This window comes from Rhodopila globiformis, assembly GCF_002937115.1.
GTDB classification, from domain to species: Bacteria; Pseudomonadota; Alphaproteobacteria; order Acetobacterales; family Acetobacteraceae; genus Rhodopila; species Rhodopila globiformis.
Genome location: NZ_NHRY01000216.1, coordinates 1 through 57,111 on the forward strand (window position 1 = coordinate 1; position 57,111 = coordinate 57,111).

The 57,111-nt window shown below is 68.0% G+C and carries 52 protein-coding genes (1 of these 52 only partly in view); 20 read left to right on the top strand and 32 right to left on the bottom strand.

From position 1 onward, the window contains the following. The first annotated feature begins 377 nt into the window (after window positions 1-377). Window positions 378-1,754, top strand: a complete 1,377-nt coding sequence (locus CCS01_RS19965) for an FAD-binding oxidoreductase (RefSeq protein WP_104520527.1) — start codon at window positions 378-380, stop codon at window positions 1,752-1,754. 171 nt (window positions 1,755-1,925) lie between these two features. Here CCS01_RS19965 and CCS01_RS33020 read toward each other — a convergent pair whose 3' ends face one another. From CCS01_RS33020 to CCS01_RS19990, 6 genes are all read right to left on the bottom strand, one after another. Beyond that, window positions 1,926-2,141 (bottom strand): hypothetical protein, encoded by a 216-nt coding sequence (locus tag CCS01_RS33020; protein ID WP_146101860.1) that lies wholly within the window; start codon window positions 2,139-2,141, stop codon window positions 1,926-1,928. Window positions 2,142-2,431: 290 nt separating this feature from the next. Then, on the bottom strand, window positions 2,432-2,821 hold the full coding sequence (locus CCS01_RS19970) for a hypothetical protein (protein ID WP_104520528.1): 390 nt from the start codon (window positions 2,819-2,821) through the stop codon (window positions 2,432-2,434). A 202-nt stretch (window positions 2,822-3,023) separates the two neighbouring features. Continuing rightward, window positions 3,024-3,548, bottom strand: a complete 525-nt coding sequence (locus tag CCS01_RS19975; RefSeq protein WP_104520529.1) for a VUT family protein — start codon at window positions 3,546-3,548, stop codon at window positions 3,024-3,026. 99 nt (window positions 3,549-3,647) lie between these two features. Beyond that, on the bottom strand, window positions 3,648-4,559 hold the full coding sequence (locus tag CCS01_RS19980) for an SDR family NAD(P)-dependent oxidoreductase (RefSeq protein WP_104520530.1): 912 nt from the start codon (window positions 4,557-4,559) through the stop codon (window positions 3,648-3,650). 4 nt (window positions 4,560-4,563) lie between these two features. After that, window positions 4,564-5,454: an alpha/beta hydrolase gene (locus tag CCS01_RS19985; protein ID WP_104520531.1), complete on the bottom strand. Its 891-nt coding sequence runs from the start codon at window positions 5,452-5,454 to the stop codon at window positions 4,564-4,566. A gap of 3 nt (window positions 5,455-5,457) precedes the next feature. Further along, window positions 5,458-5,772, bottom strand: a complete 315-nt coding sequence (locus CCS01_RS19990) for an EthD domain-containing protein (protein ID WP_104520532.1) — start codon at window positions 5,770-5,772, stop codon at window positions 5,458-5,460. A 147-nt stretch (window positions 5,773-5,919) separates the two neighbouring features. On the opposite strand from CCS01_RS19990, the gene CCS01_RS19995 reads away from it, so the two are divergent. Beyond that, a complete protein-coding gene (locus CCS01_RS19995) occupies window positions 5,920-6,702 on the top strand; it encodes an enoyl-CoA hydratase (protein WP_158258506.1) in 783 nt (260 codons plus the stop codon). Window positions 6,703-6,705: 3 nt separating this feature from the next. Then, the gene (locus CCS01_RS20000) at window positions 6,706-7,755 is read left to right on the top strand and encodes a TIGR03617 family F420-dependent LLM class oxidoreductase (RefSeq protein ID WP_104520534.1); all 1,050 of its coding nucleotides are present in this window, start codon (window positions 6,706-6,708) and stop codon (window positions 7,753-7,755) included. Window positions 7,756-7,894: 139 nt separating this feature from the next. Here the strand turns inward: CCS01_RS20000 and CCS01_RS20005 are convergent, their stop codons facing one another. Beyond that, a complete protein-coding gene (locus CCS01_RS20005; protein WP_104520535.1) occupies window positions 7,895-8,707 on the bottom strand; it encodes an amidohydrolase family protein in 813 nt (270 codons plus the stop codon). 94 nt (window positions 8,708-8,801) lie between these two features. On the opposite strand from CCS01_RS20005, the gene surE reads away from it, so the two are divergent. The 3 genes from surE to CCS01_RS20020 all read left to right on the top strand — a co-directional run bounded on the left by surE (window position 8,802) and on the right by CCS01_RS20020 (window position 10,777). Further along, a complete protein-coding gene (surE, locus tag CCS01_RS20010) occupies window positions 8,802-9,575 on the top strand; it encodes a 5'/3'-nucleotidase SurE (protein WP_239992276.1) in 774 nt (257 codons plus the stop codon). A 69-nt stretch (window positions 9,576-9,644) separates the two neighbouring features. Beyond that, window positions 9,645-9,842, top strand: coding sequence for a hypothetical protein (locus CCS01_RS20015; protein ID WP_104520537.1), 198 nt, complete (start codon window positions 9,645-9,647; stop codon window positions 9,840-9,842). A 353-nt stretch (window positions 9,843-10,195) separates the two neighbouring features. Then, window positions 10,196-10,777 carry a tetratricopeptide repeat protein gene (locus CCS01_RS20020; RefSeq protein WP_146101861.1) on the top strand — a complete coding sequence of 194 codons (582 nt, stop codon included), beginning with the start codon at window positions 10,196-10,198 and terminating at the stop codon, window positions 10,775-10,777. Window positions 10,778-10,806: 29 nt separating this feature from the next. On the opposite strand, the gene CCS01_RS33860 is transcribed toward CCS01_RS20020, so the two are convergent. Both CCS01_RS33860 and CCS01_RS20025 read right to left on the bottom strand, forming a co-directional pair. Beyond that, the gene (locus CCS01_RS33860; protein ID WP_158258507.1) at window positions 10,807-10,965 is read right to left on the bottom strand and encodes a hypothetical protein; all 159 of its coding nucleotides are present in this window, start codon (window positions 10,963-10,965) and stop codon (window positions 10,807-10,809) included. Window positions 10,966-11,048: 83 nt separating this feature from the next. Further along, the gene (locus CCS01_RS20025) at window positions 11,049-11,312 is read right to left on the bottom strand and encodes a hypothetical protein (protein ID WP_146101862.1); all 264 of its coding nucleotides are present in this window, start codon (window positions 11,310-11,312) and stop codon (window positions 11,049-11,051) included. A gap of 171 nt (window positions 11,313-11,483) precedes the next feature. Here CCS01_RS20025 and CCS01_RS20030 point away from each other — a divergent pair, with 171 nt between their 5' ends. Beyond that, complete coding sequence (locus CCS01_RS20030; protein WP_104520540.1) at window positions 11,484-13,196, top strand: thiamine pyrophosphate-dependent enzyme; 1,713 nt, start codon at window positions 11,484-11,486, stop codon at window positions 13,194-13,196. Window positions 13,197-13,304: 108 nt separating this feature from the next. Here the strand turns inward: CCS01_RS20030 and CCS01_RS20035 are convergent, their stop codons facing one another. Beyond that, window positions 13,305-13,832 (bottom strand): MucR family transcriptional regulator, encoded by a 528-nt coding sequence (locus tag CCS01_RS20035; RefSeq protein ID WP_104520541.1) that lies wholly within the window; start codon window positions 13,830-13,832, stop codon window positions 13,305-13,307. Window positions 13,833-13,956: 124 nt separating this feature from the next. On the opposite strand from CCS01_RS20035, the gene CCS01_RS20040 reads away from it, so the two are divergent. From CCS01_RS20040 to CCS01_RS20075, 9 genes are all read left to right on the top strand, one after another. Then, window positions 13,957-14,139 carry a hypothetical protein gene (locus tag CCS01_RS20040; RefSeq protein WP_104520542.1) on the top strand — a complete coding sequence of 61 codons (183 nt, stop codon included), beginning with the start codon at window positions 13,957-13,959 and terminating at the stop codon, window positions 14,137-14,139. Between the two features lie 279 nt (window positions 14,140-14,418). Further along, window positions 14,419-17,541 (top strand): maltotransferase domain-containing protein, encoded by a 3,123-nt coding sequence (locus CCS01_RS20045; RefSeq protein ID WP_239992278.1) that lies wholly within the window; start codon window positions 14,419-14,421, stop codon window positions 17,539-17,541. After that, window positions 17,542-20,841, top strand: a complete 3,300-nt coding sequence (gene treS, locus CCS01_RS20050) for a maltose alpha-D-glucosyltransferase (protein WP_104520544.1) — start codon at window positions 17,542-17,544, stop codon at window positions 20,839-20,841. Then, window positions 20,838-23,036 (top strand): 1,4-alpha-glucan branching protein GlgB, encoded by a 2,199-nt coding sequence (gene glgB, locus CCS01_RS20055; protein WP_104520545.1) that lies wholly within the window; start codon window positions 20,838-20,840, stop codon window positions 23,034-23,036. Before treS ends, glgB begins: the two co-directional genes overlap by 4 nt. A gap of 213 nt (window positions 23,037-23,249) precedes the next feature. Beyond that, a complete protein-coding gene (treZ, locus tag CCS01_RS20060) occupies window positions 23,250-24,983 on the top strand; it encodes a malto-oligosyltrehalose trehalohydrolase (protein ID WP_104520546.1) in 1,734 nt (577 codons plus the stop codon). Next, window positions 24,980-27,049, top strand: coding sequence for a 4-alpha-glucanotransferase (gene malQ / locus CCS01_RS20065; RefSeq protein ID WP_104520547.1), 2,070 nt, complete (start codon window positions 24,980-24,982; stop codon window positions 27,047-27,049). Before treZ ends, malQ begins: the two co-directional genes overlap by 4 nt. Further along, window positions 27,046-27,699 carry an alpha-amylase family glycosyl hydrolase gene (locus tag CCS01_RS34750; protein WP_204848365.1) on the top strand — a complete coding sequence of 218 codons (654 nt, stop codon included), beginning with the start codon at window positions 27,046-27,048 and terminating at the stop codon, window positions 27,697-27,699. The genes malQ and CCS01_RS34750 overlap by 4 nt, the downstream gene beginning before the upstream one ends. Before the next feature lie 6 nt (window positions 27,700-27,705). Continuing rightward, window positions 27,706-29,649: a malto-oligosyltrehalose synthase gene (treY, locus tag CCS01_RS20070; RefSeq protein WP_204848366.1), complete on the top strand. Its 1,944-nt coding sequence runs from the start codon at window positions 27,706-27,708 to the stop codon at window positions 29,647-29,649. A gap of 93 nt (window positions 29,650-29,742) precedes the next feature. Continuing rightward, window positions 29,743-30,081, top strand: coding sequence for a hypothetical protein (locus CCS01_RS20075; protein WP_104520548.1), 339 nt, complete (start codon window positions 29,743-29,745; stop codon window positions 30,079-30,081). Between the two features lie 91 nt (window positions 30,082-30,172). On the opposite strand, the gene CCS01_RS20080 is transcribed toward CCS01_RS20075, so the two are convergent. From CCS01_RS20080 to CCS01_RS20125, 10 genes are all read right to left on the bottom strand, one after another. After that, entirely contained in the window at window positions 30,173-31,387 is a 1,215-nt protein-coding gene (locus CCS01_RS20080) for an MFS transporter (protein WP_104520549.1), read from the bottom strand. A 562-nt stretch (window positions 31,388-31,949) separates the two neighbouring features. Then, window positions 31,950-32,342: a 50S ribosomal protein L19 gene (rplS, locus tag CCS01_RS20085; protein ID WP_104520550.1), complete on the bottom strand. Its 393-nt coding sequence runs from the start codon at window positions 32,340-32,342 to the stop codon at window positions 31,950-31,952. A 20-nt stretch (window positions 32,343-32,362) separates the two neighbouring features. Further along, complete coding sequence (gene trmD, locus CCS01_RS20090; protein ID WP_104520551.1) at window positions 32,363-33,073, bottom strand: tRNA (guanosine(37)-N1)-methyltransferase TrmD; 711 nt, start codon at window positions 33,071-33,073, stop codon at window positions 32,363-32,365. Next, window positions 33,070-33,612 (bottom strand): ribosome maturation factor RimM, encoded by a 543-nt coding sequence (rimM, locus tag CCS01_RS20095; protein ID WP_104520552.1) that lies wholly within the window; start codon window positions 33,610-33,612, stop codon window positions 33,070-33,072. Before rimM ends, trmD begins: the two co-directional genes overlap by 4 nt. A 9-nt stretch (window positions 33,613-33,621) precedes the next feature. Then, on the bottom strand, window positions 33,622-33,957 hold the full coding sequence (gene rpsP / locus CCS01_RS20100; RefSeq protein ID WP_104520553.1) for a 30S ribosomal protein S16: 336 nt from the start codon (window positions 33,955-33,957) through the stop codon (window positions 33,622-33,624). A 25-nt stretch (window positions 33,958-33,982) separates the two neighbouring features. Next, window positions 33,983-35,365, bottom strand: a complete 1,383-nt coding sequence (ffh, locus tag CCS01_RS20105) for a signal recognition particle protein (RefSeq protein ID WP_104520554.1) — start codon at window positions 35,363-35,365, stop codon at window positions 33,983-33,985. Between the two features lie 652 nt (window positions 35,366-36,017). Next, a complete protein-coding gene (locus CCS01_RS20110; RefSeq protein ID WP_104520555.1) occupies window positions 36,018-37,382 on the bottom strand; it encodes a TrpB-like pyridoxal phosphate-dependent enzyme in 1,365 nt (454 codons plus the stop codon). A gap of 1,108 nt (window positions 37,383-38,490) precedes the next feature. Further along, window positions 38,491-39,093, bottom strand: coding sequence for a PqiC family protein (locus CCS01_RS20115; protein WP_104520556.1), 603 nt, complete (start codon window positions 39,091-39,093; stop codon window positions 38,491-38,493). Further along, complete coding sequence (locus CCS01_RS20120) at window positions 39,093-40,784, bottom strand: PqiB family protein (protein WP_104520557.1); 1,692 nt, start codon at window positions 40,782-40,784, stop codon at window positions 39,093-39,095. Before CCS01_RS20120 ends, CCS01_RS20115 begins: the two co-directional genes overlap by 1 nt. Next, entirely contained in the window at window positions 40,781-41,932 is a 1,152-nt protein-coding gene (locus CCS01_RS20125; protein WP_239992322.1) for a paraquat-inducible protein A, read from the bottom strand. The genes CCS01_RS20120 and CCS01_RS20125 overlap by 4 nt, the downstream gene beginning before the upstream one ends. A 184-nt stretch (window positions 41,933-42,116) precedes the next feature. Between CCS01_RS20125 and CCS01_RS20130 the strand changes: the two genes are divergently transcribed. The 3 genes from CCS01_RS20130 to CCS01_RS20140 all read left to right on the top strand — a co-directional run bounded on the left by CCS01_RS20130 (window position 42,117) and on the right by CCS01_RS20140 (window position 44,452). Further along, window positions 42,117-43,361 carry a paraquat-inducible protein A gene (locus CCS01_RS20130; protein WP_104520559.1) on the top strand — a complete coding sequence of 415 codons (1,245 nt, stop codon included), beginning with the start codon at window positions 42,117-42,119 and terminating at the stop codon, window positions 43,359-43,361. Window positions 43,362-43,880: 519 nt separating this feature from the next. Then, window positions 43,881-44,069 (top strand): type II toxin-antitoxin system HicA family toxin, encoded by a 189-nt coding sequence (locus tag CCS01_RS20135; protein ID WP_104520560.1) that lies wholly within the window; start codon window positions 43,881-43,883, stop codon window positions 44,067-44,069. Continuing rightward, window positions 44,066-44,452: a type II toxin-antitoxin system HicB family antitoxin gene (locus CCS01_RS20140; protein ID WP_104520561.1), complete on the top strand. Its 387-nt coding sequence runs from the start codon at window positions 44,066-44,068 to the stop codon at window positions 44,450-44,452. Before CCS01_RS20135 ends, CCS01_RS20140 begins: the two co-directional genes overlap by 4 nt. Before the next feature lie 502 nt (window positions 44,453-44,954). Here the strand turns inward: CCS01_RS20140 and CCS01_RS20145 are convergent. The 5 genes from CCS01_RS20145 to CCS01_RS20165 form a co-directional block, all read right to left on the bottom strand. Next, on the bottom strand, window positions 44,955-45,410 hold the full coding sequence (locus tag CCS01_RS20145) for a DMT family transporter (protein ID WP_104520562.1): 456 nt from the start codon (window positions 45,408-45,410) through the stop codon (window positions 44,955-44,957). Window positions 45,411-45,424: 14 nt separating this feature from the next. Beyond that, the gene (locus CCS01_RS20150; RefSeq protein WP_104520563.1) at window positions 45,425-46,714 is read right to left on the bottom strand and encodes an arsenic transporter; all 1,290 of its coding nucleotides are present in this window, start codon (window positions 46,712-46,714) and stop codon (window positions 45,425-45,427) included. Beyond that, window positions 46,714-47,964, bottom strand: a complete 1,251-nt coding sequence (locus tag CCS01_RS20155; protein WP_104520564.1) for an MFS transporter — start codon at window positions 47,962-47,964, stop codon at window positions 46,714-46,716. Before CCS01_RS20155 ends, CCS01_RS20150 begins: the two co-directional genes overlap by 1 nt. A gap of 762 nt (window positions 47,965-48,726) precedes the next feature. Next, window positions 48,727-49,311, bottom strand: coding sequence for an NnrU family protein (locus CCS01_RS20160; RefSeq protein WP_239992323.1), 585 nt, complete (start codon window positions 49,309-49,311; stop codon window positions 48,727-48,729). A 153-nt stretch (window positions 49,312-49,464) separates the two neighbouring features. Beyond that, complete coding sequence (locus CCS01_RS20165) at window positions 49,465-49,677, bottom strand: hypothetical protein (RefSeq protein ID WP_104520565.1); 213 nt, start codon at window positions 49,675-49,677, stop codon at window positions 49,465-49,467. Between the two features lie 92 nt (window positions 49,678-49,769). On the opposite strand from CCS01_RS20165, the gene metB reads away from it, so the two are divergent. Then, complete coding sequence (metB, locus tag CCS01_RS20170; RefSeq protein WP_204848367.1) at window positions 49,770-51,086, top strand: cystathionine gamma-synthase; 1,317 nt, start codon at window positions 49,770-49,772, stop codon at window positions 51,084-51,086. A 615-nt stretch (window positions 51,087-51,701) separates the two neighbouring features. Here the strand turns inward: metB and CCS01_RS20175 are convergent. From CCS01_RS20175 to cysK, 7 genes are all read right to left on the bottom strand, one after another. Beyond that, window positions 51,702-52,172 carry an MmcB family DNA repair protein gene (locus CCS01_RS20175; protein WP_104520566.1) on the bottom strand — a complete coding sequence of 157 codons (471 nt, stop codon included), beginning with the start codon at window positions 52,170-52,172 and terminating at the stop codon, window positions 51,702-51,704. Between the two features lie 13 nt (window positions 52,173-52,185). Next, window positions 52,186-52,476, bottom strand: a complete 291-nt coding sequence (locus CCS01_RS20180; RefSeq protein ID WP_104520567.1) for a 4a-hydroxytetrahydrobiopterin dehydratase — start codon at window positions 52,474-52,476, stop codon at window positions 52,186-52,188. A gap of 10 nt (window positions 52,477-52,486) precedes the next feature. After that, on the bottom strand, window positions 52,487-53,626 hold the full coding sequence (locus CCS01_RS20185) for an NAD(P)H-dependent flavin oxidoreductase (protein WP_204848368.1): 1,140 nt from the start codon (window positions 53,624-53,626) through the stop codon (window positions 52,487-52,489). Window positions 53,627-53,836: 210 nt separating this feature from the next. Then, window positions 53,837-54,409 (bottom strand): DNA-3-methyladenine glycosylase I, encoded by a 573-nt coding sequence (locus tag CCS01_RS20190; RefSeq protein WP_239992324.1) that lies wholly within the window; start codon window positions 54,407-54,409, stop codon window positions 53,837-53,839. After that, window positions 54,406-55,560 (bottom strand): acyl-CoA dehydrogenase, encoded by a 1,155-nt coding sequence (locus CCS01_RS20195; protein WP_146101863.1) that lies wholly within the window; start codon window positions 55,558-55,560, stop codon window positions 54,406-54,408. The genes CCS01_RS20190 and CCS01_RS20195 overlap by 4 nt, the downstream gene beginning before the upstream one ends. A gap of 353 nt (window positions 55,561-55,913) precedes the next feature. Continuing rightward, complete coding sequence (locus CCS01_RS20200) at window positions 55,914-56,474, bottom strand: chloramphenicol phosphotransferase CPT family protein (protein ID WP_104520569.1); 561 nt, start codon at window positions 56,472-56,474, stop codon at window positions 55,914-55,916. Between the two features lie 140 nt (window positions 56,475-56,614). Then, window positions 56,615-57,111 carry the 3' portion of a cysteine synthase A gene (gene cysK / locus CCS01_RS20205; protein WP_104520591.1) on the bottom strand. 433 nt of this gene lie beyond the right edge of the window, so the window shows 497 of its 930 coding nt (coding positions 434-930); its start codon lies beyond the right edge, outside the window — the gene reads right to left on this strand; the stop codon is at window positions 56,615-56,617.

Below are 57,111 nucleotides of genomic sequence, written 5' to 3' on the forward strand. Positions count from 1 at the left end.
TTAGGTTGGTCTCGTAATATAAACCATACGACAAGTCAAGCGCCAACTCCTGACAGGCTCGCCGGGACCGCGGGCGATGAGCAGGCTGACCTGATCCAGCCTTCGCCGCCGGTCATGCTGCCGTGCTGACGCAGACCGGCCTGATGGTCCGGCCGGTTGGTCGCCTTGTGACCCTGCGGCGGGATACGGTGACGGCGGTTCTGGTTCGGCTTGAGTGGCACGTGGGGCATCCGGATCAGGGAGCGCACCCTGGCCCAGGGTCGTTGACCTTGCCGCGGTGTCGCGGGCGGCATCCTTCGTTGCGGTGGGGGCAGAATGACTTGCCACGCCGCCCGGCCGGGTCCAATGCTTGCCTGAACACGTGCCAGGGAACGTCCATGCCCGTCGAAGCCGTCATCGCCGCCGCCCGGGAGTTTCTCGGCGATCGCATCACCACCAATGCCGCCTTGCGCGACCACCACTCGCACGGCCAGGACACCCAGCCGCCGGTGCTGCCCGACGCGGTCGCCTTCATCGAGAACTCGGAAGAAGCCGCCCGCGTGCTGGCGCTGTGCTACGCCGAGCGCGTGCCGGTGGTGCCATACGGCGCCGGCACCTCACTGGAGGGCCACGTGACGCCAGTGCGCGGCGGCATCAGCCTGGACCTGTCGCGCATGACCCGCATCATCGACGTCAGCCAGCCGGACATGGATTGCCGCGTCGAGGCGGGGGTGACGCGGGAGCAACTGAACACGCACCTGCGTGACGTCGGCCTGTTCTTCCCGGTCGATCCCGGCACCGCGGCCTGCACCATCGGCGGCATGGCGGCGACCCGCGCCTCCGGCACCAATGCCGTGCGCTATGGCACGATGCGCGAGGCCGTGCTGGGCCTGACCGTGGCCATGCCCGACGGGACGCTGATCCGCACCGGCGGGCGGGTGCGCAAGTCCGCCTCGGGCTACGACCTGACGCGGTTGTTCCTGGGCTCGGAAGGCACGCTGGGGGTGATCACCGAGATCCAGCTGCGCCTGCACGGCATACCGGAGGCGGTGTCCTCGGCCACCTGCCAGTTCAACACCCTGCGCGACGCGGTGGAGACGGTGATCGCCATCCTGCAGCTCGGCATCCCCGTGGCGCGGATGGAACTGCTGGACGACGTGCAGATGGCGGCGTGCATCGCCTACTCGAAGCTGGAGGGCCTGGCGCCGCTGCCGACGCTGTTCTTCGAGTTCCACGGCACCCCGACCGGCGTGGCCGAGCAGGCGGCGCAGGCCGAGGAGATCGCTGCCGGCTACGACGGCCGGGGCTTCGCCTGGGCCACCGATCCGGCGGTGCGGGCGAAGCTGTGGCAGGCGCGGCACGACGCCTACTGGGCGGCGATGGCGGCGAAGCCCGGCCACAAGGGGCTCGCCACCGACGCGATCGTGCCGATCTCCCGCCTGGACGAGGCGATCCTGGGGGCCAAGGAGGACATCGCCGCCTCCGGCCTGACCGCGCCGATTGTCGGCCATGTCGGCGACGGCAACTTCCACACCGTGATCATGGTGCCGCCCGAGCCGGACGGCCTGGCGCGGGCGTGGGAACTGGACAAGAAGATCGTCGCCCGCGCCCTGGCCCTGGGCGGGTCATGCAGCGGCGAGCACGGCGTCGGCATCGGCAAGCGGGAGTTCCTGGAGCAGGAGCACGGCGCCGCGGCGCTGGCGGTGATGCGCGCGGTGAAGCAGGCGCTGGACCCGCGCGGCGTGATGAACCCGGGGAAGGTGTTCCTGAACTAGCGGTCAGCCTCGGTCGGATGGTACCTGGTCGGCCATTTGTTGCAGGCGGACGTTCAGCCGTTGACCTCCTGCTGCGCCGGTTGAAGCGGCTGAGAGATCACGCGGTCACGTCTGGCTGCCCGTTGGCTGGGGGGAGCGGATCAGAAGAACCCGTTGTGTCCCAGCCCGGGGTCAGAACGCCGCAGGGTATGCAGCGTCAGAAATCGAATGTTGGTCAAGCAAGCGATCCACCCGGGCAAGCAGCGCACGGCTTTCAAGGATCAGGTCTGTCGATGCCGCCACATGCAGAGCGTTCTCGGCAATAACGGCAGCGGCCTGGTGGCGATGCGCCAGAACAGTCTCTCGGACTAGCCCAACCAGGATAGTGGGCTTCTTGCCAAGTGACATGGGCCTCTCCCGCAAGAGATGGGCGGGAGCTCAAGTCTCTCTCAGCCAACGGCGCCCAGGGGCAGGCCCTCTGCCGATGATGACCGTACATAGCGTGCGATGCAGGCAATGCAAGCCCAGGCGGAACATTCGCTGGTCGTTCGCCCATCAGGCGGCCTGACGATTTTCGCAGCCTGCCTCTGGGTCGAACGGCATCACATAGCCCATCGAGGGCCGGCACCGGGGCGATTATGGAATGCCCGGCGCCAGGGTGGCATCAGCGGCCAGGCCGATCCCTGTGATGCTGCCGTCTATGCCGCGATCAGCCCCCGCGCCGCCCTGCGCCGAACCGCCTTCCGCGGCGCCGCAAGACGAGGCGCATCGGCCTCGGCGCCGTCCTGGGCACCGGGCGGTGCTGCCGCGGCCGTCAGCCGGCCCAGCGTCGGGCGCCAGTCCGGCAGCATCGTCGTGTCCGGCGTGGCAAACGGGCTGTCGATCGCCGCCGCCTTGGCATCGCCGTAGGGTGTATCGCTGTACACCAGCGTGCTGCCGGACCAGATCTCGATCCCGCTGAACGGCCCGGAGCGGGACCGCAGCGCCAGCAGGCGTCGCCCATCGGCCACTGCCTGTTCCAGCGTCGCGGCATCAAGATTGTCGCCACGTACAATGCGGCCGTTTCGAATGAGGTAGCAGCGATACATGACGGTCACCAGAGGCCGTAAGCTGTGTTGTCCGGAACAATAACAGCACGACCGATCACAAAACACAACAGAATTTGATAATACTATGGTATTATTTCTCTCGTACAAGCGTATGCTACAATCTGCTCGTCCTGCCATGGCGATCGCCGCTCCGGCAGCCCCAGGCGGCGATCCAATGGCAGGAAAGGCCGCGTCCGCCGGCTCAGATCCGTGCTGATACGAAACGGCGTGAGCCAAGGATCAGCGGAATCGCCGCCAGCACAGCCCATGCTTTGCCGAGGATCTGGCCGGCAAGGAAATCCAGCGAACCGAACGCCAGCCACAGGAACGCCGCGCTGTCCACCACCGCCCCGGCGATCCCGGACGCCACCACCGCCAGCACCAGGCCCCGGCGTTGCAGCGGCGAATACACCGCGCAATCGGCCGATTCAGAAATCAGGAATGCCGCGGCCGAGGCCAGCGCGATGCGCGGATCGGCCACCCACCAGGACAGCGCCGTGCCGATCGCTACGGCGCCGAGCGCCCAGGTGAAGCCGCTGGTCCGCTGCACGATGTCGCGCAGCACCAGGGCCGCGCCAATGACCACGACGCCGCTGGGCGCCATCAGGCCGAACCCGACCGGAACCAGGCACGGCCCCTGCGGCACGCAGACCGTGCCGGCATGGCCGATCATCCAGTTGGCCAGCGGCACGCAGGCAAGATAGGCGACGAAGGCCAGCAGGGGCATGGGATCTCGATTCCGGGTTCAGCGGCGGGATGGTGTTACCCCACAACCCGAAGCGGTGGCCAGGGGTCACCGGGGCCATACCGGAACCCGGCGGCGGATCTACTTGATGCGGCCCATCTCCCGCAGCTTCTCCACCACGTTGCCCATCAGCCCGGTATAGGGCTTCGCCGTGGACAGGTCGCGGATCCGGCCCAGCGAGTCCCGCACCATTTCGATCGATACCGGTTCCGCCGGATCGAACTGCACGCCTTCGGTGACGAAATACTGCACCCGCGCGAAGCCGCCCGCCGTCGCTGCCAGGATTTCGCCGTTCTGGTCGCATTCCTCGCTGCACAGCCAGGCCACCGCCGGCGAGACCAGTTCCGGCTTCATCCACGGCCCGATGTCCGGCGGCAGCAGCGACTCCGTCATCCGCGTCAGCGCCGAGGGCGAGATGGCGTTGCAGCGGATGTTGTATTTCGCCCCCTCGTGCCGCAGCACGTTGATCAGCCCGTTCACCGCCATCTTCGCCGCGCCGTAGTTGGCCTGGCCGAAATTGCCGACCGTTCCGGACCCGGACGTCGTAACGACAATGCGGCCGTAGCTCTGCTTCCGCATGATCGGCCAGGCTGCCTTGACGCAATAGACGGTGCCGAAATGATGCACCCGGTTGACGAACTCGTAGTCCTCCATCGTCATGTTGTTGAACGCCTTGTCGCGCAGGACGCCGGCGTTGCACACCAGGATGTCCAGCCGCCCCCAGGCCTTCACGGCGGTGTCGATGATGCTCTGCGCCAATGCCTCCTCGGCCACCGAGGCATAGCTCGCCACCGCCTCGCCGCCGGCCTTGCGGATCTCGGCCACCACGGCGTCGGCCACCGCGTTGGCGCCGCCGGTGCCGTCGACCGCGCCGCCCGGATCGTTCACCACCACCTTCGCCCCGCGTGAGGCCAGCAGCAGCGCATGCTGCCGCCCCAGGCCGGCGCCGGCGCCGGTGACGATTGCCACCCTGTCATCGAAACGAACGTCCATCGTCTTAGTGTCCCCTGGTCAGGTTGCGAACGAAAGAACCGCCGTCGGCGATGGCGCACCGCCCGGCTGTGAGCATCGGGAAGAACAGGGGCCAGACGTGGATCATCTCCGGCCAGACCTGCAGGTTGACCATCACGTCGGAGATCGCCGCCTTGCGGGCCAGCGCGATCGAGTCATCCAGCAGCGTCTCGACCGCGCCCACCTGGATCAGCAGCGGCGGCAGGCCGCGCAGGTCGCCGTACAGCGGCGCCGCGTGCGGGTGGCGCGGGTTGGCGCCGCCGAGATACCATTGCGCCATCATCTCGATCGTCGCCTTCTGCACCGTCGGGTCGGTCTCGGCGCGGTCGATGAACGAGGCGCCCTTCGCCTCCATGTCCACCCACGGCGAGATGCACCAGCCGCCCGCGGGCAGCGCCAACCCGGCCTCGCGGATCGCCAGCATCGCCCCCACCACCAGTCCGCCGCCGGCGCTGTCGCCGGCCAGCACGATGCGCTTCGCCGCGATGCCGCTGTCCAGCAGGTAGCGGTACGATATCACCGCATCCTGGACCGGGGCGGGGAAGGGATGCTCCGGCGCCAGGCGATAGTCGATCGCCAGGGTGCGCGTGCCGGAGGCGCGGCCGACTTCCCCAGCCAGGTGGCGGTGGCTGTCGAGCGAGCCGATGACATAGCCGCCACCATGGAAATACAGGATGGCGCCGGCGGAATCCGCGTCCGGCGTCGCCGTCCATTCCGCCGGCACGCCGCCGGCATCGACTTTCTGCACCGAAACGTCCGGAGCCAGGCCGAACGCCCGCCCCCGCTGGTCGATGTCGATGCGCATCTGCGCGATCTCGGTCGCCCGCGGGCGCGCCGCGATGATCTCCCGCAGCCGGGCAATCTCAGGGTCGCTCATGCATCATCCTTTCAGTTCGTCGGCAATGGACAGGACGTCGCGGGTGCGCTTGACGCGCTCGCCCCAGCGGAGGTCGAACTCGGCGATCAGGCCCTTGATCACGTCGCTGCTGCCGATGGCCTGCGCCGCTTCCAGCGTTTCGAACCGGTAGAAGGCCATGTGCACCGACGGATCGACCGCGCTCCAGCCGCGCATCGCCGCGGTCGCCTTGAACGCCGTCAGCGCGTCCGGCAGATGTTCCGTGCGATACCAGTGGTCGAACGGCTCGCGATCCGCCGGATCAGCGACCACCGCGCGGACGATGAAATACGCGCTCATGCGCACCTCCTGCCCGGATGGCAGGCGATCAGGATCATGGTGGCTCCTCCCGGTGAGCTTGCTTGTTGTGGTGGCAGCCTAGCCGAAGGTTGCGGGCAGGGCCACTCCCCGCCAAGCTTGCGGCATCTGCCACCGCGGAGGACGTCCATGCCCGACCTGATCGAAACAATCGAGGACGGCGTCGCCACCCTGACGCTGAACCGGCCCGAGAGCCTGAACGCCCTGTCCGGCGAGATCCGCCTGGGCCTGCTGGAGTCGATTCATCGCCTGGGGCACGACGACTCCGTCGGCTGCATCGTGCTGACCGGGTCCGGCCGCGGCTTCTGCGCCGGCGGCGACGTCAAGACCATGGCCGGGCGCTCGGCCAAGGTGTTCGAGGAACGGGCCGAGGGAATCCGGCAGTCGAACCGGATTCCAATGCTGATGCACGCGACGCCGAAGGTGATCATCGGCATGATCAACGGCGTCGCCGTCGGCGCCGGCCTGAGCATGGCGGCGGCCTGCGACATCCGCATCGCCGGCCGTTCCGCCCGTTTCGGCACCGGCTTCATCAGGATCGGCCTGTCCGGCGACTGGGGCGGCACCTGGACGATCACCCGCCTGATCGGCACGGCAAAGGCGCGCGAACTGTTCTTCACCGGCGACATCATCGGCGCGGAAGAAGCGGCGCATATCGGCCTGGTCAACCGCGTGGTCGAGGATTCGGAATTGTTGGACACGACGATGGCTCTGGCCCGGCGGATCGCGGCGTTGCCGAAGGTGGCCCTGGGCTACACAAAGCGGAATCTCGCCGCCGCCGAAACGGGTGATTTCGCTGCGTCGCTGGAACTGGAGGCGGTGCACCAGGCACGCTGCTCGCAGACCGAGGACCATCGGGAGGCGGTCGCGGCGTTCAAGGAAAAACGCAAGCCGGTGTTCAAGGGGCGCTGAGCGATGCGCGTCCTGACCACGCTGCCGCAGGCCGATCTGCGCAAGACGGCGGAGGCGGCGCGGGCGGCCGAAGCAGCGGGCTATGACGGGCTGCTGACGATGGAGAACAAGCACGACCCGTTCCTGGCACACGCCATCGCCGCGGTGAACACCGACCGGATCGAGCTTGCAACGTCGGTGGCGATTGCCTTTCCGCGCAGCCCGATGGTGGTGGCGAATGCAGGCTGGGACTTGCAGGTCGCCTCGCGCGGGCGGTTCGTCCTGGGCATCGGGCCGCAGATACGTCCGCACAACGAACGCCGGTTCAGCGTGCCCTGGAGCGCGCCGGCGCCGCGGCTGCGGGAATACGTCCACGCGCTGCGGGCGATCTGGACCACGTGGGAGACGGGCGAGAAACTCGACTTCCGCGGCAAGCACTACACCTTCACGCTGATGCCGCCGTACTTCATGCCGCCGTCGTTCGGCCAGAGGATGGTGCCGATCACGCTGGCGGCGGTGGGAGAGCATTCGTTGCGGCTGGCGGGCGAGGTGGCGGACGGCGTGCGGCTGCACGGCTTCTGCACGCGCCGCTACCTGGAAGAGCAGATCGTCCCGAAGCTGCGCGAGGGCATGGCGCGCTCCGGAAGGATGCGCGAGCATTTCGAAATCACCGGCGGCGGCTTCGTCGCCACCGGCGCCGATGAGGCGGCCACGGCGAAGATGTTCGAGGTGGTGCGGGGCAGGGTGGCGTTCTACGGCTCGACGCCCGGCTATTGGGGCGTGCTGGAACTGCACGGTCTGGGCGACCTGGGACGGGAACTGAACGCGATGTCGAAGGCGGGGAAGTGGAACGAGATGGCCGGGATCGTTTCAGACGATGTCGTACATCTTTTCGCCGCGGTCGGCACGCACCGCGAAATCGCTGCGCGGATTGAGGAACGTTTCGGCAGGCTGAGTGACGCGCTGAACCTGCGGGCGGACGCCTCGGGCGCGGGAGATGAGGTTCCGCCGGATGTGCTGCAGGATATCAAGCGTATCCCGGCGGCGTTTCAGGGGTACAGGACAGCGTGGTGAGGGGTGGAGAGGAACCTGGCGTCTGGTCGTTGTGCATCCGTCATGGCCGGGCGTGTCCCGGCCATCTACTCCCCGCCGTTGAAGCGCAGATGGCCGGGGCCCGCCCGGCCGTAACGATAGAGGGACGGCGGCGCCGCTGCTAATGCCGCTTCCACCCCAGCCATTCCTTCACGCCCTTTCCCATCACCCACTCCAGTTCCTTCCCCCGCAGCCACGGCAACTCCTCGGTGAACATCGTCACGCACTGCTTGTAGCTGCACGGCATCCGTGTGATATCCGTTCCCCAGAAGAACCGTTTCGGCCCGAACGCATCGTAGATCCGGTGCAGCCCATCGTGGATGTCCCGGAACGGATACGCCTCCTTCGCGTAGCCCGGCGCCCCGGTCGCCTTGATCGCGACATTCGGCAGCTTCGCCAGCGGCAGCAGGTCGTCCAGCGTCGCGAACGCCGCCGCGCCGTGCGCGGATCGCACCAGCCCCAGGTGATCGACGATCAGCTTCAGGTGCGGGTGCCGCTCGGCGATCTGCCGGAACTGCTTCAGGAATCGCCAGGCCATCGTTGCCACCGGCAGCCCGGCCTTCTCCGCCGCCGGCCACAGCCAGTCCATCGTTCCATCCTTGTGCCAGTGTTCCTGGCCCTCCCGCGTCAGCGACCAGCGCAGGCCCAGCATGCCGGGCTGCTGCTTCCAGGTCTCGATTCGTTCCCGCTGCGACGGATCGTCCAGCGGAAACCAGCCCAGGATGCAGAACTTGCCCGGATGCTGCACCACCGCGTCGATCGCCAGTTCGTTCGAATGCGGGTCCCAGCTTGGCGGGTGCAGCACCGCGCCGTCCACCCCGGCCTGGCCCATTTCCAGCAGCAATTCCTCGGCGGTGAAGCGGGACGTCTGCCGATGTTGGCCGCTGGGCTTGCCGCTGCCCCAGATGTGCACCTGCGCATCGATGATCCGCATGGTCGTTCCTCCTGTTTCTTTTCCACGATGCTGGCCTCTTGCCGCGCGGGACGCAACCGGGCCAAACAGGGGCGACCATCAAGGAGTGTGGACGGTGCTGGATCGGGTCTTGCTGACGAACGACGACGGGATCGACGCCCCCGGCATGAAGGTGCTGGAGGAACTCGCCGCGCAGATCGCGCGCGAAGTCTGGGTCGTGGCGCCCGAGCACGACCAGAGCGGCCAGTCCCACGCCATCAGCCTGCACCACGCGCTGCGCATCAGCGAACGGGGCGAGCGTCGTTACGGCGTCACCGGCACGCCGGGCGACTGTGCCGCGCTGGGCCTGTGCCTTGTCCTGAAGGACAAGCCGCCGCAGCTGGTGCTGTCAGGCGTCAACCGTGGCCTGAACCTGGGGATGGAGACGGTGTTCTCCGGCACCGTCGGCGGCGCCATGACCGCGATGATGCTGGGCGTGCCCGCGCTGGCGCTGAGCCAGGCTTTCCGGGACAAGGACGCCGTGCCGTGGGACACAGCGCGCACCCTGGGTGCCGAAACGATTCGCCGCCTGCTGGCCATCGGCTGGAGCAAAGCCGCCGTGCTCAACGTCAATTTTCCCCCGATTCCCGCGGACCAGGTCGGCCCGGTGACCCTGGCGCGGCAGGGCGAGGGCCTGGTCGCCGGCATGCACGTGGAAAGCCGCATCGATCCGCGCGGCATGGAGTATCACTGGCTGAATTTCCGGCGCGGCGACATCCGCCAGGGACCCGAGAGCGACTACAGCGCCCTGCGCGCCGGCAAGATCGTTGTCACACCGTTGCGCTATGACCGCACCGACGATGATGCCTATACGGATCTCGCCGCGCATCTGCCTCGGTTCGGAGCGTAGGCCCAGGGCCGGCCGCGATTCACACGCGACCCGGTGGGGCGGAAGCCGTATGATCGCGTGACTGGCGTGATGCGGTGCGTATCCTTTCCAACCACGAGGTTCCGCCGATGCGATTTTTCACCCGCCGGCGACATCCGCCAGGGACCCGAGAGCGACTACAGCGCCCTGCGCGCCGGCAAGATCGTTGTCACGCCGTTGCGCTATGACCGCACCGACGATGATGCCTATACGGATCTCGCCGCGCATCTGCCTCGGTTCGGAGCGTAGGCCCAGGGCCGGCCGCGATTCACACGCGACCCGGTGGGGCGGAAGCCGTATGATCGCGTGACTGGCGTGATGCGGTGCGTATCCTTTCCAACCACGAGGTTCCGCCGATGCGATTTTTCACCCGCCGGCGACATCACCCCGCCCCGGATGCCGCAGGCGCCCCCGGGCCAGGCGGCATTGATTATCTGCGCGCCCAGGCAGGGCTCGGTCCGCCTGAAGCCGCCGAGGTGGCGGCTGCGCCGGTCGTTCAACCGCCCGATCCAGCCCGGCCGGATGTCCAGCCATCCGACGCACCCCCGCCGGACGAACCGTTGACCTACGAAACGTTCGTCGATCAGGCCGAGCAGGCGGCGATGGCCGGGAACTGGGCCGCCGCCGAACTGATCTGGCGTGCGATCCGGACGCATATTCCCGAGTACTGGCCTTCCTATACCGGCGGCGCCGACGCTCTGCGCCAACTGGGCCGCCTGGATGAGGCGCGCCAGTTGCTGGACCAGGGCGCGGCGCTGTTCCCCCGGGAACGCAGCTTTCCGATGGAATTGGGCCGCCTGGCCATGATCCAGGGCGATTGGTGCGAAGCCGAAACTTACTGGCGCACGGCCCTGACGTTCGATATCCGGCCCTGGTGGGTCTACACCGAACTGGCCGGCGCGCTGGAACAGCAGGGCAGGCTGGAAGACGCCGACGCGGTCCTGCACGAGGCACGTATCCGCGCTGACGAGCGAAATGAAATTACGTTGTTCACCTATCCCGCCTTGCTCGCCTCAAGGCGCGGTGACTGGACGGCCGCAGCTTTGCGCTGGGCCGAGGCGCGCGAACGGTTTCCATCCGCCACGGAAATTCGTGAGCGGCACCAGGAGGCTTTGGCCCGCCTGGCCGAACACGATCCGGCTGCGTATCAGGTCGTGTTGCGCGACGCCGGAACGACATACTGACGGTGTCCGGCGCCACGCAGGACCTGCGTCTACAGCAGGAAGACCGCCATCCCGATCAGCAGGATAACCACGAAGGCGACGAGGCCGGCAATGGCGGCGGTAAAGCCGGACCACATCTTTTGCCGATCCTCGAGCAGGGATTCGAAGCTGTCCGGTCCGGTGTCTTGAACAGTGGTTGTGCTGGCCATGGCATCCTTGCAGAAAACCGATAATGCCCATTCTCTATGGTACAGTCGCACAAGCCGGCAAGGGCCCGGGCCGGCGCGCCTGATCACAAGGTTCTGGAATCGGACGCTATCAATAGTTTGAAGGTGACGTTTCCCAGGTGGCGCAGCATGTCCGGCAACGGCGGCCACGACGGTAACGGCCCGTCCGCCAGGAAGTTGTCCCAGGCGCGCCAGTCGCCGTCGCTCAGGGCCAGCGCCCGGCGGCGTTCGTCCGGCGTCAGGTGTATCCGGTCGCTCAGGTCGTGGAACAGATCCAGTTGCGCCCGCGCAATATGATCATTGGCCTGGCGATCTACAGCCTGTAGCATCGCACCCTCCATCGGTCTTGGACGGCGGCAGGTTTGCTGCGGTGCAAGGCGGGATTCGGTGCCGCCGGTGTCGGTTTCATGGCAGTTCGTTACAATGCGTCTCGGGGCCGGGCGTGACGCGGCGCCCTGGCTCGCCTATCCTCCGGCGCGGCTTGGAGGAGGAGACATCGCATGGATACGGCCGGGCAAAAGGCACCGCGTCACGGCGGGCGCGTGCTGGCGGACGCGCTGGTCGCCCAGGGCATCGACCACGTGTTCGAGGTGCCGGGCGAAAGTTTCCTCGACACGCTCGACGGCCTTTACGACCAGCGCGGGGCGCTGAAGCTCGTGACCTGCCGGTTCGAGGCGGGGGCGGTGACCATGGCCGACGCCTACGGCAAGTTGACCGGCCGTCCGGCGGCGGCGATGGTCACGCGCGGCCCCGGCGCGTGCCACGGGTCCATCGGCGTTCATGTTGCGTACCAGGACAGCACGCCGATGCTGCTGTTCATCGGCCAGATCGCGCACCAGGACGCCGGCCGCGACGCCTTCCAGGAAGTCGATTACCGCCAGATGTTCGCGCCGCTGGCGAAATGGGTCACCCAGGTCGACCACGCCGGGCGTATTCCCGAAATCGTCGCCCATGCCGTCGACGTCGCCGTCAGTGGCCGTCCCGGCCCGGTGGTGATCGCGCTGTCCGAGGAAATGCAGAAGGACATCGTCAGCGTCCCCGACCTGCCGCGCGCCGTGGTCAGCCGCGCCTTTCCCGATCCCGACGCGATGCTGCGCATGCGCACCCTGCTGGCCGAGGCGAAGCGGCCCGTCGCCATCGTCGGCGGATCATGCTGGACCGTCGAAGGCCGCGCCGCGCTGCGCCGCTTCCTGCTCGCCAATAACATCCCCGTAACAGTCGGCTTTCGCCGCCAGTCGCACTACGACGGCACGCTGGACAACTTCGCCGGCGACCTGGGGGTCGGCTCCGATCCCGGCCTGATCAGCAGGTTCAAGGAAGCGGACCTCGTGCTGGCCATCGGCAGCCGCCTGGGCGACGCGGTGACGCAGGGCTACACGCTGCTGGATATGGCCGGCAGCGTGCCGATCATCCAGGTGCTGCCGGATGGGGCGGAGATCGGGCGGGTGTTCCGCACCCGGCTAGGGATCGTTGCAGACCTGAACGCGTTCGCCATCGCCGCCGCGGGGCTGGAGCCGGTGCAGCCGGCCTGGAGCCAGTGGACGCGCGATTTGCGATCGTTGCGCGAGGCGCAGCGGGCGGTGCCGAACTATCAGGGGAAGCTGAACCTTGGCACGGTGATGCGGGAGTTGGAGTCGCTGCTGGCGCCGGATGCCATCGTGACCACCGACGCCGGCAATTTCTCCGGCTGGGCCACGCGATTCCTGAATTTCGGCGAGCACCAGCGCTACATCGGGCCGACCAACGGGGCGATGGGATACAGCGTGCCGGCGGCCGTTGGCGCCAAGATCGCTTTCCCCAGCCGCATGGTCGTCAGCATGGTCGGCGATGGCGGCTTCATGATGACAGGGCAGGAGGTCGCGACGGCCCTTCATCACGGCGTCGCGCCGATCGTGCTGGTGTTCAACAACGGCATGTATGGAACGATCCGGATGCATCAGGAAAAGGCGTATCCGTGGCGGATTTCCGGCACCGACCTGACCAACCCGGATTTCCGCCGGTTGATCGAGGCTTTTGGCGGTCATGGCGAAACCGTTGTCGAAACGGCTGAGTTCACGCCCGCTTTCAGGCGCGCGGTCGCCAGCGGCAAGCCGGCGCTGATCGAACTGCGGGCAAACCCCGATCAGATCACCACGCGCGCCACCATCGCCGACCTGCGGGCGGGGCGGACCCCGCCGCCTGCGGGGAACGGGCCGGCGGCGGGCACCCGGTAGGCGAGGCGCTTTCCTGCAGTCACCGCTGTTGGCGTGTGGTGCGGGTTCCGTTCGCGCGAGTTGAAACATTTCGCCACAATTACTTCTGACGCGGCCAACACATCTGCGTTATCGGCCCGGTGACCGGCGGCCTTTCCGGGTCTTGCCGGGCTTCGCAGGGCGATCTTCCGGTTTCAGCCCCAGCCCGCTTTGCAGCGCCAGGTCGGACCGTAGCTTGGCGTAGTCCTTTGCCACCATCGGGTAATCATCCGGCAACCCCCATTTCGCCCGGTAATCTTCGGGGCTCATTCTGTGTACGGTTTGTAAGTGCCGTTTGAGCATTTTCATACTCAACCCGTCTTCCATGCAGATGAGATGGTCGCCAAAGACGGTTTGTCCGTACGTTGGATGCACGTAAGGGTTGTTCTTCTTCGTCTGTTTCAAATTGCTGCTGTCGGATCCATTCGCTTTGCTCTCCTTCAGGATGTATTCTTTATCCGAATGCGTCTCAGCCGTTTCGTCACCAAGCGTCGCCAAAGTGCGGTAAACGTTGCGAATCATATTCGGAATCACGTCGGGGCCGACATGATTGTTCGCGACATGTGCGCCAACAATCCGGACCGAAAGCGACAGCAGGTAGGAATGCGTGTCTGTCATTGCGCGGCACCCTGAAACAACGATGATGTTTTGACGTTTTTTTCACGTTGTATTAGCATTTCAATCCAGGTCAATGTCAGTTGGCGTTCTTTCTGCGCACCTTGACTGAACGGAGGGAGGGGCGATGCGTGATCCGACTTTTCAGGATGCCTATGCCCGAGTACGCGGTCGTTTCAGCGACCACGATTGGCTGAACCTGCCGCCGCGCAAAATTACCGATCTGATCTATCGCGAAATGCGGGTAATCGATCTGCACCGTGCCGCCGATATGGATGCCAATACCCAGAACGCCATCGCCGCGGATTAACCGCGGCAGGACTGTGCACTATCGTCTCGGTTGCAGGTGCTAACGCGGGTGTGATCGTTCTACGGTCGAACCGCGGCGGAACTCATTCTATATTCCGGGCGTTCACAAGCGGTGATGAATCTGCCTCAGCCCGGGATTTCCAGGACCGGCTACGACTGGTCCGCCCCAACCGAAGATCGGGCCCGAGCGGCCCCGTCTGCGGTCAATGTTTACCATCTGCATCCCCTCGCCGCCGGACCACTCGACAGTTGGCCCGAAACGTTTGCCCGCGTCGCTGCGATGGGTTTCTCCCATGTCTGTGTCGCGCCGCCGTTCGAGCCGGGCAGTGCTGGCGATATCTTTGTTCATTCCACGTTCGATCGGCTTCACCCGGCGCTGAAGTTCGACGGCCCGGCCGAACAGGGCATTGCCCTGATGGCGAACGCGGCCCGGCGCTCGGGGCTGCGGTTGATGCTTGACATCGCGCCGGGACAGGTTGCGCCCGACTCGCCGTTGCGCGCCCGGCAGGCGGACTGGTTCGTTTCGTCCTTGCAGGATAGCGTCGCTGATCCGCGGCGGCGTCCGCAACGCATCGACGTCGCCGTGCCGCGCTTCGATCGCGCCGATCTTGCCGATGCCGTCTCTGGTTGGTGGGCCGATCGGCTGGCGGGGCTGGTCAGGGCAGGGGTTGCGGGATTTCGTTGCCTGACGATCGATTACGTCCCCGCTTCGTTCTGGCGGCGGTTGATCGCCACGCTGCGCGATCGCGATCCCGGCACGCTGTTCCTGGCCTGGACCCCCGGCATCGACCGCGACGTGATCTACCGCCTCGCCGGCACGGGGTTCGACCTGACCTGCTCCTCGGCCGGCTGGTGGAACGGGCGCGATCCCTGGTTCCTGGACGAACAGTCCGTGCTGCGCCATGTCGCGCCGGCACTGGCCGGACCCGAGCCTTCGTTCCTTGATCGGCTGGCGCGCCGCCTGCCACCGGATGCGGACCGCGCCACCGCCTATCGCCTGTCGCTCGGCATCGCCGCCGCGACCGGCGCGGGACTGTTCGTGCCGATGGGCTTCGAATATGCCACCGACCGGCAGTTCGATCCGATCCGTGCGGAGCCCGGCGATATGGCGGCGGTCCAACGCGACGCGCCAATGGACCTGTCCGCGGACATTGCGGCTGCGATCCGGTTGACCGCGGGCCTGCCGGCCGCCCGGATACTGCGTCCACTGACGGCGTCCTCCGCGCGGATCACCGGGCTGCTGCGCGCCGCCGCAACGGATATCCGCGACGCCGACGAGGCCAGCCTCGTGCTGATCAATCCCGACACCGTGCGTCCGGCGCCGCTGCCGTTCCCGCTGTCGCCGCTGCCGCCGGCCGCCGGCGCGCCCTTCGCCGCCGACGATCCGGATACGCTTCCGTTGCGGCCGGGCGAAATCCGCATCCTGCGCTGCCACCGCACGCCGGACATCGTGGGCGGCGGGCCGTCGAGCCTGGCGCGAACCTGGGCCGAATCCACCCGCATCGCCGTCGAGGCCGTGCAACCGGTCATTCCGGACGGCGATTTTCCCGCCAAGACCGTAATCGGAACCGACTTCACCGTCAGCGCCGACGTCTTCGGCGACGGCCACGACGTGCTGGCGGCCGAGGTGCTGTGGCGCGCCGCCGACGAAACGACGTGGCAGCGCGTGCCGATGTCCAGAATCGGCAACGACCGCTGGGCCGCCTCGTTCCGGATGCAACGGACCGGCCTGTACCACTTCGCGGTCGAAGGCTGGTGGGACCAGTGGGGCACCTATACCCACGACCTGCACGCCAAGGCCGCCGCCGGGCAGAAGGTGAACCTGGAAGTCCAAGAAGGCCGCCTGCTGGTCGATCACGCCGTGCAGCGCGCCACCGGACCGTTGCGCGACCGGCTTGCCGGCTACCTGATGGGCGACGTCGTGGACCTGCTGTCCGACGACCTGGCCGCCGCGATGAAGCAGGCCGACAGCCGCCCCTTCGCGTCCCGCAGCCCCACCGTCGCCGTCCGCGCCGATCGGCCGGCGGCGGTGTTCGCCAGCTGGTATGAACTGTTCCCGCGCTCGGCCACGCATGACCCGGCAGTGCACGGCACGTTCCGATCAGTTATCGAACGCCTTCCCGACATCCGCGCCATGGGCTTCGACGTCCTGTATTTCCCGCCGATCCATCCGATCGGCCGGGTCAACCGCAAGGGACGCAACAACAGTTTGCGGGCGGAACGTGGCGACGTCGGCAGCCCCTATGCCATCGGCGCCGCCGAGGGCGGCCACGATGCCACCCATCCGCAGCTTGGCACGCTGGAGGATTTCCGTGTCCTGCTGCAAGCGGCGCACGAACACGGGCTGGAACTGGCGCTGGACTTCGCCATCCAGTGCGCGCCCGACCATCCCTGGGTCACCCAGCACAAGGACTGGTTCCGCTGGCGTCCCGACGGCTCCATGCGCTATGCGGAAAATCCGCCGAAGAAGTATGAGGACATCGTCAACCCGGATTTCTACGGCGAGGCGTCCTTCCCCTCGGTCTGGCTGGCGCTGCGCGACGTGATCCAGTTCTGGATCGACCAGGGCGTGCGCATCTTCCGCGTCGACAACCCACACACCAAGCCCTTGCCGTTCTGGCACTGGATGATCGCCGACATCCAGGGGCGGCATCCGGACGTGCTGTTCCTGTCCGAGGCCTTCACCCGGCCAAAGCTGATGTACCGCCTGGCGAAGGTTGGTTTCAGCCAGTCCTACACCTACTTCACCTGGCGCGAAACCAAGCAGGAGCTGATCGAGTACCTGACCGAGCTGACCACCCCACCGGTCAGCGATTTCTTCCGGCCGAACTTCTTCGTCAACACGCCGGACATCAATCCGGTTTATCTGCAGACCTCCGGCCGTGCCGGCTTCCTGATCCGTGCCGCGCTGGCCACGACGCTGTCCGGCCTGTGGGGCATGTATTCCGGCTTCGAAATCTGCGAATCCGCCCCGCTGCCCGGCCGCGAGGAATACCTGGACTCGGAAAAATACGAGATTCGCCCAAGGAATTACCACGTCCCCGGCAACATCGTGCCGCAGATCGCCGGGCTGAACCGCATCCGCCGGCTGAACCCCGCGTTGCAGACGCACCTCGGCCTGCGGTTCCATCCTGCCTACAACGACCGTGTCCTGTTCTACAGCAAGGGCGACGCGGCCGACGGCAGCCTGATCGTCGTCGCCGTCAGCCTCGACCCGCGCGGCGTGCAGGAGGCCGACGTCGAGCTGCCGCTGTGGCAGCTCGGCCTGCCCGACCACGCCGCCATTCGCGTCGCCGACCTGATGCGCGATCAAAACTTCACGTGGTACGGCAAGTTCCAGCGTATCCGTCTTGATCCGGGAGAAATGCCGTTCTCAGTATGGCGCCTGACCGGAGCCATCTGAATGAACGTTGCCCATCCCCGCCCGCAGGTCGCCGCGGCCGCGGCTGACCTCGATCCCCTGTGGTACAAAGATGCGATCATCTATCAGCTTCATGTCAAATCGTTTTCCGATGCAAACAACGACGGCATCGGCGATTTCCCCGGCCTGATTTCGAAACTGGATTATATCGCCGAGCTGGGCGTCAACGTGATCTGGCTGCTGCCGTTCTATCCGTCGCCGCGACTCGACGACGGCTACGACATCGCCGACTACCGCGGCGTCCATCCTGATTACGGCTCGTTGCAGGACGTCAAGCGCTTCATCGCCGCGGCGCACGAACGCGGCATCCGCGTCATCACCGAGCTGGTGGTCAACCACACCTCGGACCAGCACCCGTGGTTCCAGCGCGCCCGCACCTCCAAGCCCGGCTCGACCTACCGGGATTTCTACGTCTGGTCCAACGACGACCGCAAATATGCCGGCACGCGCATTATCTTCGTCGATTCGGAACGCTCGAACTGGACCTGGGACGACACTGCCAAGGCGTATTACTGGCACCGCTTCTACCACCACCAGCCCGACCTCAATTTCGACAACCCGCGGGTCATGCGCGAGGTTTTGTCGGTGCTGCGCTACTGGGCCGAGCTTGGCGTCGACGGCCTGCGCCTCGACGCCGTGCCGTACCTGGTCGAGCGCGAAGGCACCAACAACGAGAACCTGCCGGAAACCCATGCCGTCCTGAAGCGTATCCGCCGGGAACTGCAGGGACACTATCCGGACAAGATGCTGCTCGCGGAAGCCAACCAATGGCCCGAGGACACCAAGGACTATTTCGGCGACGGTGACGAATGCCACATGGCGTTCCACTTCCCGCTGATGCCGCGCATGTACATGGCGATCGCGCGCGAGGACCGCTTCCCCATCACCGACATCCTGCGCCAGACCCCCGACATCCCCGGCAACTGCCAGTGGGCGATCTTCCTGCGCAACCACGACGAACTGACGCTGGAGATGGTCACCGAATCCGAGCGTGACTTCCTCTGGGCCACCTACGCCGCCGATCGGCGGGCGCGGCTGAACCTGGGGATCAGGCGCCGCCTCGCGCCGCTGCTGGAGCGTGACCGCCGGCGCATCGAGCTGATGCACTACCTGCTGTTCTCCATGCCCGGCACCCCGGTCATCTATTACGGCGACGAAATCGGCATGGGCGACAACATCCATCTCGGCGACCGTAACGGGGTCAGAACGCCGATGCAGTGGTCGTCCGACCGCAACGGCGGATTTTCCCGGGTCGCGGACCCGTCGCGGCTGGTGCTGCCGATGGTCATGGACCCGCTCTACGATTTTCAGAGCGTCAATGTGGAAGCCCAGTCGGCGGATCCACATTCGTTGTTGATGTGGATGCGCCGCACCATCGCCATCCGCCGGCAATACAAGGTGTTCGGCCGCGGCGGCTATCGCCTGCTCTACCCGAAGAACCGCAAGATCCTGGCCTATCTGCGCGAAGGCGAGGACACCACCATCCTGTGCGTCGCCAACCTCTCGCGCACGCCGCAGGCGGTCGAGCTCGACCTGTCGGAATTCCAGGGCCGCATCCCGATCGAACTCGACGGCCACTCGGTGTTTCCGCCGATTGGCCAGTTGACCTACCTGCTGACGCTGCCGCCCTACGGCTTCTACTGGTTCCTGCTGTCTGAAGCCGACGACTGGCCCTCCACCCACACCCCGGCGCCGGAGCCCATGCCCGAATACCAGACCATCGTCATGCGCCGCGACCTCGCGGACGCCGTCCTGGCCATGAGATCCGTCATCGAGCGCGAGATCCTGCCGCCCTACCTGGCGAAGCGCCGCTGGTACGCGCAGAAGGACCAGAAGCTGAAATCCGTCCGCATCGCCCTGCTGACCCGGATCATGTCCGAGGAAGCCCTGCTGGTGGAGATTGAAACCGAAACCACCGCCGGCAAGGCGCGCTGGCTGCTGCCGCTTGGCATCGTCTGGGGCGACGGCGCCACGCCGCCCCTGCCGACACAGCTCGCGCTCGCCCGCATCCGCCGCGGCCCCAAAGTCGGCCTGCTGACCGATGCCTTCGCCCTGGCGGGTTTCCCGACCGGCGTGCTGTCCGGCCTCGCGCAGCGCGACGTTATCGCCACCGAGCATGGCGTCGTGCGGTTCGAACCGACGTCGCGCATCAAGGACATCGTCGTGCCGGACGGCGTGGAACTGCAGTGGATCTCGGCCGAGCAATCCAATTCCTCGGTCATTGTCGGCGACATCGCCATCATCAAGATGTTCCGCCGCGTCACCAGCGGCCCGCACCCTGAGGCCGAAATGGGCCGCTACCTGACCGAGCAGGGTTTCGCCAACACCCCTGCGCTGCTGGGTGAGGTCGTGCGCATCGATCCGAAAGGCGTCCGCCACGCCATGGTCATCGCCCAGGCCTTCGTGCGCAACCAGGGCGACGCCTGGAGCTGGACGCTCGACCTGCTGGTGCGCGGCCTGTCCGACATCACCAGCGGCGACGGCGCCACGGCCGCCGATGCCGCCAATCACGCGGACTACGCCGGATTCGGCGAACTGCTCGGCACCCGCCTGGGCGAGATGCACGCGATCCTGGCGCGGCCGTCCCGCGACGAGGCGTTCGCCCCGGTCACCGCCGGCGCCGATGACGGCCGCGCGGTGGCCGAGCGCGTCCGCGATCAGTTGGACGCCGCCTATGCCGCGATCGAGGCCACCACGCAGTGGGAGCCTGCCGCCGAACCGGATCGCCAGACCGTCCTGGGCGTTCGCGATGCGCTTTTCGCCCGGCTGCCCGCCCTGGCCAACGCGATCCAGGGATCGACCCTGACCCGCATCCACGGCGACCTGCATCTGGGGCAGGTCCTGGTGGTCAACGGCGACGTCTCGATCATCGACTTCGAGGGCGAACCGGCTCGGCCGGTCGAGGCCAGGCGCGCCAAGGACCATCCGCTGCGCGATGTCGCGGGTATGATCCGTTCCTTCGCCTATGCCGCCGCGGTGGTGAAGCGGCGCAGCCAGGCCAGCCACGCGCACGTGCCGGACGAGCAGGTGAACGCCTTTCTGGACAGCTTCGTCACCCGGGCCACCGAGTGCTTCCTGGCCGGGTATCGGAAAGCATTTGCATCGACTGACGCCGGATCGCCTGTTAGCTTGCAGCAGGATCTCCTGGATCTGTTCCTGATCGAAAAGGCAGCATACGAAGTGGTGTATGAATCCGCCAATCGTCCCACCTGGATTGACGTGCCGCTGCATGGCTTGGCAGTCCGCACCCGGCATCTGCTCGGCGTCGAGGCCGTGGCATGAATGACGTTGTCGTCATCCCCTCCGTCTCGCCGGACCAGGCTTGGCAACTGGCGAATGGCACGCTGCGCGATCCGTTCTCGGTCCTGGGGCCGTTCGACACCGAAGCCGGCCGCTATGTCCGCGCTTACCTGCCTGGCGCCCGCGGGGTGGAAGTGCTCGCCCGCAGCGACGGCCGGCACCTGGGCACCCTGTCGCCGACGCAGCCGGACGGTCTGTTCATGGGGCGCGTGGACAGCCACGAGCCCTATCGCCTGCGCATCGAATGGCCCGGCGCGGTGCAGGAAACCGAGGATCCCTATTCCTTCGACCTGCTGCTGAGCGAAACCGACCTGCATTTGTTCAACGAAGGCCGGCTGTTCGAGATCGCCTTCACCCTGGGCGCCAACCCTGCGACGGTGGACGGCGTGCGCGGCACCCGCTTCGCCGTCTGGGCGCCGAACGCGCGCGCCGTTTCGGTCGTCGGCGACTTCGACACCTGGGACAACCGCCGCCACCCGATGCGCCTGCGTTTCCCGTCCGGCGTGTGGGAACTGTTCATCCCGCGCGTCGGCCCCGGCACGCGCTACAAGTTCTCCATCGTCGGGCCGGACGGATCGCGCCTGCCCGACAAGGCTGATCCGCTGGCCAAGGCGACGGAGCCGCCCCCGGCCACCGCCTCGGTGGTCGCCAACCCCGAGCCGTTCGTCTGGCACGACGAAGCCTGGATGGAAGGCCGCGCCGCGCGCCACACCCCCGATGCCCCGCTCACGATCTATGAGGTGCATGCCGCATCGTGGTTCCGTCCCGGCCCCGGCCAGACCGCCGACTGGGACGCGCTGGCCGAGCGTTTGGTGCCCTACGTGGTGGAACTGGGTTTCACCCATGTCGAGCTGATGCCGATCGCCGAGCATCCGTTCGGCGGGTCGTGGGGCTACCAGCCGCTGGGGTTGTTCGCGCCGTCCGGCCGATTCGGCCCGGTGGAAGGCTTCCAGCGCTTCGTCGATGCCTGCCACCGCGCCGGCCTGGGCGTGATCATTGACTGGGTGCCGGCGCATTTCCCGACCGACGGGCACGGCCTGGCGTGGTTCGACGGCACCGCGCTGTACGAGCATGCGGACCCGCGCGAGGGGTTCCACCAGGACTGGAACACTTACATCTATAACTTTGGACGGCGGGAGGTGCAGGGCTTCCTGATCGCCAGCGGCGTGCACTGGCTGGAGCATTTCCACGTCGACGGCCTGCGCGTCGACGCCGTCGCCTCCATGCTTTACCGCGACTACAGCCGCAAGCAGGGCGAGTGGATTCCCAACATCTACGGCGGGCGGGAAAACCTGGAGGCCATCGGCTTCCTGCGCCACTTCAACGCCGTGGTGCAGGAACGCAGCCACGGTGCCCTGACCATTGCCGAGGAATCCACCGCCTGGCCCGGCGTGTCGCGCCCGATTCGCGACGGCGGCCTGGGCTTTTCCTTCAAGTGGAACATGGGGTGGATGCACGACACGCTGCATTACATGGAGTATGCGCCGATCCACCGGCGGTGGCACCACAATGAAATGACCTTCGGGCTGATCTATGCCTTCTCGGAGAATTTCGTGCTGCCGCTGTCGCATGACGAAGTTGTCTATGGCAAAGGCTCGCTGATCGAGAAAATGCCGGGCGACGAGTGGCAGCGATTCGCCAACCTGCGCGCGTATTTTGGTTTCATGTGGGGCCATCCCGGCAAGAAGCTGCTGTTCATGGGCGGCGAAATCGCGCAGTGGCGAGAATGGAATCACGATGCAGCGATTGAGTGGGATTTGCTCGATCATGCACGTCATCGTGGTATTCAGGCACTGGTGCGCGACTTAAACGCGCTTTATCGTCGTCATCATGCTCTTCACGAAAGGGATTCACTCTCGACCGGCTTTCGCTGGGTTATTGGCGACGACACGTCGAACTCGGTTTTTGTCTTCTTACGATATGGAAATGATGATGCCCATCCGGTGCTTGTCGTCTGCAACATGACGCCTGTGCCGCGGCTGGGATACGGCATCGGCGTGCCTCGCCCGGGTTACTGGCGGGAATTACTGAATACTGATGCTGAGATTTATGGTGGATCCAATATGGGGAATGGCGGTGGCGTCGAGACCGTGCCGCGGCAACTGCACGGTGAAGCGCAGTCGCTGGTTCTCACATTGCCGCCATTATCGACGCTTTTCCTGGCTCCGGCCAGCTGAACAGCGCGACGTCATTTCCCTTTTACCGGGCGCGCGGCGCAATATCAGCCAGTTTACCCGGAGTCGCGGAACGAAACGGGTAAAAGCCCGTTTCGGCCCCGTCCGCTCGCGGCCGATGGGCCGGCTGTTGGCATAGATGCGCTATTTGACTGAGTTTTTGCCATTTGATCGCCTCCGCCGCAGCAGCAAGCACGGCGGGCGAGGAAGGCACACATGAATTACAAGACGTCTTCTGCATGTCGGTTTGGTGCGACGCGGCTGGATAGCGGAGCGGTCGAGTTCCGCTTGTGGGCGCCCGCCCAGGAAACCGTATCAGTTGCAATCGAAAGCGGTGGGGTGCTGCCGATGCAGCGCTCACCGGATGGCTGGTTCGTCGCCACGGCGCCGGTGCCCGCCGGCACGCGCTATCATTTCCGCCTGGCCGACGGGCTGATGGTGCCCGATCCGGCGTCGCTGGCGCAGGCCTCCGACGTTCATGGGGCAAGTATCGTGATGGCCGACGACTTCGCCTGGCGCCATCCGGACTGGAAAGGCCGGCCGTGGACCGAGGCAATCATCTATGAAGTTCATCCCGGCGTGGCGGGCGGCTTCCGTGCCATCCGCGACGACCTGCCGCGGCTGAAGACGCTCGGCGTCACCGCGATCGAGCTGATGCCGGTCAACGATTTCCCGGGGCAGCGCAACTGGGGCTACGACGGCGTCCTGCCTTATGCGCCCGACTCGGCCTATGGCACGCCGGAGGACCTGAAGGAACTGATCGATGCCGCCCACGGCCTGGGCCTGATGATGTTCCTGGACGTCGTCTACAATCACTTCGGGCCGGATGGAAACTATCTCTTTACCTATGCGCCGCAGTTCTTCCGGGACGATGTCAAGACGCCCTGGGGGCCAGCCATTGATTTCAGGCGCCGTGAGGTACGAGACTATTTCATCTGCAACGTCATGATGTGGCTGGTGGATTATCGTTTCGATGGCCTGCGATTCGACGCCGTGCACGCGATCCAGGAACAGGATTGGATAGAGGAAATGGCCGCCACCGTGCGCCGCGGCACACAGCCCGGGCGGCACGTCCACCTGATCCTGGAGCACCACAACCAGGCATCGCACCTGCGCAATGGGATCGATGCCCAATGGAATGACGACGGCCACAACGTGCTGCACGCCCTGCTGACCAACGAGGACGGCGGCTACTACGCCGACTATGCGGATGATCCCGCGGCCAAGCTCGCCCGGGTCCTGGCCGAGGGCTGGGTGTACCAGGGCGAGCGATCGGCCTACCTGAACCAGCAGCGCGGCCAGCCTTGCGGCGATCTGCCGCCCACCGCGCATGTCCTGTTCCTGCAGAACCACGACCAGATCGGCAATCGCGCCTTCGGCGAGCGGCTGACCACCCTGGTTTCTCCCAGGGCGCTGGAAGCCGCCATCACCCTGCAGATGCTGTGCCCGCAGATCCCGCTGCTGTTCATGGGAGAGGAAATCGCCTCCACCACACCGTTCCTTTTCTTCACCGATCATCACAACGAGCTGGCCGACGCGGTGCGGGAAGGCCGCCGGCAGGAGTTCGCCGGCTTTGCCGCCTTCGCCGATCCCGCAAAGCGCGCGCAGATCCCGGACCCGAACGCCGAGCCCACGTTCGTGGCCTCGATCCCAAGGCCCGGACCCGGCGCGGCCGAACGCTTCGCGCTTTACCAGCGCCTGATCACGCTGCGCATGCAGGAGATCGTGCCCCGGCTTCCGGGGACGACATCGACCGGCGCCACCGTCATCGGACCCAGGGCGGTGCGCGCCGGCTGGCGGATGGGCGACGGGGCCCGCTTGACGATCGTAACAAATTTGGGCACGGACTCCGTGCCGTTTGATGCGCCGCAGGGACGGCTGCTGTTCTCCTCTGCTGATCCGGGGAAAGCCGGTCCGGTAACGACCGCGTATCTGGAGATTGTTGCATGAGCGACGAAGTCCTTCGCGACCTGGCCCGCCGGGCGGGCGTTGCGGTCGAATGGCAGGATTATGCCGGCAATTCGCATGTCGTTTCACCGCCGGTGCTGCGTCGCGTGCTGGCGGCGCTGGGGCTGCCGGCCGATACCGGGCGGGAGCTGTCGGCCAGCCGCCGGGAACTCAGCAAGCGCAGTTCCCTGGCGGACCTGCCGCCCTTGGTGACGGCGGTCGCCGGCCGCCCGACGCGGCTGGATGTCGGCGGCAACGAATCGCAACCCGCCGAGCTGGTGCTGGAGCGCGGTGAGACGCGGCAGATCTCCCTGCTGCCCGCGCGGGGCCGCCTGCGCATCCCGGCCATCGCCGAAATCGGCTATCACCGGTTGCGGGTGGAGGACCGTGAGATCGTGCTGGCGGTATCGCCCGCCCGGTGCCGCTCGATCGAGGACGTGGTGCCCGACGCCCGCCTGTGGGGCGTGGCGGCCCAGCTTTACGGCCTGACTCACCCGGGCGACGTCGGCATCGGCGACCTGGGCGGCGCGGCCGATCTGTCGCGGGTGGCCGGGCAGAAGGGCGCCGACGCGGTCGCCCTGAGCCCGATGCACGCGCTGTACGCCGCCGATCCCGAGCATTTCGGGCCGTACGCGCCGTCGAGCCGGTTGTTTCTCAACCCGCTGCACGCCGCGCCGGAACTGGTGTTCGGCAAGGCGGCCTATGGCGATGTGCTGGCCCAGGTGCCAGGCGCGGAACCGGGGCCGTCGAACGGGCTGATCGACTGGCCGGCCGCCTCGGCCACGAAATACGCCGTGCTGCGCCGATTGTTCGACAATTTCCTCGACAGTGCCGAGTGGGACGGGCCGCTGGGCGCCGACTTCGCGCGCTTCCGGGCGAACCGGGGGCCGCTGCTGTACGAACATGCCTGCTTCGAGGCGCTGCACGCCGCGCGCATGCCGAAGGCGGAATGGCGCAACTGGCCGCTGGACCTGCGTGATCCGCGCGGTGCGGCGGTTGCGTTCTTCGCCGAATCGCAGGCCGAGGAAGTGCTGTTCCACCAGTTCCTGCAGTGGATCGCCGACCGCTCGGTCGAAGCGGCGCAACTGACGGCGCGCCAGTCCGGCATGCGCATCGGCCTGATCGGTGATCTCGCCGTCGGCATGGACCCGGGCGGCAGCCATGCCTGGAGCCGGCAGAGCGACATCCTGCTCGGCCTGACGATCGGAGCGCCACCGGATTTGTTGAACCCGGCCGGGCAGAACTGGGGCCTGACCAGCTTCTCGCCCCGCGCCATGGAAGAGAACGGTTTCGCGCCGTTCCTGGCCACGTTGCGGGCGGCGATGCGGCATGTCGGCGGCATCCGGGTCGACCATGCCATGGGCCTGGCCCGGTTGTGGCTGATCCCCGAGGGGGCCGACCCGGCCGATGGCGCATATTTGAATTATCCGGTCGTGGATTTGTTGCGGCTGTTGGCGCTGGAATCGGTCCGCCACAACGTGGTCGTGATCGGAGAGGACCTTGGAACCGTCCCGGAAGGCTTCCACGATATGCTGGAGCAAGGCGGTATCCACGGCATGCGGGTCCTGTGGTTCGAACGCGACGGGCAGGCCGGTTTCGTTCCGCCGCGCGGATGGGGCAGCAGCGCCGTCGCCATGACCTCGACCCACGACCTGCCGACGGTCGCCGGCTGGTGGAAAGGCAGCGACATCGACGTGCGGCACGAGCACGGGCGCCTGGGCGAAGGCGTCAATCCCGAGGAAGTCCGCGCCCAGCGCGACAAGGATCGGCCGCTGCTGTGGCATGCGTTCGTGCGGGAAAACGTCACCGAGGGCCCCGTTCCGTCGCCGGAGGAAACGGATCGCGTCGTCGATGCCGCGGTGAGGTTCATCGCCAAGACCGAAGTGCCGCTGTCGCTGATCCCGCTGGAGGATTTCATGGGGCAGGAGGACCAGCCGAACCTGCCCGGGACGGTGACGGAGCATCCGAACTGGCGGCGGCGCCTGCAGGTTCCCGCCAGCGACATCCTGTTGGATGAGACCGTGGCGCGGCGGGTCGAGGCCATTGCGGCGGAAAGGCCGCGTCAGTGACCCACGCCGTCTCCGCCCGGCCGCGGGCGACGATGCGGCTGCAGCTGCACAAGGGCTTCACCTTCGACGCCGCCGCCGCGCTGATCCCGTATCTCGTCGACCTGGGCATCAGCCATGTCTATTCCTCGCCGATCCTGATGGCGCGGGCGGGATCGATCCACGGCTACGACGTGATCGATCCGACCGCGGTCAATCCCGAACTGGGCGGCGAGCCGGGCCTGCGCCGGTTCGTCGCGGCACTGCGCGCGGCGGGGCTGGGGCTGATCGTCGATATCGTGCCGAACCACATGGCCGTCGGCGGCTCCGACAATCCCTGGTGGCTGGAGCTGCTGCGCCATGGCCGCGCCAGCCGCTATGCCGATTTTTTCGACATCGACTGGGATTGTCCGGACCCCGCCCTGCGCGGCAAGGTGCTGGCGCCGTTCCTTGGCCGTAACTACGGCGAGGCGCTGGCGGCGGGCGAGATCCAGTTGCACCAGTCCCCCTCCGGGGAGCCGGTGATCCGCTACTTCGACAACGAATTTCCGATCGATCCCGACACCTACGCCTACATCGCGGAGTGCGGCATCGAATCGTTCCATCCCTCCACGCGCCGCGGACGCTGCCAGTTGCACGCGCTGCTGGAACGCCAGCATTACCGTCTGGCGTGATGGGGCGTGGCCGGCGACGAGATCAACTGGCGGCGCTTCTTCGACATCAACGGCCTCGCGGGGCTGCGGATCGAGGACCCGAAGGTGTTCGAGGAGACCCATGCCACCCTGTTCCGCCTCTACACCGACGGCCTGATCGATGGATTCCGCATCGATCACGTCGACGGCCTGTCGGACCCGCCGGGCTATTGCCGCCGCCTGCGCAAGCGGCTCGACGAACTGGCGCCGGATCGCCGGGCCTACCTGGTGGTGGAAAAAATTCTTGGCGCCGGCGAGGCCTTGCCGACGGACTGGGGGATCGACGGCACCAGCGGCTATGATTTCATGAACGAGGTCAGTGCCGTCCAGCACGCCGAGTCGGGCGCCGCCGTGCTCACCCGGCTGTGGCACGACCTGACGCATCGTCCGGCGGACTTCGAGCGGGAGGAAGTCGCCGCCCGGCGGGAGATCCTGCAGCGCAACTTCGAGGCCCAGCTTGTCGCGGTGACCGCGGCGCTGCATCGCCTGGCGCGATCGGACGTCGCGACACGGGATATCTCCGCCGCGGCGATCCGGCGCGCGCTCGTTGCGCTGCTGGCGCATTTCCCGGTGTATCGCGGTTATGATGCCGGCGCAAAACGCTCGGACATGGACCAGGCCGCGTTTGCCCGGGCGCTGATGGCCGCGAAGGCCGCGGCGCCCGCTTCCGCGCATGCCGTGCTGGATCACCTGAATCGCTGGCTCGGCGGCGAGGACGGCGATCCGGAGACGCTGGCGCTGCGCAAGCTGGCCGGCACGCGGTTCCAGCAGCTGAGTGCCCCGGTCGCAGCCAAGGCGGTGGAGGACACGGCGTTCTACCGCTACGGACGATTGTTGTCCCGCAACGACGTCGGCTTCGATGCGGCGCGGCTGGGCTGCTCGATCGCCGACTTCCATGCCGCGGCGGCACGGCGGCTGGAAACCTTCCCCGACTCGATGCTGGCGACGGCGACGCACGACCACAAGCGTGGCGAGGATCTGCGCGCCCGCCTGGCCGTGATCAGCGAAATGCCGGAAGCGTGGGAGGATTTCGTCCGCCGCTGCCTGGACCTGAACAAGGATGCCGCGCGGCCTGATCCGGGCGATGAGATCATGCTGTACCAGATGATCGTCGGCGCCTGGCCGCTGCAACTGGATGCGAGCGACGAGGCCGGCCGGCAGCAGTTCGTCGAGCGGCTGGCGGGCTGGCAGCAGAAGGCGCTGCGTGAAGCCAAGCTGCGCACCGACTGGACCCAACCGAACGAGGCGTATGAAGCCGCGGCCGGGGATTTCCTGGCCCGGTTGTTTGAACCGGGAAACGGATTCCTGCCCCTGGCGAGGGATTTCATCGACCAGATCGCGGCACCCGGCGCGGTGAATGGCCTGGCGCAGGCGGTGCTGAAAATGACCGTTCCCGGCATGCCTGATTTCTTCCAGGGAACGGAATTCTGGGATTTCAGCCTGGTCGATCCGGACAACCGCAGGCCGGTCGATTACCTGGCGCGCCGGACCGCGCTGTCGGCCGGCATCGAGGCGCGGCACCTGCTGGACTCCTGGCGCGACGGACGGATCAAGCAGGCCGTGATCCACGCGACGCTGGCGCTGCGTCGCGACCTGGAGTCGCTGTTCGCCCGCGGCAGCTACCAGCCTCTGGCGGTGCAGGGGGCGCAGGCGGATCGTATCATTGCGTTTGCACGCTGCGGCGCCGGCGCGGCGGTGGTGGTCGTGGTGCCGCGCCATGCGGATGCGCTGCTGCAGAGCAGGGCCCACCTGAACCTCGATCCCGCCGAGCTTCGCGACAGCTCCGTCATCCTCCCGCCGGAGTTGCGCGGCAGGCCCATGCAGTCGATGCTTGATAGCAACGACATTGTCGTTGCTCAGGCCGGGCTTCGGCTTGATGTTCTGCTGTCGGATCTTCCCGTCAGCATCCTGCGCGCGGTCGATTCTGCGTGATGCCGCGGTGCGGCAAGCCAAACTGAAACAGACAGGCGGCGTTCTTCCCGCATGACCGGCGAATGTTCGTCCGGTTCATGTGGAAGGATGCTCATGATGATCGCGATTTCACGCACGCTACTGCTGTCGGCGGCCCTGACGGCGGCGCCGCTGGTCGCAGCCATCGCGCAGGCGAACGGTCCCGGCAGCAATTACGAAAGCAACCGGTCAACGGCCACCACGGGGGCCGGGCACAACGGGGGCAAGTTCGGCATGAACACCGGGAATGCCGGATCGGGTGCCACGACCGGCGCGGATTCCGCCGCGGCGTCAGGCGAAATGGCGGGTGCCTCGGGCCACACCCTTGTCGCGCCCTCGCAGACCAACCACCCCGACGCGACGGTCCACATGCGGCGGTCGCAGAGCGGCAACGGCCACAGCGGCGGGCAATAATCCACGGTGCCCCGGCCGGATTGTCTTGTGATCCGGCCAGGGCCGGCCTGCGCTATGGCATGGCCGTGACGGAGCGGCAACGGCCGTGCCGTCAGCCCGCCATGTTGGCGCTTAAGAGGGCGGTCCGCCGCCGCGACCGCCAGTCGCTCGCCAGCGCCATGACCGACGTCATTGCCATGAACAGCACCGAGGAGAAGAACACCCAGCGCGGCAGGTTGTGATCCATGATCCAGCCGCCAAGCAGCGGGCCGATGGTGCCGCCGATGTTGAAGCCGGTGGTGACGATGCCGAACACCCGGCCGAAGGCGCCAGGCGGCGAGGCGGCCCGCACCAGCATGTCGCGCGACGGCGAGATCATGCCGGACAGGAACCCGGCACCGCCCATCGCCGCCACCAGCAGCGGCGTGCCGAGCGCGACGGTTCCCACCAGCAGCACCAGCACCGCCGCCGCGCCGAACCCCAGCGCCGCGACGTCGCCGTGCCGCTGTGTCCGATCGGCGATGACGCCGCCGGCCAGCACGCCGATGGCCGAGCTGAACAGGAAGGCCGACAGCGCCAGGTTCGCCGCCGACAGCGAAACGCCGTACACCGACACCAGGGCGACGGCGGAATAGTTTGTCAGCGCGCCGCTGCTCAGGCTGAGCAGGGCGAAGAACCCGACCAGCCCGATGACCGTCGGCGTCAGCAGGTGCTTCAGCGGAATGTGCGTGGCGCCCGGGGCGCGTTGCGCCGCGGTTCGGTCCAGCCAGCCGGCGAACGCCAGCGGCACCGCCACGGCCAAGCCAAGTCCCCCGGCCGCGATGATCGCCGTCCGGTAGCCGAAATGCTGCGCCGCCAGCAGCATCACGATCGGCGCGATGGCACTGCCGGCGAACCCCGCGAACGTATGAAACGAAAACGCCTTGCCCAGGCGGGCGGGCTCGATGACGGCGCCGAGTATGGCGTAGTCGGCGGGGTGATAGACGGCGTTGGCCACGCCCAGCAGCACCGACGCGCACAGGATCCAGGCATAGACCGGGAAGATGCCGATGGAGACATACGCCAGCCCGCCCAGCGTCAGCCCCGCGACCAGCACGCGGCGGGCACCGAAACGATCCACCGCATAGCCCATTGGCGTCTGCACCAGGCCGCTGACGACGTTGAACAGGGTGATCGCCAGGCCAAGCTCGACGAAGCCGATGCCCAGGCGCGCCTTCAGCATCGGAAACAGCGGCACCAGCACGAGGTAATAGAAGTGGCTGACCAGATGCGCGGCGCAGATCAGCGCCAGCGACTTCAGTTCAATCCGTTGCGGCGGTGGGTTCATTGGGCGCTCTGCGGTCGTGGCTTCGGAACGGTGCCAATGATACCAGCGGCGGCGGGGCGGTCGAGTCTTGGGGGCAGGGTCCTGTCCGGCGACGGGAGGAAAGGGATAGGGATGTGCGGACGCGGTGCGATACAATTGTCATGCGCCGCAGCCCGGGCGGCTCGTCCGGGCAGGGTGTGTCCGCATGGTATCAGGATAAGCGGAGCCGCGGAGCAAGGTCGTCTCCCCGTCGTCATGGCCAGGCGTGTCCCGGCCATCTGCGCTGCAACGGCGGGGGGTAGATGGCCGGGACACGCCCGGCCATGACGGAGGGAAAACGGCTGCGGCGCCAAATCCTTCTCCGGCAATCACCCTGTCCTGATTCGCATGGGGACAGGCTTGGCCATGACGGTGAGAGAATGGCCGCGGCGCCAGCCGACTATGTCAGCGCCTGTACGGACAAACCGGGCCATGCCGGGGCTGTAGCCGATACCATGACGCGGCCGCAACCACTGCCCTTGTCCTCACGTCGATGAGGCGTGGGCCGGCCACCCACGCCCCTGCAACGGCAGTCCCTACGCTCTTACTCCGCCGCGGCTTCGGGCGCCTGGGTCTGGGAGCGGGCGCGCTCGGCGATGCGGGCGGACTTGCCGCTGCGGCCGCGCAGGTAATACAGCTTGGCGCGCCGGACGTCGCCGCGGCGCACCACCGCGATCTCGGCGATCGTCGGGGAATACAGCGGGAAGACGCGCTCCACGCCCTCGCCGTAGCTGATCTTCCGCACCGTGAAGTTGCTGTTCAGGCCCTTGTTCGAGCGGGCAATGCATACGCCCTCGAACGCCTGGGTCCGGGTGCGCTCGCCTTCGACGACCTTCACCGAGACGCGCACCGTGTCGCCCGGCATGAAGTCCGGCACCGCCCGCTGGGCGGTCAGGCGCGCGATCTGCTCCGCCTCATACTGCTGGATGATGTTCATGGCTTGACCCTTCTGTTTTCCTATGAGGCGGCGGAAGCCGCATGTTCCGGTGAGGCGAACGCGGCCCACAAATCGGGACGGCGCTCGCGCGTGATTCGTTCAGCTTCCGCCTGCCGCCAGGCGGCGACGGCGCCGTGATGGCCGGACAGCAGCACCTCCGGCACGCGGCGCCCCTGCCACTCGGCCGGGCGGGTGTACTGGGGATATTCCAGCAGGCCGGCGGAAAAGCTTTCCTCGGCCGCGCTGTCGGCCGAACCCATGACGCCGGGCAGCAGCCGCACGGTGGCGTCCAGCAGCACCAGCGCCGCCAGCTCGCCGCCGGACAGCACGTAGTCGCCGATGCTGATTTCCTCCATGAAGCGGGCGTCGATGACGCGCTGGTCGATGCCCTCGTACCGGCCGCATAGCAGCACCACGCCGGGCGCGGCGGCGAACCGCCGGACGTCGGCCTGGGCCAGGCGGCGGCCGCGGGGCGTGAGGCAGACCAGCGGCCGGCCGTCGTCCACGGATGCCACGGCGGCATCGACGATGTCCGGCCGCAGCACCATGCCGGCGCCACCACCGAACGGCGTGTCGTCCACCGTGCGATGCCGATCGGCCGCGAAGTCGCGGATGTTGCCGACGTCCAGCGACCAGGCGCCGGTTTCCAGCGCCCGCCCGGCCAGGGAAAGACCGAGCGGGCCCGGGAACATCGCCGGGAACAGCGTCAGGACGGAGGCGCGCCAGGTCATGCCGCGGCGTCCTCCGGCGTTGACGGCACGACGATCTCGTCCGGCAGCGCCACGACCAGCTTGCCGCCGGCGATGTCCACCGTCGGCACGCAGGCCTTGGTGAACGGCAGCAGCAGGGACGCGGCGCCGGGACGCTCGATCTCCAGGCTGGCGCCGGCGCCGTAGTCGTGTACCACCGCCACCGTGCCCAGGGTGTTCCCATCCGGGTCCACCGCCGCCAGCCCGATCAGGTCCGCGAGGTAGAACTCGTCGTCCCCGGGCCGGGGCAGGGCGGCGCGGTCGATGAACAGCCTGGTGTTGGTCAGCTTTTCCGCCGCCGTGCGATCGGCCACCTTCACCGGCTTGCCGTTCACCAGGCGGGACACCTCGGCGACGCCGTCGGACACCCAGCGCAGCACGTAAAGCTGGCCGGCCGCGTCGGACAGAGGTCCGTACGCGGTCAGGTCCGCGGAATCCGCCGTGTGGCTCGTCACCCGCACGTGCCCACGTACGCCGTGGGCCCGGCCGATGACGCCAACCTGGATGCGGCTGTCCGGCACCGGCGGTCCTTACGCGGCCGCCGCGGCCTTGGCGCGTTCCTGCGCCTTCTTCTTCGGCGCGGACTGCTTCGGCTGCTCGTTCCACGCCGGCATCGGGGCGAGGCCGGCCTTGCCGAGGAACTTCGCCACGCGCTCGGTCGCCACGGCGCCGTTCTGCAGCCAGTGGGTCAGGCGGTCTTCCTGCAGGCGGACGCGGTCCTCGTGCTCGGCCGGCAGCATCGGGTTGTAGCTGCCGACGCGCTCGATGAAGCGGCCGTCGCGCGGACTGCGGCTGTCGGCGATGACGATGTGATAGTAGGGGCGCTTCTTGGCGCCGGCGCGGGCGAGGCGGATCTTCAGGCCCATGGGTCTTGGTAACTCCTGGTTCTACTTAGAATGGTCTGCGGTGTTGGGAGGACATGCCCTTCGGCATCAGGGCGCTCAGGCCGTGGCGCATCAGGCCCTTCTGCCCGAGCTTGCCCATTTTCTTGATCACGGCGGACATGTCGTCGAACTGCTTCAGCAGCCGGTTGACGTCCTGCACGGTGGTGCCGGAGCCGGCGGCGATGCGCTTCTTGCGGCTGGCCTTGATGATGTCCGGCGTGCGCCGTTCCTTGATTGTCATCGACGAGATGATCGCCGCCTGGCGCTTGAACATCGTGGTGTCCAGGTTGGCGTCGTTGATCTGCTGCTTCATCTTGCCCAGGCCCGGCAGCATCTCGAGCATGCCGGAGAGGCTGCCCATCTTGGTGATCTGGCGCAGCTGCGCGGCATAGTCCTCGAGGTCGAACTTGCCCTTCAGCATCTTGGCGGCAAGCTTCTCGGCCTCGGCGTGGTCGATCGTCTCGCTGGCTTTTTCCACCAGGCCGACGATGTCGCCCATGCCCAGGATGCGGCCGGCAACACGCTCGGGGTGGAAGTCCTCCAGCGCGTCCTGCTTCTCGCCCACGCCGACGAGCTTGATCGGCGCCCCGGTGACGGCGCGCATCGACAGGGCGGCGCCGCCGCGGGCATCGCCGTCCATGCGGGTGAGCACGACGCCGGTGATCTGCAGCGCGTCGTTGAACGCCTTGGCGGTGTTGACGGCGTCCTGGCCGGTCATGGCATCGACGACCAGAAGCGTTTCCGCCGGATTGGTGGCGGCGCGGACCTGGCGGACCTCGTCCATCAGCTCCTGATTGATCGACAGGCGGCCGGCGGTGTCGAGGATGACGACGTCGAAGCCTTCGCGGCGGCCGACGTCCATGGCGCGGTTGGCGATCTGCACCGGGGTCTGGCCGGCGACGATGGGCAGCGACGGCACGCCCGCCTGCTCGGCGAGCTGGGCCAGCTGCAGCTGCGCGGCGGGGCGCTGGGTATCGAGGCTGGCGAGCAGCACGCGGCGGCGCAGGCGATCCTTCAGCCGCAGCGCGATCTTGCCCGACGTGGTGGTTTTGCCCGACCCTTGCAGGCCAACCATCAGGATCGGGATGGGGGCGGGGGCGTTGAGGTTGATCGGCACCGCGCCTTCGCCGCCAAGCTGCTCGATCATCACGTCGTTGACGATCTTCACCACCTGCTGGCCGGGGGTGACCGAGCCGAGCACCTCGGAGCCGATGGCGCGTTCCCGCACCTTGGTGACGAAGTCGCGGACGACGGGCAGGGCGACGTCGGAGTCGAGCAGCGCGAGGCGGACCTCACGCAAGGCCTCGGTGACGTCGGCCTCGCTCAGCGCGCCGCGGGCGCGGAGGCCGTCGAAGACGCCGGACAGTTTGTTCGACAGGGATTCGAACACGTGTGCCGATACTCCAGGCGCGCGGGGTGCGCGTTGTTCCAAACGGTTAAGCGCCGCTGCGCGAACCCTCGCGGAGCGGCGTAGCCCCCGCCCATGGCGGGGACCGGGTGACAGGTTGACCCGGATCGGCCGCTTATGGCGATGGATGACGGGAGAGTCAACTTTCGTCGTCAGATGATGCGCGTCTCAATTATTGGAATTGCGCGCTACCCCAGCAACTTGGTGCGCTTGGACATCAGATGCATGTCGCAACACACGATCGACATGGCTTGCATACCCACTCTGATGCCAATGCTCAGGTGCGCTTGCTGTGATCCGGTGCGAGATAGCCCGGGTCCGAGTCCTCTCTGCCGGGCAGACTCCCAATGACCGGAACGCGTCGCGATCAGCCGCAGGATCAGCAGATGGCCCCTCCGCCCTCCCTTCAGTGGGCCGAAATCGTCAGCACTGACACATGTCAGCCCGTTACCCGGACGAATGCGGCCCGGGAAGGGTTCTTCAGCGCCTCCGGCATCGGAGAACGGGACCAGCCGCCGCACCAGCAACGCTGACCGATCTGCTCCCGCCTCATCGATCGGATACGGATCGTCGTGTCGCCCGCTCGAGCGGTCACTGCGCGGCCGGGCGGCGCGTCACCGCCCGGCACCTGCCGCTACGCCGGCACCTTCGGCAGGTCCGCCAGCGCCGCCTGCAGCACCGCCTCGTCGTAGTTGCGGTCTTCGAGCTTGCCGGCGAAGTAGTCCAGGTACGCCTGCATGTCGAAGTGCCCGTGCCCGGACAGGTTGAACGCGATCGTCCGCGCCGTGCCCTCCTGCTTGCAGCGCAGCGCCTCGTCGATCACGCAGCGGATCGCGTGCGTCGCTTCCGGCGCCGGCACGATGCCCTCGGCACGGGCGAACTGCACGCCGGCGTCGAAGCACGGAGTCTGGTTGTAGGCGCGCGATTCGATCAGTCCCAGCTCCTGCACCAGGCTGACCAGCGGCGCCATGCCGTGGTAGCGCAGCCCGCCGGCATGGAAGCCGGGCGGCACGAAGGCAGAGCCCAGCGTGTGCATCCGCACCAGCGGCGTCAGGTGCCCGGTGTCGCCGAAATCATAGGCATAGCGCCCGCGCGTCAGCGTCGGGCAGGCCGTCGGCTCGCAGGCGATCGCCTGCACCTTGCGCCCGCCGCGCAACTGCTCGCCCAGGAACGGGAACACCAGACCGGCGAAGTTCGACCCGCCGCCGGCGCAGCCGATGACAATATCGGGATAGTCGTCCGCCATCTCGAACTGCTGCAGCGCCTCCAGCCCGATCACCGACTGGTGCAGCAGCACGTGGTTCAGCACCGAGCCGAGCGCATAGTTGGTGTCGGCGTTCTGCGCCGCGATCTCGACCGCCTCGCTGATGGCGATGCCCAGGCTGCCGGAGGTGTCCGGATGCTCGGCCAGCACCCGCCGTCCGGCCTCGGTCTCGGTGCTGGGGCTGGAGACGCATTTGGCGCCCCAGACCTCCATCATCGCCTTGCGGTACGGCTTCTGGTTGAAGCTGGCGCGCACCATGAAGACCCGAACCTCCAGCCCGAACATCGCGCCGGCATAGGCCAGCGACGAGCCCCACTGGCCGGCGCCGGTCTCGGTCGTCAGCCGCCGGATGCCGGCTTCCTTGTTGTAGAACGCCTGCGCCACCGCGGTGTTCAGCTTGTGGCTGCCGGGGGCGCTGACGCCTTCGTACTTGAAATAGATGCGCGCCGGGGTGTCCAGCGCCGCCTCCAGCCGCCGGGCGCGGATCAGCGGCGAGGGTCGCCACTGCCGGTAGATCTCCCGCACCGGCTCGGGGATCGGCACCTGCCGCTCGGCGGTGACTTCCTGCATGATCAGCTCGGGCGGGAACAGCGGCGCCAAATCGGCTGGGCCGAGCGGCTGCAGCGTGCCGGGATGCAGCGCCGGCGAGGGCGGCCGCGGCAAGTCGGCAACGATGTTGTACCACTCCGTTGGGATTTTCGTCTCGTCGAGCACGTATTTGACCTGCGCGCCCATGGCCGGCACCTCTATCGTTACAATCCGGACAGATTAGCGCAAGCCGCGTGGAGCGCAAATGCGCGGCAGCCGCATGGTCGCCCCGCGTTTCGTCATCGTCATGGCCGGTGCCCATACGTATCAGGATTAACACGGCGGCTGGAGGAGGATTTGGCGCCGCGGCCGTTCTCTCACCGTCATGGCCGGGCGTGTCCCTACGCAATGCACACATCTCGGAAACGGTCCGCCGCGGCGTTTCCCTTTCGTCATGGCCCGGCTTGTCCGGGCCACCTGTCGCGGCACAAGTGCTGGAATAGGTGGCCCGGACGAGCCGGGCNCACCTGTCGCGGCACAAGTGCTGGAATAGGTGGCCCGGACAAGCCGGGCCATGACGATGGTGGAACGCTCTTGGCGCCCAGGCAAGCACTTGATTTTACGGTCATTTCCGACTCGTTTCCAGGATGTGTGCATTGCGTAGGGCGTGTCCCGGCCATCCACCCCCCGCCGTCGCAGCGCAGATGGCCGGGACACGCCCTACCGCATGCACACATCGTGGAAACAACTGCGAAACCAGGCGCTCGCCCGTGCCCGGGAACGTTGCCGCTCGGTCCCGGCGGCGCATTTGCTGGCAAGCGGCCGGCCGAGGGTGCGCAGGGCCACGGCGCTATGGCGTGCGTGGCTCGCACATCCGGTGTGGGGCATCCTGCCCACCGGGATGGGGCGGGATCGGGTTTGCCACCGCAATCAAGCGGACACGGAGTTCCATGGTGTTTGCACGGCGTTTCACGGAGGACGTGGATATTGCGCTTCGCGCGAAGCGCCTGAAATCATCGAACGCTGCCACAGGGGCGACCATGTTGCGGGCGCCCGGACGACTCCGTGAAACTCCGTGCCAACCCCGTGTAACTCCGTGTTCGCTTGATTGCTGCCGGTGAAACCGGCACAGGCCGTGACAGGATGAGCCACGGTTGCAGCGGACCGTTTCCGAAATCTGTGCATCCCGTATGGACACGCCCGGCCATGACGGTGAGGGAGAAGCCCTCCCTCCGCTGATACGCATGGGGGGTAAGCCCGGCCATGACGATGAGGCACCGACTGCGCGTCTCAACCTGTCTACGGTCCGCCGGTATCAGACCCGGGCGGCAATATCGTCCGCCAGCCGGCCCACAGCCTGGCTCATCGCCGCCGTCACCGCATCGGGGTTCGCGGACCCGGCGTTCACCCGCACGTCCACGTGGTGGCTGCGCGTGCCGCCGCGCTGGTCGGGACGGCCGATGGCCCAGTCCGCCACCAGCCGCACCTCGCCCTGGCTGTCGCCGCTGAATTCCTGCACGTTCACCACCAGGGTGCGCACGCCGCCGGGCGGCGTCGGATCGCCGGGCGCGAGCACCTGCGCATCGCCCAGCCGCTGGCGCAGGTCGTCGGTCAGCGTGTGGCGCATCAGGCCGTCCAGCGGGGCCACCCAGCGGTCCACGCTCAGCACGTTCACGGTCGTGCCGGGCCCGCGCATCACCAGCGCCTGCCGGTCCAGCGCGCCGGGCAGGTCGACGTCGCCGACCTGTATCGGCGGCCCGGACCGGTCCGACGCGACGCTGCCGTGCTGCGGCGGCTCCGTCACCAGCGTGTGGAAATGCGTCTTCGGGCTGCCGCCGCACGCGCTCAGCACCAGGATGGGCAGCAGCAGGATGGGCAGCCGGTGGATCGGCCGCACGACCGCAACGCCTCGCTTCATCAGAAACCTCCTCGGCCATGCAGCAGCGCCGCCGGATGGCGATCCAGGTAGTCGGCCAGTTCGCGCAGGCTGCGGGCGGCGCGGTTCAGCTCATACAGCGTGCCGCCCAGGCTGCCGTTGCCCGGCTCGGTCGAGGCCAGGGCCGAGTTGCCGACGATGCCCTGCGCTGCCCGCATGGTCTCCTGCGCCTCGGTCGCGGCGCGCCGCAGCTCGGTCAGCAGCGGGTCCACCTGCGCGTTGGTCTTGCGCGAGATCTGCTCGATATTGGCCAGCGACCTGTCGAGGTTGGCCAGGCTCTGCGTCAGCTCCGGCGAGGCGGCGATGGACGCGAAATGCTGCGTCATGGTGTGCACCTCGTCGGCGATCTGGTCCAGCGGCATCGCGTTGAGCTTCCCGGCCACGGAACTGAGCGACGCCATGATCCCCGACACGCCGGAGGACGGCCCGGCCGGGATCTCCGGCACCGGCCCCGACCCCAGGGAGGCCGCCGTTGCCGACGGCACGAAGGCCAGCTGCACCGACTTCCCCCCCACCAGCGGGATCTTGCTGCCCAGCCGCGCCCGCAGCCCCTGGCCGATCAGCCGGCGCATCAGCGCGTCCATCTGCGGCTTCGGGTCGTCTGCCCAGCTGGCATTACCGGCCAGGTCGATCTCGCCCGGCTCGATCGCCAGCGTCGCAACGGTGTGCAGCGAGCCGTCCGACGGATCGTACTGCAGGCGGCTTTCGGTCACGGTGCCAACGCGCTTGTCATCCAGCGTCACCGGCGCGCCGGCCGTCAGCGCGCCGGCCTCGGCGGCGTGGAACACCACCTGGTAGCGCACCGCCCGGCTGTTGGGCGCATGGACCGCGGCGTCCTTCGTGTCATAGAGCTTGAAGACCGTATCCGGTTTCGCGGCCGGCGCATTGCCCGGGATGTCGGGTGTCTCGAACGCCACCGCCCCCTCCAGCAGCGCCGGCACGGATTGCAGTTGCAGCCGCGGCCCGCCGTTCGCCATCGAGACCTGCACCGCCCCGGCATTCCAGAACCGCGTATCCTGGCGCACCAGCTTGTCGAACGGCGTCGTGATCGAGATGTCGACGCGGAAATGTCGCTGGTCCTTCTCCAGGTGCGCGCCTTCGACTTTCCCGACCTCCAGGTCCCGGTAATAGATCACCGCGCCGTGGCCGACATTGCCGAGGCTGGAGGCTTGCAGGACATAGTGGGTGCCGCCCGGCTCATCGGCGGTGACCGGCCGCTCGGACAGGCCCGTGTAATGATCCTGCTTGTTCCCGGGATGCGGCTCGATGCCGATATACGGGCCCGAAATATCCGACTTCAGCGCGGCGAGATTGCTGAAGCTGGGCTTCTGGCCGGCGATCCAGAACTTCGTGCCCGGTCCCAGATGACCGGCCAGATCGGCATGCAGACGTAGTACAACCTGCACATGCGTCAGGTCGCTCTTTTCCAGCGTGACGCTTTCGACCTGCCCGACATTCATGCCGTGGAACTTCACTTTGGTGTCGTCGGCCTTCAGATCGGCCGTCGGGAAGGTCACGGTGACCGACGGCCCGCGCTGGGTGAACTGCTGGAACACCAGGTAGCCGACAACGGCCAGCGCCGCGATCGGCACGCTCCAGATCCAGCCGGGCCACCGGCTGTGGTGTTCCACGGCCTCGGGCACTTTTTCGTTGTCGGGCGCTTTCTCGCTCATGATCGCACGTGGTCCCAGATCAATCGTGGATCAAAGACGCGCACCGCCAGCATGGTCAGCACGATCACCGCCAGGAACGCCGGCGCGCCGGTGGCGGCCCGCACGCTCACCAGGCCGCTGAACTGCATCAGCGGCAGGAAGATGGCGATCGTGAATATGTCGATGTTCGACCAGCGGCCGATTTCCTTGATCACGCGATAAAGTTTTGTTTTGAACACTAATCGCCGCGGCGAACCGCGCCGCGCCGACCAGATCAGCCAGGTCATGCCGATCAGCTTCAGGAGTGGAATGGCAATGCTGGCGGTGAAGATCACCGCTGCCAGCGGCCACAGGCCGGCTCCGATAAGCTGCTCCACACCGCTGGCGATGGTGTGGCGCTTGGTCTCGCCAAGCTGGATGTCGATGCTCATGGGAAAGTAGTTGGCCACCGGGTACAGCAGGTAGCCGGCCGCCACCAGCGCGGTGGCCTGCACCAGTGAGAACGGCCGCCGGCGGAACAACGGCGCCGCGCAGCGCGGACAGCGGCCGCCCTCCATGCTGCCGGGGAGGATCAGTTCGCATTCGATGCAGGCGATGCTGTTATCCCTGGGTGGTGGTGGTGGCGGCGGGGTTGCAATCCGCCGCCAGACGGCGCGGCGGTCGAGCGTGGCCCGCGTCAGCATCGACAACCCCGCCGCCGCCAGCAGGCACCAGCCGCCGGGCGCGATGTGCATCGGCAGCCGGGCCGCGACGCGGCTGTAGCCGATGACGGCGCCGATCAGGAAGACATCGGGCATCGCCCACAGGTCCAGGTGCTCCGCCCAGCGGAACATCCGCCCGGTCCAGGGCCGCTGCCGGCGGAAGCGGACGGCGGCCAGTACGGCCGAGAGCATGCCGAAGCGCAGGAACGGCAGGATGATGCCCTGCAGCCCGACGACGATGGCCAGCAGCAGCCAGCCCTCCGACCACATGCCGATCACGCCCGAGCCGAGTCGTGACGAGCGGCTGAGGCCGTCGAACGCGACGCGCAGCAATGGCATCAGGTTGGCCGGGAACAGCAGCAGCAGGGTCGCGAGGGAAAGGGCCAGCGGCGCGTCCATCCCGCGCCCGGTGGAACGCTCCAGCGTGTTGCCGCATCGGCAGCACAGCAGCTTGCCGCGTCCGCGCAAGGCGGGGACGTGCTGTGCGGTCCCACAGTCCGGACAGGCAAGAAGCATCAGGGGCCAGCCACGATCACCAGAGGTTGCGGTGGCGGAAACGCAAACGACGCGGTTTGGTTTTTTTACCATCTGGTCAGCCGACCGCACGAAACGGCGGGCGGGCGTGCGAGTTCCGTTCGGCGGGAGACCGGTCATGATCATCGCCTGCCCGGATTGCGGGCTTGTGCAATGCCTGCCGTCGCCGCCGCGGCGCGGCCGCCTGGAATGCCGCCGCTGCGGCGGAGTCCTGGAGCGGCGCTCCGGCCGCAGCCTGGATGCCGCCTTCGCCTGCGCCATCGCGACCCTGCTGCTGCTGTTCCCGGCCAACCTGCTGCCGCTGGTCCGCGTGCGCGGGCCGGCCGGGATCGAGGCGTTCACGTATCTCGGCTCGGGCTGCGCGCTGATCTGGGACCAGGGCTGGCCGCTGGCGGCCACCGTGCTCGGCTTGCAGGGCATTCTGTTGCCGTTCCTGCGGTTCGGCTTGCTGGTGGCGGCCCTGGGGGCGCTGCGGCTCGGCGAGCAGCCGCCCTGGATCGGCCGGGCGTTCCGTTATGCGGAATATCTCGACCTGTGGGCGATGCCGGATGTGCTGCTGATCGGCGGCATCATCGGCTACGGCCGCATCGCCGTGTTCGTGCCGACGCACATCCAGGATGGCGGCCTGTGCCTGGTCGCGGCCGCGGTGCTGGCGATGCTGACCCGCGCCACGCTCGATCGCCGGGCCGTCTGGCGGCGGATCGCCTTGCCAGCGGAGCGCGTGGCCGCGGACCGGCTCGCCTGCATCGCCTGTGACATGGTGATGCCCGGGGACGCCAGGCACTGCGCGCGTTGCGGCGCGTCGCTGCACCGGCGCAAGCCGTTTTCACTGATGCGGACCAACGCCCTGGCGCTGACCGCCTTCCTGCTGCTGCCGGTGGCGAACTACTTCCCCGCCAGCCTGCTGTGGGAGGTCGGAGACCTGCATCCGCGGACGATCTTCGCCAATATCCGGATTCTGTTCCAGCAGGGCTATGCGCCGGTGGGCCTGCTGATCTTCTGCACCAGCATCGCCCTGCCGCTGCTGAAAATCGGCGGCGTGGGGTGGTTCTCGCTGTCCGTGATGCGCCGGTCCCGCCGCGCGCTGCACATGAAGACGCGGTTCTACCGCATCCTGGAGACGGCCAGCCGCTGGTCCAACCTGGACCCGTTTTCCGTGATGATCTTCGCGCCGATCCTGCAGTTCGGCCCGCTCGCGCATGTCGTGCTCGGCGGCGGCGGGCCGGCGTTCCTGGCGGTGCTGGTGATCTCGACGCTGGCCATCCGGATGTTCGACCCGCGGCTGATGTGGGATTGCGCGGGCAATGGCGGGCCGGGGGCGGTGGGGTCCTGGCGGGATCTGGCAGGCAAGTCGTCAGGATAGGGCGGGCGTGGTTAAGTCTGTGATATTGGTCACATCTTCACAGCGCGAATGGGTGATTCCGTTCGCGGACTGGTATGAGGTAGATGCAGGTCAAGGGCAGAACACAATGTATTCCGGCCGGAGAGTGCCGTCCGGCGCAACGGGAAGGTGTCTCGGAACCCGTTCTCATCCGCCCGTATCCTGGCCTGGTCCCCGCGCGCCGCAGCACGCCACCGGGCGCCGCTGTCCCCAACGCCGCCGATGGCCGTTGCCGTGACCCGGACGACTCCAATCGCCATCCCAAACCCGCCGCGCCGAGATGTCATTCCGGGGCCGAACGCGTCAAATCAACACCGGCCTGCGGCAATCAGCGCTCACACCGCTGAGCGTCCGGGGTGAAATCTCCGCAGCGGTCAACCGGCCTCCTCCCCCCACCGCGTTCATCCAACGAGTTTTTTGCGCCGGCTTCGCAATGCGAAGACCCCTGATTCGTTTTTACACACTCTTTACACATTGGATGGCAGCCTCTATGAGGCAGGCGTGAACAGCCGGCAGATCATTCGCGCGCTCAAGGCTGCCGGCTGGGAGCATGTCCAGACGAGCGGGGACCATTGGCAATTCAAGCATCCCACACGACCCGGACGGGTGACGGTGCCGCATCCCAAGCGGGATTTGCCACCCGGCACGTTGCGGAGCATTGAGAAACAGGCGGGGATCAAGTTGAGATGACGGCCTACATCGCGCTCATTCGCAAAGAGCCTGGCAGCGACTTCGGGGTGGACTTCCCTGATTTCCCGGGCTGCGTCACCGCGGGGCGGACGCTGGATGAAGCGCGCCGGATGGCCAGCGATGCGCTGGATCTGCACATCCGCGGCATGGTCGAGGACAGCGAACAACTCCCCGAACCATCGTCGCTTGATGCTATCATGGCTGACCCCGGCAACCGCGATGCCGTCGCATTCCTGGTGGATGCCGCCAGCAAGCCGGCGCGATCGGTCCGCGTCAACGTGATGCTGCCGGCGGACCTGGTCGAGGCGATCGACCGCAGCACGAACAACAGGTCGCGCTTTCTCGCCGACGCAGCCAGGGCAAAGCTGCGCGAGGTCGCCTGACCGCGGTCCCCGCCACAGGGCCTGGACCCAACCGTTGTGCCACCGAGGGCCATTTGGGCCGAAATGGCGACTGAACCTGCAGAAATCCCAACTACTAACGAGACGGCCAAAGGGCGGCCATCCCCGATCGTCATGCCGGGCGAAGGCCCGGCATCCACGCCTTGCGGTGCCGCTATCAGCAAAGGCGTGGATGGCGGCTCGGAGCCTGTGCCCGGGCTTGTCCCGGGTAGCTGCCATGACGAGAGGGGCGGTTCGCTGCCGCACGGGCCAGACGTCAGGGGTTTGACCGTGTCCTTGGTATGACGGCGCGCGATGATGAACCGCCCGACGTACAGGCTCTGAGACGGAAGTGAGCCTCCGGCGCACAATAGTCGCCAAGAGGCCACCAGCAGGCGGGACGGAATGTCCGGTTGCGGGATTACCCGAGATGCTGGGTCAAAGACGTCGTTGGATGGGGCTGCTGGTATCATGCGTGCGCGTTGGACACCCCCGCACAGCCCGCTCAGAACCGCGTCACCAGCACGATGCCGATCACCATCAGCAGGCCGCCCAGCATCCGCCCACTGTTCAGATGATGCACCGGCATCCCGAACAGCCCGTACTGGTCGATCACCAGCGACATCAGGATATTCGCCGTGATCGTCAGCCCGGCGAACGGCCCCGCGCCGATCCGGTCTACGAACAGCAGCCCCGCCACCACCGCGAACGCGCCGACAACCCCGCCCCACGGCGCCCACCACGGCGTCGCCAGCACCGTCTGGACCGTCGGCATCGGCCGCGGCAGGAAGAACAGGATGATCCCCAGCAGGATAACGATCGGCACGAACGACACCAGGCTGGCCAGCCACGGATTGACCAGGGCATTGCGCAACGCCCCGTTCATCGGCGGTCCCCAGGCCTGCAGCGCGCCTGCCGCCAGAATGAGCGGATAAAGCCAGACCGTGCTCAGGCTCTGCATCAATCCTCCTTTCTTCAGAACAACAACCGGGAGACAAACACGCCGCCGATGGCCAGCGCCAGCGCCGGCGGCATCACCAGCAGCCCGAGCTTCAGGAACGTCCAGGCGCCTACCCGGATCCCCTCCCGCCGCAGCGCCGCCAGCCACAGGATCGTCGCCAGCGATCCCGTCACCGACAGGTTCGGCCCCAGGTCGACGCCGATCAGTGCCGCGGCGCGCACCGGTTCCGGCACCTGCGCGATCTCTACCACCCGGCCCGCCAGCAGCCCGGTCGGCAGGTTGTTCACCAGGTTGCAGCCGACGGCGATCACGCCTCCTGCCGCCCAGGCCGCCTTCGCCACGGACTGCCGCGCCAGCTCGCCCAGCAGCGCCGCCAGTTGCTGCGTCACGCCGGTATGGCCCAGCGCCTCCACCAGCACGAACAGCCCGGCCACCAGAGGCAGCACGCCCCAGGAGATCCCCCGGACCAGCCGCACCGGCCCGCTGCGGGTGACGATCATCACCAGCAGCGCGGTCCCGGCCCCGGACGCGAAGGTCGGCAGCCCCAGCGGGAGGCCGAGGAACGAGACCGTCACCAGCCCCACCGCCGTCACGGCAATGCCGAACGCTGCCACCTTGCCGCCCAGCGACAGCATCGGCAGCGCGATGCCGGACGAAACCGGGTCACGCAGCGCGCGCCGCTCGGCCAGCCGCAGCATCACATAAGTTGCGACGATCGCCAGCACCGACGGCAACGTATACAGCGGCAGCCACGCGAGCAACGGCGGCATGTGGCGGCCGTAGATCACCAGGTTCGCCGGATTGGAGATCGGCAGCACGAAGCTCGCGGCATTGGCGATGAAGGCGCAGACGGCGAGGTAGGGCAGGGGCCGCTTCACCTCCGCCGCCCGGGCCACCGCGGCGACGGCGGGGGTCAGCACCACGGCGGTCGCGTCGTTCGACAGGAACACCGTCACCAGGATGCCGACGCCATAGACCAGGGTGAACAGCCGCCGCGGCGAGCCGCGCGCCAGCTTCACCGCCCGTGCCGCCAGCCAGGTGAACAGCCCCTGCTGCCGCGCCAGCTCGGCCAGCAGCATCATGCCGGTCAGGAACAGGTAGACCTCGGTGCCCTTCAGCACCCCGGCCAGCGCATCGTGCGCCGGCAGCAGCCGCAGGCCAATCAGCAGCGCGGCGCCGGCGATCGCCCAGATGAACTCCGGCCACGCGAACGGCCGCAGGATCACGCCCAGGACCGCCGCCGCGGCGATCCCCCACACGGTCCAGGGCGAGGTGAGCAGGGGCGAAGCCGCCAGCGCGTCCATCAGGCGGCCGCGGCGGACAGGCCGGCTTCCGCGGCGGAGGCCCGGGTCTCCGGCATCAGCAGCGCGAAGAAGGCGAGGGCGCAGCCGGCGATCGCCGCGAGATACAGGAACCCGGTGGCATAGCCGAACCACTGCACCACGAAGCCGGCGGTGGCGTTGCTGAGGCTCGCGCCGATGCCGACAGCCAGGGCCGTCAGCCCCTGCGCCAGGTTGAACCGCCCGGTGCCGCGCATCAGGTCGGAGGCAATCAGAACTGAAATCACGCCAAAGATCCCCGCGGCGACGCCGTCCAGAAGTTGTATCGCGACCACCGCATACGGCCCGGCGGCAATCGAGAACAACACCCCGCGCACCGGCAGGATCCCCAGCGCCAGCAAAAAGATCGGCTTGCGCCCGACGCCGCGGGCCGAGGCCCGGCCGACGCACCACGCAACCCCGACCATGACAAGCTGCGCCGCAATGATGCAGGCCGACAGCGCGATGGTGTCGGTTCCCGGATGGGTCTTCGCCAGCACCTGTCCCGCCATCGGCAGCATGGCCGCGTTGCCGAAGTGGAACAGCACCACCGAGGCCAGGAACACCACCAGGTCCCGCTTGCGCAGCAGCTCCCGGAACGGAATCGGCTCGCACCGGTGTGCCGGGTCCTCGCCGCCGCGCGCCCGGTCGTGGTCGATCTCGCCGGGGTTGATCAGCGTCACGACCATGGCGCTGGCGACGGCGAAGCCGCAGACCAGGTAGAAGATCCAATCGTAGCCCAGGAACTGCCCCATCGCCCCGGCCAGCACCGCGGCGGTCAGGTTGCCGGCATGGTTGAAGCTCTCGTTGCGGCTGATCCGCCCATCCAGCAGCCGCCGCCCGACCAAGCCGAGCGAGACCGCCGCGATCGCCGGCGGGATCACCGCCGAGGCCGCGCCCAGCGCTGCCTGCGCCGCCATCACGGTCCAGAAGCGTGGGACCAGGACGATCAGCAGGCAGCCCAGGGCGACCAGCAGGCCCGAGGCGGCGATCAGCCGCCGCTTCGCCCGCGCCGAGTCGACCAGCAGCCCGGCCGGGACCTGGCAGATCGCCGCGCTGATCGACGCCGCCGCCATCGCCAGCCCGATGGCGCCCGCGTCCCAGTGCTGCGAGCCCTTCAGGAACACCGACAGGAACGGACCGACGCCGTCGCGCACGTCGGCCATCAGCAGGTTGATCGCATCCAGCCCATGCAGCGAGCGGGCGGATGCCGGATGTGTCCGGTTGCCGGCCATGCCGCCGCCCTTACCGGTCCGGCGGCGGGGCCGTGGCCGGGTCAGGCGGCGCGGTCGGCAGGGCGAGCGCCGTCGCGAGCGTGATGGTCAGCCAGACCGTTGATGTCCGCATTGTCTCCTCCGGGCGCAGTCGGTCGGGCTCGGCAACCGCCGTGCCAGTTCCAACGACGTGAAACGTCAGTGGTTGTCCGACCCGCGAAACGCCGCGCCGTCGGCTTTGGGCTTGGGGAGAAACAACCGATCCGCCGGAGCGGGCGCACCAGCCCTTCCGCGTCATAGCGGCCGCAGGCCCCATTGGCGTTAAAATAGCGTGGCGGCGGCACGATGCTTGCCATTCCGTCATGGCCCGGCTTGTCCGGGCCACCTGTTCCAGCACTGTGCCGCGACAGGTGGCCCGGACAAGCCGGGCCATGACGAGGAGGCAACAGCCAGCCCTATTTTAACGCCAATGGGGCGCAGGCCCGCCATCCACGCCTTTGCCCCGATCCGCACCGCAAGGCATGGATGGTCCGCCTTCGCGGACCATGACGCGGAGAGGACGGTGCCCCGCACCCAATGACGCGGTAATTTCCTGATGGGTCCTTTGCGGACGTCCCGGGCCTGCTGTCGGGACACCCGGGCAACCCATGGCCCCGGAACCCGGGCAACCCATGGCCCCGGATGCCGCGGTATCATGGCCAGGCCCGCAGGCCGGGCCTCCGGTCCCGCCGGTCCGCGGACGTTCCCATCAGCCCGCGGTTGCGTTGCGAAGTCCCGGTCCTGTCAGCCCAGGACGCGCACGCCAATCAGCACCGGGTGCAGGAAGATCATCGCCACATAGGCGACGGTGCCGCCGATGAGCGCGATGGCGTCGGCCCGGGTGAACGCCGGCACGCGTGAGGCGCCCAGGTCGCCGCGCCGCTTGACGGCGATCCGGTCGTACACCGCCCAGGCCAGGAACGAGCCGAACAGCAGCAGTCCGCCGAGGTCGCCGTTGGCCAGCAGGTGCGCCAGCGCCCAGATCTTGACCGCCACCAGCATCGGGTGGCGCAGCCAGCCCCGGATCCGCCCGGGCGCCTTGCCCGAGCAGGCCAGCGCCACGAACGCGAACCACATCAGCACGATCGCCGCGTCGCGCCCCCACGCCGGCGGCGTCCACAGCGGGATCCTCCCCTGCGCCTGGTACAGCGAGAACCCCCAGACGATCAGCGCGAACCCGGCCAGGGCGATGATGGAGTAGATGGCCTTGAAGGGATTCGGCCCCAGGCTCTCGATCAGGTGGGCCCGCCGGTCGCGGAAGGTCGTGAAGGTGTGGGTGCCGAGAAAGATGACGATTCCCAGGACCAGGATCAGCATGGCTGTCAGCATGAGGGTTCCCCGTGTTGTCTTTGCGGGGCCGTATAGCACGCGCAATTGTCGCGCGGCAGGCCCGGTTTTCCCGGACGTGACGAAGGCGCAACTCCGGATCTGGCGGGAGCGTCCGCTGAACGGAGCCCGTGGAGGCCGGACAAGTCCGCGGGGTCAGTCCTCGATCGATTGCGGATTGAAATTCCGTACGTGACCGGTGCGGACCATCTGTTCCGCCGCTTGCCGGGCATCGGCGGTCGCAGGCCACAGCGTCTGGTCAAGCTCCGCCACCCGGACATCGGTGGCGATGAACCGCACGCCGTTCTGCTGCCGCACGGCTGCCCCGACCAGGCTGCCATCGACCTCGATCTGAACCGAATGCCACATGGCGGAAGCCTCCGGTCGTCGACGGCGCGGGGATGCGTCGCCGAGAAGATATACATCTTATACACGTGGGCAAAAATCAACCCACCACCGGCATGAGTAAAAAGATCCGCAACCGCATCGGCTGCTCCGCCCCGCTGGCTATCTCGCTGGCTATCCCGCTGGCGATCCCGCTGGCGATCCCCCTGGCTATCCTGCTTGCGGAACGCCCGGCGCGCGACGTAAGCGGAGCGTCCGCGCAGGAGGATGGGTTGATGGCAGGCAACAGGGCGCCACAGACGGTCGCGGCGGCGAACGGTATCGGCAGCGACAGCGCATTCGGCGCAGTGGCGCCGCCGCTGTATCTGTCGAGCACCTTCACCTTCGACGGCTTCAACCGGCCGCGGACCTACGACTACACCCGCGCCGGCAACCCGACCCGCGATGTCCTCGCCAACACGCTGGCGCAACTGGAGGGGGGCGCGGGGGCGGTGATCACCGCGACCGGCACGGCGGCGATCGACCTGGCGCTGGCCAGCCTGGAGCCGGGCCACCTGGTCGTTGCGCCGCACGACTGCTATGCCGGTACCTGGCGGCTGCTGCGCGCGCGCCAGGCGAAGCGGCAATTCGCCGTCGTGTTCGTCGATTTTGCTGACGAGAGGGCGTGGACCGCCGCCCTGGCGCGCGGGCCGAAGCTCGTGCTGGTCGAAACGCCGAGCAATCCGCTGATGCGCATCATCGATATCCGCAAGACCGCGGCGCAGGCGAAGGCGGCCGGGGCGAAGGTCATCGTCGACAACACCTTCCTGTCGCCGGCGTTGCAGCAGCCGATACGGCTGGGCGCGGATCTTGTGGTGCATTCGACGACCAAGTTCCTGAACGGCCACTCCGACGTCGTCGGCGGCGCGGTGGTGGCGGCGAGCCAGCGGGATCACGAGGATCTTGTGGCCTGGGCGAACGTCACCGGCGTGACCGGAGCGCCGTTCGATGCCTACCTGACACTGCGCGGCGTCCGCACGCTGTTTCCCCGCATCGAGCAGCAGCAGAAGAACGCTGCCGCCGTCGCGGCTTTCCTCTCGTCGCATGCGGCGGTGGCGGCGGTGCATTACCCCGGGCTGCCGGCGCACCCGAACCATGCCCTGGCCCGGGCGCAGCAGAGTGGCTTCGGCGCGATGCTGAGCTTCGAGATCGCCGGCGGCAGCGAGGCCGTTCGCCGCTTCGCCGAGGCGATCCGGGTGTTCACCCTGGCGGAATCGCTGGGCGGGATCGAGAGCCTGGTGGCGCATCCCGCCACCATGACCCATGCCAGCATGACGCCCGAAGCAAGGCAGGCCGCCGGGATCAGCGACAGCCTGCTGCGGCTGTCGGTTGGCCTGGAAGCCGAGGCGGACCTGCTGGCCGATCTGGCGCAAGGACTGGCGGCTGCGTCGTAGCGCGCGGGTTGCGTGCGGCGGAAGCCAGACATTTTTGGCCCGTTACTGGCATCAATCATTCCGTCGTGCGGAAAGAGATCAACGTCAGCCGGCGATCCGGGCGTTCCTGGCGGCAGGCGTGCCGGGGCATGTGATTTTCGGGTCGTGGCCAGTGGTGAAGTTGTTATTTCAACGTAGCAGAATTCTGCCGTTGCGCCCGTTGCCCATGCTGCTGGCCGCCTGCTCCGGACCGAGGAAGCGGATCGGTGCCAATCCATGGCGACCGCCGGTCGCAATGAATTCTTCTCTGCGGCCTCTGCGCCCCGCTCTGCGGTCTCTGCGTCGAATCGCGGTGGTTGCGGCGCCACCGGCGCTCGGGTTGGGCAACTCACTGGCAACGCCGTTCTTTGTTGCGGCACCGCATTTTTTCGACGCAGAGACCGCAGAGCGGAGCGCAGAGTGCGCAGAGAAGGGATTGGGGCGACCTGCGGCCGCCGCGCGTCTGCACCGTTCGGTGCCTCCCGATCCAGCGCGGCAGGCGATCCGCAGAACGTTTGTCAGGACAGGACTGTCGATCCCGGGCGGTGTCGAGAGCAGGCCGTGGCAACTGCCGGGTCCCGGGAACCGCGGCCCGGCTCAATCCTCGTTCAAACCCAGGGTCAGGTCCGCCACGCCCATCGGATCCTCCAGCGCCGCCAGCCGCCCCGCCGCCAGCCAGGCGAAGCGCTCCAGCAGCGCCTTGCGCCGCGGCGTCGGCAGGCGGATGCACAGCGGCTCGCGGATCACCTCGGCCTCATGACCGGCGCAGACGATCAGCCCGGGATCGGGTGGCAGCACATCCTGCGGGAAATCGCTGTCCACGGCGAAGAAGAACTGGTCGCAGAACGGCTGGTATTCCGCCCACTTTCCGTCCGCCAGGTAGTCGCGCAGCCCCGACTTGACCTCGATGCAGGCAAAGCCGCCGCCCGGCTGCAAGGCCAGGATATCGGCGCGGCGGCCGTTCGCCAGGCGGACTTCGTGCAGCGGCGCCCAGCCCAGCCGCAGGCACAGGCGCGCGGCGGCGCGGCGGACCAGGGTCGTGCGTTCCGGGAAGCCGATGCCGTCCATCAGCCCAGCCCAGTCAGCCCAACAAAGCGTCGATCGCCTGCGCCAACTGGACATCGTTCTGCGTCAGCCCGCCGGCGTCGTGCGTGCTGAGTTCGATCCGCACCGTGTTCCAGACGTTCGACCAGTCCGGGTGGTGGTCGAACTTCTCCGCCAGCAGCGCGACCCGGGTCATGAAGCCCCAGGCCTGGCTGAAATCGGCGAACCTGAACTCGCGCCGGATCGCCTCCTTGTCCAGGGCGCGGGACCATTGCGGGATCTTCGTGCCCAGTTCCGACAGCTCGGTCTCGGTCAAACGCGTCGCCATGCCGACCTCCCTACAATGATTGGGCCACGCGCTGCATGTCCTCCAGCGCCGCGGCGAAGTCCGTCATGAACCCGGCGACCACCTGGCGGCAATCGGGAATATCTTCCACCAGCCCGACGCCCTGGCCGACGAAGTAGCTGACCAGCGCGCGCGCCTGCGCGTTCCCCGCCTCGGCGGCGCGGGTCGCCCGGGCCATCGCCGGCTCGCTGAGCATGCCTTGCAGCGGCATCGGCAGCGGGGCGGGGCTGTCCGGGCCCTCCCAGGCGTCGGTCCAGGCCGAGCGCAACTGCCGCGCCGGCTTGCCGGTGCGCCCGCGCGAGCGGACCGTGTCGCGCGACCGCGCCGCCACCATCTTCTCGCGGAACACCGGCGAGGTCTCCGACTCCACCGTTGCCAGCCAGACCGAGCCGGTCCAGACGCCCTCCGCCCCCATCGCCATGCAGGCGGCCATCTGCCGGCCGGTCATGATCCCGCCGGCGGCCAGCACCGGCACCTTGCCCTGCGTCGCGCGCAGCACCTCCGGCACCAGCACGAGCGTCGAGACCTCGCCGCAATGCCCGCCGGCCTCGCCGCCCTGGGCAACCAGGATGTCCACCCCGGCGGCGACCTGCCGCTCGGCATGTTCCCGTGCGCCGACGAGGGCGGCGCAGGGGATGCCATGCTGGCGGGCACGCTCCCGCATCGAGGCGGGCGGCACGCCCAGCGCGTTGGCGATCAGGCGGATGGGGTGGCGGAAGGCGACGTCCATCAGCTTCTCGGCGGTCTCGAACTGGTAGGACGGCAGGCGGTCCGGGTCCTCGCGCGGGTCGCGGCCGGCGGTCGGATCGACGCTGTGGCGGCGCAGCAGGTCGTGTACGAAAGCGCGGTGGCTGTTGGGGATCTTGCCCGCCAGGCTGCCCTGGGTGGCGCCGGCCTCGGTGCGGAACGCGAGATTCTCCGGCACCAGCAGGTCAACGCCGTAGGGATGGCCGTCGGTATGGGCGTCGATCCAGGACAGCTCGATCTCGAGCTGTTCCGGGGTGGTGCCGGCGGCGCCGAACACGCCGAAGCCGCCGGCGCGGCTGACCGCGGCGACGACGTCGCGGCAATGGCTGAAGGCCACCAGGGGAAAGCCGATCCCCAGCATCTGGCAGAGTCGGGTCTGCATCATGCGGACATCCTCAACGCTGGGTCTACGTCGGGCGGCGGGCAGGCATAGGGCGTTTTTCCGGTCCACGCGTGATGGTCCGCCCTGGCGTGGGCGCGCAGGATCACATCCACGGCGGTGGCGGCCGTCACCATGGCGACGCGCGCCAGCCTCTTGCGCTGACGTCATCCTGCCTGGCATCGGCCAGCCGCCAGATCGCGTCGCTGTTCTGCATCAGCGAGTCTCCTCCCCATGCCGGAAACAGCCGGCGAGGTGGTCGTCCACCATGCCGGTCGCCTGCATGAAGGCATAGCATATGGTGGAGCCGGCAAAACGGAAGCCGTTCCTCTTCAGGTCCTTGCTCATGGCGTCGGATTGCGGCGTCGTCGCCGGCACCTGCGCGGGGCTGTCCCAGGCGTTGCGGACGGGGGTGTGGCCGACGAACGACCACAGGTAGCGGTCCAGGCTGCCGTGGCGGGCGATGGCGGCGAGCGCGGCGCGGGCGTTGTCGCGGGCCGCGAAGATCTTCAGCCGGTTGCGGATCAGCGGCGAGTCCGCCAGCAGCGCTTCCAGGTCCGCGTCGGTCATGGCGGCGACGCGGGCGATGTCGAAGCCGTGGTAGGCGGCGCGGTAGGCGTCGCGGCGGGCCAGCACGGTGCGCCAGGACAGGCCGGCCTGGGCGCCTTCCAGCACCAGCAGCTCGAACAGCGCCCGGTCGTCGTGCTGCGGCACGCCCCATTCGCGGTCGTGATAGGCTTGCATCGTCGCGTCGGCGTTTTCCGCCCAGGCGCAGCGGCGGATCGTCACGGCGCGCCTCCGCCGCCGCGCAGCGCCGCCGCGCCAAGCTGGACCTGCCGCGCGAGGCGGGGGCCGCGGGCGATGCCGAGCGTGGCGTCGAGGTCGGAGAGGATGGCGGCGAGCGGGTCGTCCTGCCTCGCGCCGGGCGAAACGTGCCCTTGGCCAGGGATGGGGAGGCGGCTATCCGCGACCGGGTCTGAACCGGCATCGCCAGGCGTGGATGGCGGCCCGGAGCCTGTGCCCGGGCTTTTGTTCCGGGTAGCCGCCATGACGACGGGCGGCGGCGTCATGCCGGCGAACATTGCCCGCAGGCGGGCGACGATGTCCGTCGCCAGCAGCCGCAGGCCCACCAGCGTCGCGTCGCCGGTGCGGAAGCTTCCGGCGTCGAGCGCCGCGACCACGGCCTGTGCGCCGGCGGCGAACACGGCGGTCAGGGCGACGACGGCGCCCAGCGCCTCGGCCTGTTCCGCCGGACCGCCGGCGCACAGGCCGATGGCGTGGCGCAACGCGCCGAGGGTGGCGAAACTGCCGACGGCATCCTCGATGTCGCGGAACGGCAGCGCCATGCGGTCATACGCGGAGCCGGGCTCGCCGAGCAGCGCCGCGTCCGGGACGAAGCAGGCGTCCAGCGTCAGCAGGCAGTGCCGCGACGGGCGCAGGGCGTGGAAGCCGGGCATGTCCGCCATCGCCAGGCCCGGCGTGTCGCGCGGCACGATGAAGGCGCCATAGCGCTTGCGGCCTGCCTCCTCGGCGGTGATGGCGAAGACGATGATGGCGTCGGCGGACGGGCCGTTGGTGACCCACGCCTTCTGCCCGGCCAGGCGGAAGCCGCCGTCAACCCGCTCGGCGCGTGTGGTCAGCAGCTTGGGGTGCGCGCCGACGTTCGGTTCCGAGATCGCCACGGCCAGCGCCCGGCCGCGCCAGGCCTCGCGCTGCGCAGGGGGACCGAAGCCGAGGAAATGCCGGTACACCAGGTGCCGCCCGCCCCAGACACCGGCGATGCCCAGCAGTCGGGTCGCCTCCACCAGCGCCGCCTTGCCGCGGGCGATGGCGGCATAATCGTCCACGGGTTCCAGCAGTCCCGCCTCCCGCATGCCGGGCAGTGGGTCGGTTGCCGGATCGGGGCAGCGGGCAAGCCAGGCGGCGATACGGTCGTTCATGCCGCGACTGTGGCACGGGCGCGCCGGCGGCGACAGAGCGGCCGGCCGGCTCAATAAGTCTGCCTGCCACGACGGCAACCGCACCAGGCCGCGCGATGTCGCCCTGATCCTCAGCGGCTCTCGGCGGTGCTCCGTATCGTCTCTGTGCGAACAAAAAATACGCCATCAACCATACTGTCCCCGCCGGGGAGGCACCATCCCGGGCCGCGGCCGTGCCGGAAGCAAGACGCCCCCGACTCACGCATCCACGAATGCCACGCGCTGCCGGCTCCCAGCGACGGCAAGCCGCTCCTGAACGCCCGGGCCCAACCCGGTCAGGCAGGCTCCAAGGTTCGCTGCGGACGGATCGCCGGTCAAAGCCGGAAGGCGTCACGGATCATGCGCGCGCTCTCCAGAGGCGTCGCCACAGCCGTATCGATCTCCAGATCATAGGCGATGCCCTGGTGAACACGGCCGAACTGCCAACGCGCCAGGCCGATGGCCCGGTCGCCACGCGCACGCTCCCTGGCTTCCAGCACGGCCAGCGGCGCGAACAGGCCGACGAAGCGGACGTCGAACGGCGAAAGCAGCGCGCGGTACTCCGTCGCCTTCGTGGGGTCGATCATGACCTCATCCACGATCAGGTTGTTGCCTTGTGCCGCCATGGCCGCGACGGCATGGCGCATACCGCGCATGGCCTGCTCGACGACCGGGCCCGGCCGGATGACGATGCTCGGCCTGTCCTGGTCGCTGACTGGCTCGAACACCAACCCGTCCGGCTGGCCGAACAGCTTCTCGGGCACCATGTCGAGGAAAGCGTCCATCGCGACATGCAGGATCGGCGTGGCGGCAATGGCCTGGAGGGCGCGGGCCGTGGCGCTTTTGCCCACGCTGCCGACGCCGTTCAGGATGATGACATGCGGTCGCGGTTCCACGCATCCCTCCGCGGCGGGCGTTCGCTGCCGCTATCCTGACCGGAGACACCTCTGCCGGAAAGGGGCGGCATCGGCCCGGTTGACGCCCGAGGCACCAGGGCGGCCTCACCGGCTGGGTGGCGCCCGCCCGGCCGCCGCGCTCAGTAGCCCGCGAACAGCGGCGTGGAGAGGTAGCGCTCGGCGCCGGACGCCGCGATCCCGACGACCAGCTTGCCGGCATGCTCGGCACGCCCGGCCAGCGTGACCATGGCGTGCAGCACGGCGCCCGAGGAAATGCCGATGGGCAGGCCTTCCACCGCGGCGCAGCGGCGGGCGGCGGCAAACGCCTCGGCCTCGGACACCGCGCAGACCTCGTCGGCCAGGGCGCGGTCCAGCACGCCCGGCACGAAGCCGGCGCCGAGGCCCTGAATGCGGTGCGGCCCCGGGCTGTCGCCGGACAGCACGGCGCTTTCCTGTGGCTCGACGGCGACGATCCGCAGCCCCGGGCGGCGTGGCTTCAGCGCCCGGGCGATGCCGGTCAGCGTGCCGCCGGTGCCGACGCCGGCGACGACGACATCCACCAGGCCGGCGGTATCGGCCCAGATCTCCTCGGCGGTGCCGGCTTCGTGCGCGGCCGGGTTGGCCGGATTGTCGAACT

Excerpts from the sequence above, each read along its gene's own strand:
- CCS01_RS19975 (WP_104520529.1), bottom strand. The coding sequence starts at position 3,548 with ATGCCCCTGCTGGCCTTCGTCGCCTATCTTGCCTGCGTGCCGCTGGCC.
- rpsP (WP_104520553.1), bottom strand. The coding sequence starts at position 33,957 with ATGGGCCTGAAGATCCGCCTCGCCCGCGCCGGCGCCAAGAAGCGCCCC.
- CCS01_RS20110 (WP_104520555.1), bottom strand. The coding sequence starts at position 37,382 with ATGGGCGCGCAGGTCAAATACGTGCTCGACGAGACGAAAATCCCAACG.
- CCS01_RS20145 (WP_104520562.1), bottom strand. The coding sequence starts at position 45,410 with ATGCAGAGCCTGAGCACGGTCTGGCTTTATCCGCTCATTCTGGCGGCA.
- CCS01_RS20175 (WP_104520566.1), bottom strand. The coding sequence starts at position 52,172 with ATGGACGGCATCGGCTTCCCGGAACGCACGACCCTGGTCCGCCGCGCC.
- CCS01_RS19970 (WP_104520528.1), bottom strand. The coding sequence starts at position 2,821 with ATGTATCGCTGCTACCTCATTCGAAACGGCCGCATTGTACGTGGCGAC.
- CCS01_RS19980 (WP_104520530.1), bottom strand. The coding sequence starts at position 4,559 with ATGGACGTTCGTTTCGATGACAGGGTGGCAATCGTCACCGGCGCCGGC.
- CCS01_RS33860 (WP_158258507.1), bottom strand. The coding sequence starts at position 10,965 with ATGGCCAGCACAACCACTGTTCAAGACACCGGACCGGACAGCTTCGAA.
- CCS01_RS20030 (WP_104520540.1), top strand. The coding sequence starts at position 11,484 with ATGGATACGGCCGGGCAAAAGGCACCGCGTCACGGCGGGCGCGTGCTG.
- CCS01_RS20155 (WP_104520564.1), bottom strand. The coding sequence starts at position 47,964 with ATGGCCGGCAACCGGACACATCCGGCATCCGCCCGCTCGCTGCATGGG.
- CCS01_RS20020 (WP_146101861.1), top strand. The coding sequence starts at position 10,196 with ATGGCCGGGAACTGGGCCGCCGCCGAACTGATCTGGCGTGCGATCCGG.
- CCS01_RS20195 (WP_146101863.1), bottom strand. The coding sequence starts at position 55,560 with ATGAACGACCGTATCGCCGCCTGGCTTGCCCGCTGCCCCGATCCGGCA.
- CCS01_RS20185 (WP_204848368.1), bottom strand. The coding sequence starts at position 53,626 with ATGATGCAGACCCGACTCTGCCAGATGCTGGGGATCGGCTTTCCCCTG.
- CCS01_RS19995 (WP_158258506.1), top strand. The coding sequence starts at position 5,920 with ATGCCCGACCTGATCGAAACAATCGAGGACGGCGTCGCCACCCTGACG.
- CCS01_RS20140 (WP_104520561.1), top strand. The coding sequence starts at position 44,066 with ATGACGGCCTACATCGCGCTCATTCGCAAAGAGCCTGGCAGCGACTTC.
- CCS01_RS20040 (WP_104520542.1), top strand. The coding sequence starts at position 13,957 with ATGCGTGATCCGACTTTTCAGGATGCCTATGCCCGAGTACGCGGTCGT.
- metB (WP_204848367.1), top strand. The coding sequence starts at position 49,770 with ATGAGTAAAAAGATCCGCAACCGCATCGGCTGCTCCGCCCCGCTGGCT.
- CCS01_RS20165 (WP_104520565.1), bottom strand. The coding sequence starts at position 49,677 with ATGTGGCATTCGGTTCAGATCGAGGTCGATGGCAGCCTGGTCGGGGCA.
- CCS01_RS20035 (WP_104520541.1), bottom strand. The coding sequence starts at position 13,832 with ATGACAGACACGCATTCCTACCTGCTGTCGCTTTCGGTCCGGATTGTT.
- trmD (WP_104520551.1), bottom strand. The coding sequence starts at position 33,073 with ATGACCTGGCGCGCCTCCGTCCTGACGCTGTTCCCGGCGATGTTCCCG.
- CCS01_RS20005 (WP_104520535.1), bottom strand. The coding sequence starts at position 8,707 with ATGCGGATCATCGATGCGCAGGTGCACATCTGGGGCAGCGGCAAGCCC.
- CCS01_RS20160 (WP_239992323.1), bottom strand. The coding sequence starts at position 49,311 with ATGCTGACAGCCATGCTGATCCTGGTCCTGGGAATCGTCATCTTTCTC.
- CCS01_RS20025 (WP_146101862.1), bottom strand. The coding sequence starts at position 11,312 with ATGCTACAGGCTGTAGATCGCCAGGCCAATGATCATATTGCGCGGGCG.
- CCS01_RS19965 (WP_104520527.1), top strand. The coding sequence starts at position 378 with ATGCCCGTCGAAGCCGTCATCGCCGCCGCCCGGGAGTTTCTCGGCGAT.
- CCS01_RS20115 (WP_104520556.1), bottom strand. The coding sequence starts at position 39,093 with ATGAAGCGAGGCGTTGCGGTCGTGCGGCCGATCCACCGGCTGCCCATC.
- glgB (WP_104520545.1), top strand. The coding sequence starts at position 20,838 with ATGAATGACGTTGTCGTCATCCCCTCCGTCTCGCCGGACCAGGCTTGG.
- malQ (WP_104520547.1), top strand. The coding sequence starts at position 24,980 with ATGAGCGACGAAGTCCTTCGCGACCTGGCCCGCCGGGCGGGCGTTGCG.
- CCS01_RS20015 (WP_104520537.1), top strand. The coding sequence starts at position 9,645 with ATGCGGTGCGTATCCTTTCCAACCACGAGGTTCCGCCGATGCGATTTT.
- CCS01_RS20180 (WP_104520567.1), bottom strand. The coding sequence starts at position 52,476 with ATGGCGACGCGTTTGACCGAGACCGAGCTGTCGGAACTGGGCACGAAG.
- CCS01_RS20000 (WP_104520534.1), top strand. The coding sequence starts at position 6,706 with ATGCGCGTCCTGACCACGCTGCCGCAGGCCGATCTGCGCAAGACGGCG.
- treZ (WP_104520546.1), top strand. The coding sequence starts at position 23,250 with ATGAATTACAAGACGTCTTCTGCATGTCGGTTTGGTGCGACGCGGCTG.
- treS (WP_104520544.1), top strand. The coding sequence starts at position 17,542 with ATGAACGTTGCCCATCCCCGCCCGCAGGTCGCCGCGGCCGCGGCTGAC.
- CCS01_RS19990 (WP_104520532.1), bottom strand. The coding sequence starts at position 5,772 with ATGAGCGCGTATTTCATCGTCCGCGCGGTGGTCGCTGATCCGGCGGAT.
- CCS01_RS20045 (WP_239992278.1), top strand. The coding sequence starts at position 14,419 with ATGGGTTTCTCCCATGTCTGTGTCGCGCCGCCGTTCGAGCCGGGCAGT.
- CCS01_RS19985 (WP_104520531.1), bottom strand. The coding sequence starts at position 5,454 with ATGAGCGACCCTGAGATTGCCCGGCTGCGGGAGATCATCGCGGCGCGC.
- CCS01_RS20130 (WP_104520559.1), top strand. The coding sequence starts at position 42,117 with ATGATCATCGCCTGCCCGGATTGCGGGCTTGTGCAATGCCTGCCGTCG.
- CCS01_RS33020 (WP_146101860.1), bottom strand. The coding sequence starts at position 2,141 with ATGTCACTTGGCAAGAAGCCCACTATCCTGGTTGGGCTAGTCCGAGAG.
- CCS01_RS20080 (WP_104520549.1), bottom strand. The coding sequence starts at position 31,387 with ATGAACCCACCGCCGCAACGGATTGAACTGAAGTCGCTGGCGCTGATC.
- rplS (WP_104520550.1), bottom strand. The coding sequence starts at position 32,342 with ATGAACATCATCCAGCAGTATGAGGCGGAGCAGATCGCGCGCCTGACC.
- CCS01_RS20075 (WP_104520548.1), top strand. The coding sequence starts at position 29,743 with ATGATGATCGCGATTTCACGCACGCTACTGCTGTCGGCGGCCCTGACG.
- CCS01_RS20150 (WP_104520563.1), bottom strand. The coding sequence starts at position 46,714 with ATGGACGCGCTGGCGGCTTCGCCCCTGCTCACCTCGCCCTGGACCGTG.
- CCS01_RS20120 (WP_104520557.1), bottom strand. The coding sequence starts at position 40,784 with ATGAGCGAGAAAGCGCCCGACAACGAAAAAGTGCCCGAGGCCGTGGAA.